Annotated in this window: 56 protein-coding genes and 1 pseudogene (2 of these 57 only partly in view); 32 read left to right on the forward strand and 25 right to left on the reverse strand. The window is 59.3% G+C overall.

Annotation, left to right across the window (positions count from 1 at the left end; genetic code table 11):
- Positions 1 to 564 carry the 5' portion of a [protein-PII] uridylyltransferase gene (locus ACR0JA_RS12405; protein WP_480574895.1) on the reverse strand. Its footprint begins 2,256 nt before the window's first position, so 564 of the gene's 2,820 nt are visible here — the first part of the coding sequence; its start codon is at positions 562 to 564; its stop codon lies beyond the left edge, outside the window.
- Positions 524 to 1,696 carry a penicillin-binding protein activator gene (locus ACR0JA_RS12410; protein WP_480574898.1) on the reverse strand — a complete coding sequence of 391 codons (1,173 nt, stop codon included), beginning with the start codon at positions 1,694 to 1,696 and terminating at the stop codon, positions 524 to 526. The genes ACR0JA_RS12405 and ACR0JA_RS12410 overlap by 41 nt, the downstream gene beginning before the upstream one ends.
- A gap of 87 nt (positions 1,697 to 1,783) precedes the next feature.
- On the opposite strand from ACR0JA_RS12410, the gene rsmI reads away from it, so the two are divergent.
- The 3 genes from rsmI (at position 1,784) to gshB (ending at position 4,008) form a co-directional block, all read left to right on the forward strand.
- Entirely contained in the window at positions 1,784 to 2,641 is an 858-nt protein-coding gene (rsmI, locus tag ACR0JA_RS12415) for a 16S rRNA (cytidine(1402)-2'-O)-methyltransferase (protein ID WP_480574901.1), read from the forward strand.
- 1 nt (position 2,642) lies between these two features.
- The gene (locus ACR0JA_RS12420) at positions 2,643 to 3,014 is read left to right on the forward strand and encodes a YraN family protein (RefSeq protein WP_480574904.1); all 372 of its coding nucleotides are present in this window, start codon (positions 2,643 to 2,645) and stop codon (positions 3,012 to 3,014) included.
- A 61-nt stretch (positions 3,015 to 3,075) separates the two neighbouring features.
- On the forward strand, positions 3,076 to 4,008 hold the full coding sequence (gene gshB, locus ACR0JA_RS12425) for a glutathione synthase (RefSeq protein ID WP_480574906.1): 933 nt from the start codon (positions 3,076 to 3,078) through the stop codon (positions 4,006 to 4,008).
- Here gshB and ACR0JA_RS12430 read toward each other — a convergent pair.
- From ACR0JA_RS12430 to cobU, 4 genes are read right to left on the reverse strand one after another with little or no spacing between them, the layout of a single operon-like run.
- A complete protein-coding gene (locus ACR0JA_RS12430) occupies positions 4,005 to 5,519 on the reverse strand; it encodes a YifB family Mg chelatase-like AAA ATPase (RefSeq protein WP_480574909.1) in 1,515 nt (504 codons plus the stop codon). The two genes, gshB and ACR0JA_RS12430, sit on opposite strands and share 4 nt — an antisense overlap.
- A 58-nt stretch (positions 5,520 to 5,577) precedes the next feature.
- Positions 5,578 to 6,462 carry a glutathione S-transferase gene (locus ACR0JA_RS12435; protein ID WP_480574912.1) on the reverse strand — a complete coding sequence of 295 codons (885 nt, stop codon included), beginning with the start codon at positions 6,460 to 6,462 and terminating at the stop codon, positions 5,578 to 5,580.
- Positions 6,463 to 6,520: 58 nt separating this feature from the next.
- A complete protein-coding gene (locus tag ACR0JA_RS12440) occupies positions 6,521 to 7,099 on the reverse strand; it encodes a histidine phosphatase family protein (protein WP_480574915.1) in 579 nt (192 codons plus the stop codon).
- Entirely contained in the window at positions 7,096 to 7,617 is a 522-nt protein-coding gene (gene cobU, locus ACR0JA_RS12445; protein WP_480574917.1) for a bifunctional adenosylcobinamide kinase/adenosylcobinamide-phosphate guanylyltransferase, read from the reverse strand. Before cobU ends, ACR0JA_RS12440 begins: the two co-directional genes overlap by 4 nt.
- Before the next feature lie 101 nt (positions 7,618 to 7,718).
- On the opposite strand from cobU, the gene ACR0JA_RS12450 reads away from it, so the two are divergent.
- The 6 genes from ACR0JA_RS12450 to ACR0JA_RS12475 all read left to right on the forward strand — a co-directional run bounded on the left by ACR0JA_RS12450 (position 7,719) and on the right by ACR0JA_RS12475 (position 14,278).
- Positions 7,719 to 8,597: an RNA polymerase factor sigma-32 gene (locus ACR0JA_RS12450; RefSeq protein ID WP_480574920.1), complete on the forward strand. Its 879-nt coding sequence runs from the start codon at positions 7,719 to 7,721 to the stop codon at positions 8,595 to 8,597.
- Positions 8,594 to 9,409 (forward strand): ChaN family lipoprotein, encoded by an 816-nt coding sequence (locus ACR0JA_RS12455; protein ID WP_480574923.1) that lies wholly within the window; start codon positions 8,594 to 8,596, stop codon positions 9,407 to 9,409. The genes ACR0JA_RS12450 and ACR0JA_RS12455 overlap by 4 nt, the downstream gene beginning before the upstream one ends.
- A 63-nt stretch (positions 9,410 to 9,472) precedes the next feature.
- Positions 9,473 to 10,669: a bifunctional phosphopantothenoylcysteine decarboxylase/phosphopantothenate--cysteine ligase CoaBC gene (gene coaBC, locus ACR0JA_RS12460; protein WP_480574926.1), complete on the forward strand. Its 1,197-nt coding sequence runs from the start codon at positions 9,473 to 9,475 to the stop codon at positions 10,667 to 10,669.
- Between the two features lie 34 nt (positions 10,670 to 10,703).
- Positions 10,704 to 11,159 (forward strand): dUTP diphosphatase, encoded by a 456-nt coding sequence (gene dut, locus ACR0JA_RS12465; RefSeq protein WP_480575149.1) that lies wholly within the window; start codon positions 10,704 to 10,706, stop codon positions 11,157 to 11,159.
- Entirely contained in the window at positions 11,159 to 12,205 is a 1,047-nt protein-coding gene (locus tag ACR0JA_RS12470) for a HesA/MoeB/ThiF family protein (RefSeq protein ID WP_480574929.1), read from the forward strand. Before dut ends, ACR0JA_RS12470 begins: the two co-directional genes overlap by 1 nt.
- A gap of 57 nt (positions 12,206 to 12,262) precedes the next feature.
- Positions 12,263 to 14,278, forward strand: a complete 2,016-nt coding sequence (locus ACR0JA_RS12475) for a M3 family metallopeptidase (RefSeq protein ID WP_480574932.1) — start codon at positions 12,263 to 12,265, stop codon at positions 14,276 to 14,278.
- Here ACR0JA_RS12475 and ACR0JA_RS12480 read toward each other — a convergent pair.
- From ACR0JA_RS12480 to ACR0JA_RS12505, 6 genes are read right to left on the reverse strand one after another with little or no spacing between them, the layout of a single operon-like run.
- A complete protein-coding gene (locus ACR0JA_RS12480; protein ID WP_480574935.1) occupies positions 14,275 to 15,207 on the reverse strand; it encodes a 2-hydroxyacid dehydrogenase in 933 nt (310 codons plus the stop codon). The genes ACR0JA_RS12475 and ACR0JA_RS12480 overlap by 4 nt on opposite strands.
- A 15-nt stretch (positions 15,208 to 15,222) precedes the next feature.
- Positions 15,223 to 16,362 (reverse strand): rod shape-determining protein RodA, encoded by a 1,140-nt coding sequence (gene rodA / locus ACR0JA_RS12485; protein WP_480574938.1) that lies wholly within the window; start codon positions 16,360 to 16,362, stop codon positions 15,223 to 15,225.
- Complete coding sequence (mrdA, locus tag ACR0JA_RS12490) at positions 16,359 to 18,308, reverse strand: penicillin-binding protein 2 (RefSeq protein ID WP_480574941.1); 1,950 nt, start codon at positions 18,306 to 18,308, stop codon at positions 16,359 to 16,361. Before mrdA ends, rodA begins: the two co-directional genes overlap by 4 nt.
- Positions 18,305 to 18,841 carry a rod shape-determining protein MreD gene (locus ACR0JA_RS12495; RefSeq protein WP_480574944.1) on the reverse strand — a complete coding sequence of 179 codons (537 nt, stop codon included), beginning with the start codon at positions 18,839 to 18,841 and terminating at the stop codon, positions 18,305 to 18,307. The genes mrdA and ACR0JA_RS12495 overlap by 4 nt, the downstream gene beginning before the upstream one ends.
- Complete coding sequence (gene mreC, locus ACR0JA_RS12500) at positions 18,834 to 19,736, reverse strand: rod shape-determining protein MreC (protein ID WP_480574947.1); 903 nt, start codon at positions 19,734 to 19,736, stop codon at positions 18,834 to 18,836. The genes ACR0JA_RS12495 and mreC overlap by 8 nt, the downstream gene beginning before the upstream one ends.
- Before the next feature lie 56 nt (positions 19,737 to 19,792).
- Positions 19,793 to 20,839 carry a rod shape-determining protein gene (locus ACR0JA_RS12505; protein ID WP_039523195.1) on the reverse strand — a complete coding sequence of 349 codons (1,047 nt, stop codon included), beginning with the start codon at positions 20,837 to 20,839 and terminating at the stop codon, positions 19,793 to 19,795.
- Positions 20,840 to 20,994: 155 nt separating this feature from the next.
- Between ACR0JA_RS12505 and ACR0JA_RS12510 the strand changes: the two genes are divergently transcribed.
- The 3 genes from ACR0JA_RS12510 to ACR0JA_RS12520 all read left to right on the forward strand — a co-directional run bounded on the left by ACR0JA_RS12510 (position 20,995) and on the right by ACR0JA_RS12520 (position 23,364).
- Complete coding sequence (locus tag ACR0JA_RS12510; RefSeq protein WP_480574950.1) at positions 20,995 to 21,786, forward strand: 23S rRNA (adenine(2030)-N(6))-methyltransferase RlmJ; 792 nt, start codon at positions 20,995 to 20,997, stop codon at positions 21,784 to 21,786.
- 175 nt (positions 21,787 to 21,961) lie between these two features.
- Positions 21,962 to 22,861, forward strand: coding sequence for a sterol desaturase family protein (locus tag ACR0JA_RS12515; protein WP_480574953.1), 900 nt, complete (start codon positions 21,962 to 21,964; stop codon positions 22,859 to 22,861).
- A 14-nt stretch (positions 22,862 to 22,875) separates the two neighbouring features.
- Positions 22,876 to 23,364 (forward strand): DUF2141 domain-containing protein, encoded by a 489-nt coding sequence (locus ACR0JA_RS12520; RefSeq protein WP_480574956.1) that lies wholly within the window; start codon positions 22,876 to 22,878, stop codon positions 23,362 to 23,364.
- Between the two features lie 43 nt (positions 23,365 to 23,407).
- Here ACR0JA_RS12520 and ACR0JA_RS12525 read toward each other — a convergent pair whose 3' ends face one another.
- Positions 23,408 to 24,982 carry a 2-isopropylmalate synthase gene (locus ACR0JA_RS12525; protein ID WP_480574959.1) on the reverse strand — a complete coding sequence of 525 codons (1,575 nt, stop codon included), beginning with the start codon at positions 24,980 to 24,982 and terminating at the stop codon, positions 23,408 to 23,410.
- A 277-nt stretch (positions 24,983 to 25,259) separates the two neighbouring features.
- Here ACR0JA_RS12525 and ACR0JA_RS12530 point away from each other — a divergent pair, with 277 nt between their 5' ends.
- Positions 25,260 to 25,925 (forward strand): SDR family NAD(P)-dependent oxidoreductase, encoded by a 666-nt coding sequence (locus tag ACR0JA_RS12530; RefSeq protein WP_480574962.1) that lies wholly within the window; start codon positions 25,260 to 25,262, stop codon positions 25,923 to 25,925.
- A gap of 6 nt (positions 25,926 to 25,931) precedes the next feature.
- Here ACR0JA_RS12530 and ACR0JA_RS12535 read toward each other — a convergent pair whose 3' ends face one another.
- Complete coding sequence (locus ACR0JA_RS12535) at positions 25,932 to 27,419, reverse strand: MORN repeat-containing protein (protein ID WP_480574965.1); 1,488 nt, start codon at positions 27,417 to 27,419, stop codon at positions 25,932 to 25,934.
- A gap of 158 nt (positions 27,420 to 27,577) precedes the next feature.
- Between ACR0JA_RS12535 and ACR0JA_RS12540 the strand changes: the two genes are divergently transcribed.
- The 3 genes from ACR0JA_RS12540 to ACR0JA_RS12550 all read left to right on the forward strand — a co-directional run bounded on the left by ACR0JA_RS12540 (position 27,578) and on the right by ACR0JA_RS12550 (position 31,290).
- Positions 27,578 to 29,236, forward strand: coding sequence for an NAD+ synthase (locus ACR0JA_RS12540; protein ID WP_480574968.1), 1,659 nt, complete (start codon positions 27,578 to 27,580; stop codon positions 29,234 to 29,236).
- A gap of 279 nt (positions 29,237 to 29,515) precedes the next feature.
- Positions 29,516 to 29,797, forward strand: a complete 282-nt coding sequence (locus ACR0JA_RS12545) for a hypothetical protein (RefSeq protein WP_480574971.1) — start codon at positions 29,516 to 29,518, stop codon at positions 29,795 to 29,797.
- A gap of 161 nt (positions 29,798 to 29,958) precedes the next feature.
- Positions 29,959 to 31,290, forward strand: coding sequence for an NAD(P)/FAD-dependent oxidoreductase (locus ACR0JA_RS12550; RefSeq protein ID WP_480574974.1), 1,332 nt, complete (start codon positions 29,959 to 29,961; stop codon positions 31,288 to 31,290).
- On the opposite strand, the gene ACR0JA_RS12555 is transcribed toward ACR0JA_RS12550, so the two are convergent.
- Positions 31,287 to 32,219, reverse strand: coding sequence for an MBL fold metallo-hydrolase (locus ACR0JA_RS12555; protein ID WP_480574977.1), 933 nt, complete (start codon positions 32,217 to 32,219; stop codon positions 31,287 to 31,289). The two genes, ACR0JA_RS12550 and ACR0JA_RS12555, sit on opposite strands and share 4 nt — an antisense overlap.
- Before the next feature lie 212 nt (positions 32,220 to 32,431).
- On the opposite strand from ACR0JA_RS12555, the gene ACR0JA_RS12560 reads away from it, so the two are divergent.
- Together ACR0JA_RS12560 and gltX are read left to right on the forward strand one after the other, a co-directional pair.
- The gene (locus tag ACR0JA_RS12560) at positions 32,432 to 32,770 is read left to right on the forward strand and encodes a DUF1801 domain-containing protein (protein WP_480574979.1); all 339 of its coding nucleotides are present in this window, start codon (positions 32,432 to 32,434) and stop codon (positions 32,768 to 32,770) included.
- 60 nt (positions 32,771 to 32,830) lie between these two features.
- Positions 32,831 to 34,156 carry a glutamate--tRNA ligase gene (gene gltX, locus ACR0JA_RS12565; protein ID WP_480574983.1) on the forward strand — a complete coding sequence of 442 codons (1,326 nt, stop codon included), beginning with the start codon at positions 32,831 to 32,833 and terminating at the stop codon, positions 34,154 to 34,156.
- A 6-nt stretch (positions 34,157 to 34,162) separates the two neighbouring features.
- On the opposite strand, the gene ACR0JA_RS12570 is transcribed toward gltX, so the two are convergent.
- Entirely contained in the window at positions 34,163 to 34,774 is a 612-nt protein-coding gene (locus tag ACR0JA_RS12570) for a gamma-glutamylcyclotransferase family protein (protein WP_480574986.1), read from the reverse strand.
- Positions 34,775 to 34,869: 95 nt separating this feature from the next.
- Between ACR0JA_RS12570 and ACR0JA_RS12575 the strand changes: the two genes are divergently transcribed.
- Positions 34,870 to 35,316 (forward strand): RrF2 family transcriptional regulator, encoded by a 447-nt coding sequence (locus tag ACR0JA_RS12575; RefSeq protein ID WP_480574989.1) that lies wholly within the window; start codon positions 34,870 to 34,872, stop codon positions 35,314 to 35,316.
- Positions 35,317 to 35,318: 2 nt separating this feature from the next.
- On the opposite strand, the gene ACR0JA_RS12580 is transcribed toward ACR0JA_RS12575, so the two are convergent.
- Positions 35,319 to 37,847 carry an ABC transporter permease gene (locus ACR0JA_RS12580; RefSeq protein ID WP_480574991.1) on the reverse strand — a complete coding sequence of 843 codons (2,529 nt, stop codon included), beginning with the start codon at positions 37,845 to 37,847 and terminating at the stop codon, positions 35,319 to 35,321.
- Complete coding sequence (locus tag ACR0JA_RS12585) at positions 37,844 to 38,539, reverse strand: ABC transporter ATP-binding protein (protein WP_480574994.1); 696 nt, start codon at positions 38,537 to 38,539, stop codon at positions 37,844 to 37,846. The genes ACR0JA_RS12580 and ACR0JA_RS12585 overlap by 4 nt, the downstream gene beginning before the upstream one ends.
- 43 nt (positions 38,540 to 38,582) lie before the next feature.
- Between ACR0JA_RS12585 and ACR0JA_RS12590 the strand changes: the two genes are divergently transcribed.
- Together ACR0JA_RS12590 and ACR0JA_RS12595 are read left to right on the forward strand one after the other, a co-directional pair.
- Positions 38,583 to 39,230 carry an arylesterase gene (locus ACR0JA_RS12590; RefSeq protein ID WP_480574997.1) on the forward strand — a complete coding sequence of 216 codons (648 nt, stop codon included), beginning with the start codon at positions 38,583 to 38,585 and terminating at the stop codon, positions 39,228 to 39,230.
- Between the two features lie 10 nt (positions 39,231 to 39,240).
- Positions 39,241 to 39,854 (forward strand): annotated as a pseudogene (locus ACR0JA_RS12595) (SOS response-associated peptidase).
- Here the strand turns inward: ACR0JA_RS12595 and ACR0JA_RS12600 are convergent.
- Complete coding sequence (locus tag ACR0JA_RS12600) at positions 39,851 to 40,411, reverse strand: L,D-transpeptidase (RefSeq protein ID WP_480575000.1); 561 nt, start codon at positions 40,409 to 40,411, stop codon at positions 39,851 to 39,853. The pseudogene ACR0JA_RS12595 and the gene ACR0JA_RS12600 sit on opposite strands and share 4 nt — an antisense overlap.
- A gap of 166 nt (positions 40,412 to 40,577) precedes the next feature.
- A complete protein-coding gene (locus ACR0JA_RS12605) occupies positions 40,578 to 40,784 on the reverse strand; it encodes a cold-shock protein (protein WP_010442474.1) in 207 nt (68 codons plus the stop codon).
- Positions 40,785 to 40,987: 203 nt separating this feature from the next.
- Between ACR0JA_RS12605 and ACR0JA_RS12610 the strand changes: the two genes are divergently transcribed.
- Positions 40,988 to 41,515: an REP-associated tyrosine transposase gene (locus ACR0JA_RS12610; RefSeq protein ID WP_480575003.1), complete on the forward strand. Its 528-nt coding sequence runs from the start codon at positions 40,988 to 40,990 to the stop codon at positions 41,513 to 41,515.
- Between the two features lie 82 nt (positions 41,516 to 41,597).
- On the opposite strand, the gene ACR0JA_RS12615 is transcribed toward ACR0JA_RS12610, so the two are convergent.
- On the reverse strand, positions 41,598 to 42,263 hold the full coding sequence (locus ACR0JA_RS12615; protein WP_480575006.1) for a hypothetical protein: 666 nt from the start codon (positions 42,261 to 42,263) through the stop codon (positions 41,598 to 41,600).
- A gap of 42 nt (positions 42,264 to 42,305) precedes the next feature.
- A complete protein-coding gene (gene ettA / locus ACR0JA_RS12620) occupies positions 42,306 to 43,973 on the reverse strand; it encodes an energy-dependent translational throttle protein EttA (protein ID WP_480575009.1) in 1,668 nt (555 codons plus the stop codon).
- Positions 43,974 to 44,198: 225 nt separating this feature from the next.
- Between ettA and ACR0JA_RS12625 the strand changes: the two genes are divergently transcribed.
- From ACR0JA_RS12625 to dacB, 3 genes are all read left to right on the forward strand, one after another.
- A complete protein-coding gene (locus tag ACR0JA_RS12625) occupies positions 44,199 to 44,582 on the forward strand; it encodes an MOSC domain-containing protein (protein WP_480575012.1) in 384 nt (127 codons plus the stop codon).
- 32 nt (positions 44,583 to 44,614) lie between these two features.
- Complete coding sequence (locus tag ACR0JA_RS12630) at positions 44,615 to 45,235, forward strand: nicotinate-nucleotide adenylyltransferase (RefSeq protein WP_480575015.1); 621 nt, start codon at positions 44,615 to 44,617, stop codon at positions 45,233 to 45,235.
- Positions 45,236 to 45,302: 67 nt separating this feature from the next.
- Positions 45,303 to 46,781, forward strand: coding sequence for a D-alanyl-D-alanine carboxypeptidase/D-alanyl-D-alanine endopeptidase (dacB, locus tag ACR0JA_RS12635; protein ID WP_480575018.1), 1,479 nt, complete (start codon positions 45,303 to 45,305; stop codon positions 46,779 to 46,781).
- Positions 46,782 to 46,786: 5 nt separating this feature from the next.
- On the opposite strand, the gene ACR0JA_RS12640 is transcribed toward dacB, so the two are convergent.
- Positions 46,787 to 47,209, reverse strand: coding sequence for a tellurite resistance TerB family protein (locus tag ACR0JA_RS12640; RefSeq protein ID WP_480575021.1), 423 nt, complete (start codon positions 47,207 to 47,209; stop codon positions 46,787 to 46,789).
- Positions 47,210 to 47,369: 160 nt separating this feature from the next.
- The gene (locus ACR0JA_RS12645) at positions 47,370 to 47,990 is read right to left on the reverse strand and encodes an O-methyltransferase (protein WP_480575024.1); all 621 of its coding nucleotides are present in this window, start codon (positions 47,988 to 47,990) and stop codon (positions 47,370 to 47,372) included.
- Positions 47,991 to 48,306: 316 nt separating this feature from the next.
- Between ACR0JA_RS12645 and ACR0JA_RS12650 the strand changes: the two genes are divergently transcribed.
- From ACR0JA_RS12650 to ACR0JA_RS12660, 3 genes are all read left to right on the forward strand, one after another.
- Complete coding sequence (locus ACR0JA_RS12650; RefSeq protein WP_480575027.1) at positions 48,307 to 49,881, forward strand: lysine--tRNA ligase; 1,575 nt, start codon at positions 48,307 to 48,309, stop codon at positions 49,879 to 49,881.
- Positions 49,882 to 49,929: 48 nt separating this feature from the next.
- Entirely contained in the window at positions 49,930 to 50,331 is a 402-nt protein-coding gene (locus ACR0JA_RS12655; RefSeq protein WP_480575030.1) for a DUF4864 domain-containing protein, read from the forward strand.
- 138 nt (positions 50,332 to 50,469) lie between these two features.
- Positions 50,470 to 52,755 (forward strand): glycosyl hydrolase family 28-related protein, encoded by a 2,286-nt coding sequence (locus ACR0JA_RS12660; protein ID WP_480575033.1) that lies wholly within the window; start codon positions 50,470 to 50,472, stop codon positions 52,753 to 52,755.
- Between the two features lie 44 nt (positions 52,756 to 52,799).
- Here ACR0JA_RS12660 and ACR0JA_RS12665 read toward each other — a convergent pair whose 3' ends face one another.
- Positions 52,800 to 53,486 carry a hypothetical protein gene (locus ACR0JA_RS12665; protein WP_480575036.1) on the reverse strand — a complete coding sequence of 229 codons (687 nt, stop codon included), beginning with the start codon at positions 53,484 to 53,486 and terminating at the stop codon, positions 52,800 to 52,802.
- Positions 53,487 to 53,608: 122 nt separating this feature from the next.
- Here ACR0JA_RS12665 and ACR0JA_RS12670 point away from each other — a divergent pair, with 122 nt between their 5' ends.
- The 4 genes from ACR0JA_RS12670 to ACR0JA_RS12685 all read left to right on the forward strand — a co-directional run.
- On the forward strand, positions 53,609 to 53,926 hold the full coding sequence (locus tag ACR0JA_RS12670; protein ID WP_480575039.1) for an antibiotic biosynthesis monooxygenase family protein: 318 nt from the start codon (positions 53,609 to 53,611) through the stop codon (positions 53,924 to 53,926).
- Between the two features lie 74 nt (positions 53,927 to 54,000).
- Entirely contained in the window at positions 54,001 to 54,408 is a 408-nt protein-coding gene (locus ACR0JA_RS12675; RefSeq protein WP_480575042.1) for a universal stress protein, read from the forward strand.
- Between the two features lie 144 nt (positions 54,409 to 54,552).
- Positions 54,553 to 54,942, forward strand: coding sequence for an excalibur calcium-binding domain-containing protein (locus ACR0JA_RS12680; protein WP_480575045.1), 390 nt, complete (start codon positions 54,553 to 54,555; stop codon positions 54,940 to 54,942).
- A 49-nt stretch (positions 54,943 to 54,991) separates the two neighbouring features.
- Positions 54,992 to 55,185 carry the 5' portion of an MmcQ/YjbR family DNA-binding protein gene (locus tag ACR0JA_RS12685; protein ID WP_480575048.1) on the forward strand. 160 nt of this gene lie beyond the right edge of the window, so only the first 194 of its 354 coding nucleotides appear in the window; the start codon lies at positions 54,992 to 54,994; its stop codon lies beyond the right edge, outside the window.

Consider the following 55,185-nt stretch of genomic DNA (forward strand, 5'->3'; position numbering starts at 1 on the left):
CAATCGCAGACAATCCCGGGTCGTGCGCGAGGAATGGCCAACCTTCAACCGCAAATCCCACAGGATGTAGAGCATGGATTCAATCACGCTCTCGGCCCAGGCGGTGATCTTGTAGGGTGTCAGAAACAGAAGATCGACATCCGAGGCCGGTGCCATTTCTCCCCGGCCATAGCCACCAACCGCAAGAACCGCAATCTTTTCGCCCTGCGTGGGCGTTGCCAGCGGATGCAGATGTTCGCTTGCGACCTGCAGGGCGGTGAAGACCAGTTGGTCGGTCAGATAGGTGTACGACCGGGTCAGGGGTCGCGCATCAAAGGGGCGGGCAGCAAAGGCATCGGCAATCGCGCTGCGGCCCGCCTTCTGCGCATCACGCAAAACACGCACGGTGGCCGCGCGCATCTGCGAGTTGTCCGAGCAGTCCGCAAAGGCGTTCAAAAGCTGGGCACGCACCCCGGCGCTGTCGAAAATCAAATGATCCGGGCAGATCAGGGTGCCGCCGGGCGTCACACCTGTCCCGGGCCGATCAGAATCCGGCACCCGAGAAACTTTGTGGGGCAGGGTCAATCACAACCACCTGTTTGTTCTGGATCGTGGCAACCGCCAGACCGCGTTCGTTGGTGCCGTTCGGGCGCAATCTGAAGATACCGCCAACGCCCTGGAACCCGGCATTCTGCGTCAGTGCCGCGCCGGTCAGGGCGTTTGACTTACCCTGGCTCACCAACGCGCCGATGGCGGCGATGCCGTCATAAGCCAACCCGCTGATCGGATGCGGTGCCTCTCCATAGGTGGCGTTGTATCTCTGCCGGTAACCCGCCGCCTTGGCCGGATCAGGCAGCGCAAACCAGCCGCCCTGTACTCCCGGCAGCTCAAGCGTCTGCGGTGGAATATCCCATCGGGTCAGGCCGACAAACTGCGTTGTCGATGGCGACACACCTGCCTCGGGCAGCAACTGGCTGAACAGAGGCAATGCACCAGCTGTGGTTGCGGTCAGAAAGATCGAATCCGCACCCGACGAATCGATGGCGGATTTGATGGTCGGAACCGAGCTTATGACGCCCTGTTGCGACCGCTCGAACCCGACCGATCCGGCGTTGTTCACTCGGCTGTTGCTCAACGCTCCGGCGATGGCGGATTGACCAAGCTGGCCCGAGGCATCGTTGCTGTGTACGATTACCATCCCGGACTTGCCCTGTCGGCCCGCATAGTTGACCAGGCGGTTCGCCGTGTTGTCGAAAGTTGGGCCCAGCACATAGACGTTGCCGCCTGCAATGGTGGTGTTGTTCGAAAAGGACAGAACGTTCACGCCCTTGTCCAGAACCGCCAATCCGGCGGCATTTGCTGCTTGGGCATAGACCGGACCAAGAATGATCTTTGCCCCGTCCGAGACCGCTTGCTGCGCCGCCGTCGATGCTGCTGTCGCGCTGCCAGCCGTGTCGTAGACCCGCAAGTCGATATTGACATTCGGCAGATCGGACATCGCCAAACGGGCAGCATTTTCAAGGCTCTGAGCCAGTGCAGCATCACCGGATTGACCTGATCCGCGCGGCACCAGCAGGGCAACCGGGACCGGTTCCGAAGTGTTGATCGATGGTCCGCCGGAGTTCAGCCCGGGCTCGCAGGCCGCAACGAACGCGGCGGCTGTCAGCGCAAAGGCCAATCTGGTTAGTTTGCGGGCGGGCTTGCAAACGCTAAACATCTAAATGAAAACTCCCTGATCCGGCGGCCTAGGACGCTGCTGTTCTATGCGCCGCGATAATAAACGTCATGCTGTGAGGGTCCAGCTTTGAATTTTCAAAAGACCAGATTGGGCGCAGGTCTGTACTTTGTTGCCACTCCGATCGGCGCGGCCCGTGACATCACGCTCAGGGCGCTGGACATCTTGGCTTCGGCCGAAGTGATCGCCGCCGAAGACACGCGCAGTCTGCGCCGATTGATGGAGATCCATGGCGTACCGCTGGAGGGGCGGCGCATCCTGGCCTATCACGACCATTCCGGCGCAGGCGCGCGCGGGAAAATACTGGATGCGCTGGATGAGGGAAAATCAGTTGCCTATGCGTCAGAGGCGGGAATGCCGCTGATCGCCGACCCGGGCTATGATCTGGGCAAACAGGCGGCTGAGGCCGGTCATGTGGTCACCTGCGCGCCGGGTCCATCGGCAGCTTTGATGGCTTTGACCTTGGCGGGATTGCCGACGGATGCGTTCTTTTTTGCCGGGTTCTTGCCCAATGCCACAGGTGCAAGGCGGGCTCGGATCGAAGCGCTGCGCGATATTCCTGGCACTTTGGTCATTTACGAGTCCCCCAAGCGCGTCGCAGCCTGTCTGTCTGACTTGGCTGAAGTCCTCGGCGAAAACCGGCAGGCTGCAATGTGCCGCGAGTTGACCAAGAAATTCGAAGAGATCCGGCGCGGGTCTTTGGCGCAGCTGGCTGCCGCGCTGAAAGACGAGACCGTCAAAGGCGAGATCGTTCTGTTGGTGGATCGGGGGCATTCCGAAACTGTTAACGATTCCGACATAGAAGAGGCATTGATACAGGCGCTTGAGACACATTCGGTGCGCGATGCGGCCGATCTGGTGTCGCAAATGTTCAAGTTGCCACGCCGCCCGATTTACCAAAGGGCATTGAAACTGGGAAAGGAATGACATGTCCGCACGATCGGCTCGTAGCAGTGTTTCCTATCATGCCGGTCAATCTGCCGAACTGAGCGTGGCCGCCGATTATGAACGGCGGGGCTATAGCATCGATCAGCGCCGTTGGCGCGGGGCTGGGGGTGAGATTGACCTGATCGCCCGCGACGATAACGGGCTTGTTTTCATTGAGGTCAAGCAAAGCTCCAGCTTTGACCGGGCCGCCGCCCGGATCAGCCGCCGACAGATCGACCGCATCTGTGCCTCGGCAGCCCAGTATCTGGAGACCGAACCGGACGGCCAACTTACAAATGTGCGCTTTGATGCGGCGCTTGTGGATGGCTTGGGTGCCGTTCAAATCATAGAGAACGCGTTTGGGCATGTGTGATCCCCATTGAACACAAGGCTGGGCTGGGCCATGTAACTGGCGTGAGAACGAAGGACACGCCATGAAAATCGCCTTTCAGATGGACCCGATCGGGGCCGTGGACATCAATGCCGACAGCTCGTTCCGGCTGGCCGAAGAAGCGCAGGCGCGCGGCCACACGTTGTTTTTCTACAGCCCGGACCAGCTGGCCTATCAGGAAGGGCGCATTACGGCGCGCGGTCAGGACATGACGGTTCAGCGTATCTCCAGTGACCCGGCGATTCTGGGTCCCGAACGCGAAGTTGATCTGGCTGAGTTCGATGTGATCTGGCTGCGTCAGGACCCTCCGTTCGACATGCATTACATCACCTCGACCCATCTGCTCGACCGGCTGAAGGGTCAGGTTCTGGTGGTCAACGATCCGTTCTGGGTGCGCAACTACCCGGAAAAGCTGTTGGTTCTGGATTTCCCCGACCTCACGCCACCCACAACGATCGCGCGGGATTTGCAAACCATCAAGGCGTTCAAGGAAAAGCATGGCGACGTGATCCTGAAGCCGCTTTATGGCAATGGCGGTGCGGGCGTGTTTCGTTTGGATGCGAACGACCGCAACCTGACGTCGCTGCATGAGCTATTCACCGGTTTCTCGCGTGAGCCCTTGATCGTTCAGAAATTCCTGCCGGATGTCAGCAATGGCGACAAACGGGTGATTCTGGTCGACGGAGAGCCGGTTGGTGCCATCAACCGCGTCCCGGCGAAGGGGGAAACCCGATCAAACATGCATGTCGGTGGTCGTCCCGAAAAGATTGGCCTGACTGACCGCGACCTCGAAATCTGTGCCAGTATCGGCCCGCTTCTGAAAGAGAAGGGACAGATTTTTGTCGGTATCGATGTGATCGGCGATTACCTGACCGAGATCAACGTAACCTCGCCCACGGGCATTCAGGAACTGGAGCGGTTCGACGGCGTCAACATCGCCGCAAAGATCTGGGACGCGATCGAAAGCAAAATCTAGGACGCAGCTTTGGCGCTGATGCGAAAGCTCAGCGCCTCGGCCACATGCGGGCGGCGGATGTTTGCGGCACCCTCCAGATCTGCGATCGTCCGGGCGACACGAAGGATGCGGTGAAACGCGCGCGCGGACAGGCCGAACCGGTCCGCAGCCTTCAGCAGCAGGTCCTTGCCTTCGGCATCTGGTGCGGCGATTTCTTCCAGCAGTTTTCCCTCGACATCGGCGTTCTGGCGGGTTGCAGGTGTGTCCCGAAACCGTTCTGCCTGAATGCGGCGGGCATTCTCGACCCGTTCCGCGACCGTGGCAGAGCTATCGCCAGATGGTGGCAGGTCCAGATCGGTGAATCCGACCGGAGGCACCTCAATGCGCAGATCGAACCGGTCCATCAATGGACCTGAGATACGTCCGAGATAGTCCTCGCCACAGACCGGCGCGCGCGAACAGGCCCGCGCCGGATCAGTCAGATATCCGCATTTACAAGGGTTTGCCGCCGCCACCAGCATAAACCGGCAAGGATATTTCACGTGGGCGTTGGCGCGCGCGACCATGACTTCGCCTGTTTCGATCGGTTGGCGCAGGGTTTCCAGAACCGTACGCGGGAATTCGGGAAACTCATCCATGAACAAAACGCCGTTATGCGCCAGCGAAATCTCTCCGGGTTTGGCCCCTTTTCCGCCGCCGACAATAGCTGCCATCGAGGCCGTGTGGTGCGGTTCGCGAAACGGGCGCGCGCGGCTGATACCACCTTCGTCCAGCAAGCCGCACAGGGACTGGATCATCGAGGTTTCCAATGCCTCGGCGGGGGTCAAAGGGGGTAAGATACCCGGCAAACGCGCGGCGAGCATGGATTTGCCCGATCCGGGCGTTCCGATCATGATCAGATGATGCCGTCCGGCAGCGGCGATCTCGAGCGCACGCTTGGCCCGTTCCTGGCCTTTGACGTCGCGAAGGTCCCGCTCGGTTGGTGGGAGCAGGACCTCGCCTGGCATAGCCGCGTCCAAAGGAGCTTGGCCGGAAAAATGGCGTACCACATCGCCCAGGGAATCCGCGCCGATAACCTGCGCTGCATCGACCCAGGCGGCCTCGGCACTCGAGGCGCGGGGGCACAGCAGGCTGCGATCTCCGGTCGCAGCGGTCATCGCGGCTGGCAAGGCTCCGACCACAGGCACCAGTGAGCCGTCCAGCGACAACTCGCCCAGCGCGACCGCGCCCTCGGCGGCATCGGCGGGGATGATGTCGAGGGCCGACAACAAGGCCATGGCGATTGGCAGGTCGAAATGACTGCCCTCTTTCGGCAGGTCGGCGGGGGACAGATTGATGGTGATCCGTTTCGACGGCAAGGCGATAGCCATCGAACTGAGCGCGCTGCGCACGCGGTCGCGCGCCTCAGACACCGCCTTGTCGGGCAGACCGACGATCGAAAACGCAGGGAGGCCAGGCGAGACGGCGCATTGCACCTCGACCGGGCGGGCATCGACCCCCTGAAACGCGACGGTATGGGCGCGGGCAACCATGGCTTTCCTGCTCTTGGCCTGTTCTTGGTTAACAGGACGTTGCTGCCATGAATGCAGTTTAGGATTCGTTAACGGCGCGCGTCATTGTTTGGAATTTCGACCAGGCCCCCGGATCGGCAACGGTCTTGTCGCGGCAGAAGGCGTTGCAAAACCCCCAGATCCGCCCGTCGAGTTCCAGATTATGCGTCACAGCGTCGCCGGAATAGGGGCAATTGGCGTTGATCGCAGGCCCGGCCACTGTCGCGGTGGCCCCTGAGTTGCCGCCAATGGGCCAGGGCGACGACGGCAAGTCCTGTGGGTATGGGAACGGGTCATACTCTATCGTCAAACCCATCGCGCGCCATTGGCGGACAGCTGTATCCGACAGTAGCTCGAGGCAATAGGCGCGGTTTGCGTCCGATACTGGCAGGCCGTATCCGATGATCCGCGCGGCTACTGGCGTGTAGAACACGTCAGCCAGAGAGTAGGATCCAAACAGAGGGCCAGACTTCGCCCCGGAAATGGTGCGGGCGTGTTCCCACAAAGCCTCGATCCGGGCCAGATCGGCGATGGTATCGGCGGATGGGGTAAAGCCCTCCCAGCGATGCATCAATTGCATCGCACATTCGCCACGCAGCGACAAAAACCCCGCCACCATTTCCGCGCACAGCCAGCGGGCGGTGGCTCGGGCTGCAGGGTCGCTGGGCCAAAGCCCGGCATCCGGGTGCCGCTCGGCCAGGGTTTCGGCCATGGCCAGGCTTTCGCCGACCACGGTTCCATCCGCAAGGCGAAGCGCTGGCACAAGCCGGGCGGGCGCAAGAGGTGCCATATCCTGCGCCATCGTTCCCGAGTAAAGCCCCACCAAATGCGAGCGATACGGCAGGCCGAACTTTTCCAGCATCAGCCAACCGCGCAAGGACCAACTGGAAAACAGGCGGTCGCCGATAAAGAGATCATAGGTCATGACCAAACGATGACCGACCAAAGCATTGCCGTAAATCAGAGATTTGTGCGCCCGTCGATCACGGACAATGATTGATCCGCCCGACCGACCAGCCCTCTGGATGACGGGTGATTTCAGTGACCGACAAATTGTCGATGCGGTGCGAAAACGCCTGTTGTGCATCCACGTTCAGCGCCCGTTGTACCTGCGTCAGTATCACCCCGAAATGCACGACCACGATCAGGTCATGACCGGGAAATTCCGCGATCAACCTGCCCAGCGTAGCATCGACACGCGCCCTCACCTGGTTCCAGCTTTCGCCGTCGGGCGGGCGCACATCCCCGGGATTGTCCCAATAGGCGAAGGCGAGGTCTGGATCCTCGGCCTCAATCTCGGCGAAGGGGCGCAGCTCCCACGCGCCGAAATTGATCTCGCGCAGATCGGTATGATGCGGCAGTCGGCGGCGGTCGCCTTGAATGGCCGTGGCTGTGTCGGCGGCGCGCGAAAGATCTGAGGATACCACAATCCCGCCCAGCGGCAGATGGGCTTGCAACCGGTCAATCGCGGCCTGATCGCTCAGGTCCGCGGGCAGGTCGGACCACCCTACCATGGTCTTTGCGTGGGTCGGCCCATGTCGGACCAGATGCAACCGGGTCATGGCAATTGCCCTTTCAGAACCTGCGGCAATCCAGAAATGACCTGAACGACCAGATCGGCCTGTGCGGCAAGTGCGATATTTAGCCGCCCCTGTGCCTCGCGAAATCTGCGCGACAGAGCATTGTCGGGCACAATGCCCTGGCCGACCTCGTTCGAGACGACGACCAGATCCGCAGAACAGCTGCGCAGGGCGTTCAGAAATGACGCTTGTTCCTGTTCCAGGTCATGTTCGGCCAGCAGGTGGTTGGTCAGCCACATTGTAGCGCAATCGATCAGGCCAATTTGATCGTGTGTCATAGCCCTCAGGGCTGGTGTCAGGTCAAACGGAGCCTCTATTGTCGCCCAACCGGCGCCCCGTTGTGCAATATGTTGCTTAATTTTTAGGCGCATCTCATCATCAAACACTTGTGATGTTGCGAGATACAGGCGATTTTTTCCAGATGTAACAACGAGTTGCTCGGCAAAAGCCGACTTTCCCGATGCTGCGCCGCCAAGAACAAAGGTTAAATTGGGACGCACTATTCTTACCTTTCTGGTGATCCACCCGGTACCGTCCTGCGTATCGACCACAGATCGGCAAGGCAAGCCCGGCCAGCGCCGAGCAAAAATGGGAGAGTTGCATGGCACTGGACAATGCGCGTGATTTTTCGATGTCCCAACAGGCGATGAAGGCCGAATTGCTGGATGCCGAGACCGAGCTGCGCCTCGCCTATGCCTGGCGCGATGACAGGGACGAGCAAGCCCTGCACCGACTGATCACGGCCTATATGCGATTGGCCATTTCGATGGCCGCCAAATTCAAACGCTACGGCGCGCCGATGAACGACCTGATTCAAGAGGCTGGTCTGGGTCTGATGAAAGCCGCTGACAAGTTTGACCCCGATCGCGGGGTGCGCTTTTCGACCTACGCGGTGTGGTGGATCAAAGCCAGCATCCAGGACTATGTCATGCGCAACTGGTCGATGGTGCGTACCGGCTCGACCTCCTCTCAGAAATCGCTGTTTTTCAACATGCGCCGGGTTCAGGCCCGATTGGAGCGCGAAGCCGCAACAGATGGACAACGGTTGGACCGGCACCAGTTGCATCAGTTGATCGCCGCTGAAATCGGCGTTCCGTTGCGCGATGTCGAGATGATGGAAGGCAGGTTGTCGGGTTCCGATTTTTCCCTGAATGCGGTGCAGTCAGCGGACGAAGACGGGCGCGAATGGATTGACGCGCTTGAGGATGAGCGCGAGCAGGCCGCCGAGACCGTTGAAAACGCCCACGATACGCAGCAATTGCGCGACTGGCTGGTGTCGGCGATGCAGGCGTTGAACGAGCGTGAACGTTTCATCGTCCGCGAACGCAAACTGCGTGAACCGGCCCGGACGCTTGAAAGCCTTGGTCAGGAACTGGGGCTGTCGAAGGAACGCGTGCGCCAGCTTGAGGCGGCAGCCTTCATCAAGATGCGCAAGAGCCTTGAAGCGCAGTCGCGTGAGGTGCAACACTTCTTCGCATGAGACATCTTGCGATTCTGCTTTGTGCACTTGTGGTTACGGTCAGCCCGGGCCATGCGGGCGATCTGATACCTGACGACATTCTGGCCGAAATGACCGCGGCGGACGTCGTCATTCTGGGCGAAATTCATGACAACCCGGATCATCATCTGGTCCAGACCGAAGCGATCGAGGTGATCTCGCCCTCGGCCGTTGTCTGGGAAATGGTGACGGAAGAAGGTGCGCAACGCCTTGCGCAGAAGGCGGCGACAAGCCCCGAGGAATTGTCGAAGATTCTGCGCTGGGCGGAAACCGGCTGGCCTCCGCTAAGTATGTACTATCCGGTATTTCAGGCATCGAATGCGCCGATCTACGGCGCCATGGTGCCGCGTGCAGCGGCTCGGGCCGCGATGGAGCGCGGGGCAGCCACCGCCTTGGGCGCAGATGCGGCGCGCTACGGGTTGACGGTGCCTCTGGCCCCCGAAGATCAGGCCGCGCGTGAGGCTGATCAGTTTGCCGCCCATTGCGACGCGATCCCCAAGGAGTCGTTGCCGCAGATGGTTGCCATTCAGCGTCTTCGCGACGCGGTTCTGACACGGGCCATACTGACGGCAGCTGATGAAACCAGCGGGCCGGTGACCGTCATTACCGGCAACGGGCACGCCCGCAAGGACCGTGGCATCCCCACCTTTCTGTCGCGCCTTCGTCCGGGTTTGAAGGTGTTTGTTCTGGGCCAATCCGAAGAGGGCCAGCTTGAAGGCACCTTTGATGCGGTCATCGACAGCCCGGCGGTTGAGCGTGAAGACCCCTGCAAGGCGTTTGAGACCCAGAATTAACCGCTGGAACTCGGGCCGGGCGTTGCCTAATGTCAGGGCCGACCGGGACCGGAGGCGGTGAACATGCTGGCATCAAAACGTATTCTGCTGATCATCGGCGGTGGTATTGCGGCCTATAAATCTCTGGACCTCATTCGCCGGTTGAAAGAACGCGGCGCCTCTGTGACACCCGTACTGACACGCGCTGCGGAAGAGTTCGTCACACCTTTGTCAGTGTCCGCGCTGGCGGGCGAAAAGGCCTATCGCGATCTGTTCGATCTGACAGATGAGGCCGAGATGGGGCATATCCAATTGTCGCGCTCGGCGGATCTGATCGTGGTGGCTCCGGCCACGGCGGATCTGTTGGGCAAGATGACCGCAGGGTTGGCAGGTGATCTGGCCTCGACCCTGTTGATGGCCACGGATACGCCCGTTCTGTGCGCGCCCGCAATGAACGTACGGATGTGGGATCACCCGGCGATGCAGCGCAATCTGGCGCAGCTCAAGGCCGATGGCATCACCTTTGTCGGCCCGAACGAGGGCGACATGGCTTGCGGAGAATATGGGCCGGGCCGGATGTCAGAACCGCTGGAGATCGTGGCCGCAATCGAGGCGCAGCTTGCCGATGGACCGTTGTCGGGCAAACGTATCCTCGTCACATCCGGCCCGACCCATGAACCGATTGATCCGGTGCGCTACATCGCCAACCGATCCTCGGGCGCGCAGGGCGCGGCCATTGCCCGCGCCTTGTCCGCGTTGGGGGCCGATGTTGTGTTTGTAACCGGACCTGCCGATATTCCTCCGCCTGACGGGGTTCAGGTGGTGCGCGTGGAAACCGCGCAGCAGATGTCGGACGCGGTCGATGCGGCCCTGCCTGTCGATGCTGGTGTTTTTGCGGCGGCTGTGGCGGACTGGCGGGTTGCCAGTGCATCAGACCGTAAATTGAAGAAAAGCCGTGATGGTATGCCAGCGCTGGAATTTGCGGAAAACCCCGACATTCTGAAACGCGTGTCCAATTTGTCCAGCGGACGACCGGGTCTGGTGATTGGATTTGCCGCCGAAACCGACAACGTTATCGATCATGCGACGGCCAAGCGGGCGCGCAAGGGCTGCGACTGGATCGTCGCCAACGATGTCAGCCCGTCAACGGGGATTATGGGCGGGTCCGAGAACGCAGTTGTTCTGATCTCGACCGAGGGCGCCGAGGAATGGCCCCGCATGGGCAAGGACATGGTCGCAAGCCGATTGGCGCAGAAAATAGCCGAGGCGTTGGCGGACTGATCCGATTGGTCGACGAAAAATGAAAGGTTCAAATATGGTCGCAATTCGTGTCATTCGCGAGGATTGGGCGGATCACTCGGTCGCGTTGCCTGCCTATGAAACAGCGGGCGCTGCGGGTGCGGATGTGCGGGCCAATCTGCCTGATGGTAAATCGATCGTTTTGCAACCGGGCGCGCGTGCTCTGGTGCCCACCGGGTTGCGGATCGAGATCCCGCCGGGATACGAGGTGCAGGTCCGCCCGCGCTCGGGTCTTGCACTGAAACACGGGATCACCCTGCCAAACACGCCCGGTACGATCGACAGCGATTATCGCGGGCCATTGGGGGTGATCGTGTTGAATGCAGGGCATGAGGCGTTCGAGGTCACGCATGGCGAGCGCATCGCGCAACTTGTCGTTGCCCCGGTGGTTCAGGCTGCGTTCGAGGCCGTTGAAGCACTTGGTAACACGGAACGCGGTGCGGGCGGCTTTGGCTCGACCGGGCGCGGCTGATGCTGCTGGTTCTTTTTCTTGCAGCGGGTCTCTGGGGCGTTGGATACCTTACGGGCGTGTCCAGAACCGCACGTGTCACGTCGGTTTCGGTTCTGCTGGTGGGCGTGATCCTGGCGCATCTGGTTTTGCCCGATGGGCACCCGTTGCGTCAGGCGACCGGCGGGTCGGCGGCGATGTGGCTGACCCTGGCTGGCTTTGCGGCATTGGTTCTGGTCTATGGGCGGGCGTTGAAAGCGTTGCGCGCCCGTGCGGTGCCCGCGTCGCCCGAAACGCCAGCAACGCCTTCTGACAAGTTCAGCGAGACCGAGCTCGAACGCTACGCGCGCCACATCGTGTTGCGAGAACTGGGCGGGCCGGGTCAAAAACGGTTGAAGAAGGCGCGGGTGCTGGTGATCGGCGCCGGTGGGTTGGGGGCTCCTGCATTGCAATATCTTGCGGCTGCGGGCGTCGGCACAATCGGCGTAATCGATGATGATGTCGTCGAGAACGCCAACCTGCAACGGCAAGTGATCCATCGTGACTCCGATATCGGCATGCCCAAGGTGTTTTCAGCGCAGCAGGCGATGCTGGCGCAAAACCCGAATGTAGCTGTCCTGCCATATCACCGCCGCCTGAACGAAGAGATCGCATCCGACCTGTTCAATGATTTCGATCTGATCCTTGATGGAACCGACAATTTCGACACCCGCTATCTGGCCAACCGAACCGCCGTTGCGCTGGGCAAACCGCTCATCTCAGGCGCGCTATCGCAATGGGAAGGGCAGCTGAGCGTCTTTGACCCGGCCACGTCAGGCCCCTGTTACCAGTGCATCTTTCCCGAAGCTCCGGCGGAAGGGCTGGCCCCCTCTTGTGCCGAGGCCGGCGTGATTGGCCCATTACCCGGTGTGGTGGGATCGATGATGGCGGTCGAGGCGATCAAGGTGATCACAGGCGCAGGGCAGGCGCTGCGTGGCGAGATGCTGATCTACGATGCACTCTATGGGGAAAGCCGCAAGATCTCGCTGACAAAGCGGCCCGATTGCCCGATTTGCGGCACTTCTGAATAAGCGGCCTCTGGACCCTCGGTCCCGGCGATCTTAGCTATACGGTCAAAGGAGACCTGAATGACCAATCCCATCCTGTCCGATTGGACCACCCGGTTCGAAATCGCACCCTTTGCCGATATCAGCGACGAAGATTTTGCCCCCGCTCTGGAACAGGCGATGCAGGCCCATACTGCGCAGATAGATGCGATCGCCACGGCCTCGGACTCCCCCACGTTCGCCAACACGATCGAGGCGCTGGAAGCGGCAGGCGAACAGATGGACAAGGTCCTGTCGGTCTTCTTCACCGTCGCCGGTGCGGACAGCAACCCCAAACGGGAAGAGTTGCAGCGCGACTTTTCTCCCAGGTTGGCGGCGCATTACTCAGCTATTTCGTCCAACAAGGATCTGTTTCAGCGCGTCGCTGATCTATGGGATCGGCGTGACGAACTGGACCTGACCGACGAACAGGCGCGCGTATTGATGCTAACGCATCGCGGATTCGTGCGGGCCGGTGCGGCCTTGCAGGGTGATGCGGACGTGCGGATGCAGGAGATCAAGGCGAGACTGGCCTCGCTGGGGACATCCTTTACCCAGAACCTGTTGGCAGATGAGCGGGACTGGTTCATGGAACTGACCGAAAGCGATCTGCAAGGGCTGCCCGAATTTGTGGTGGATGCCGCCCGTGCGGCGGGTCAGGAAAAGGGCGCAGCTGGGCCCGTTGTGACCCTGTCGCGGTCGTTGATCGTACCGTTCCTGCAATTCTCTCCCCGCCGTGACCTGCGGGAAAAAGCCTATCGTGCGTGGACGGCGCGCGGTGCGAATGGCGGTGAGACGGATAACCGTGACATTGCCTCGGAGATTCTGACCCTGCGGCAGGAGCGCGCCAGGCTGCTGGGCTACGACAGTTTTGCCGATTTCAAACTGGAAACCGAAATGGCCCGCACACCGGATCGGGTGCGAGATCTTCTGATGCAGGTCTGGTCTCCGGCAAAAGCACGGGCCGATGCTGATGCCGAAATCATGACAGCCATGATGCAGGAGGATGGTGTGAACGGGCCGCTGGAAGCCTGGGACTGGCGGTATTATGCAGAGAAGCGGCGCAAGGCCGAGCATGATCTGGATGAAGCTGCGCTGAAACCTTATTTGCAGCTGGATCGGATGATTGAGGCCGCGTTTGCCTGCGCAAATCGCCTGTTCGGGTTGGAATTCGCACCGCTGGACGTGCCGCTGTACCACCCCGACTGCCGCGCGTGGGAGGTCACACGCGATGGGCGACATGTAGCCGTCTTTATCGGAGATTACTTTGCGCGCGGATCAAAACGATCCGGCGCTTGGTGCAGTGCCATGCGCGGGCAGGCGAAGTTCCCGAAGGAACAAGCCCCCGTCGTGATCAATGTTTGCAACTTTGCCAAGGGCGATCCGGCGCTGCTGTCGTATGACGACGCACGCACATTGTTCCACGAGTTCGGTCATGCGCTGCATCAGATGCTGTCCAACGTGACGTATGAAAGCATCTCGGGCACATCTGTCGCGCGGGATTTCGTCGAGTTGCCCAGCCAGCTTTATGAGCATTGGCTTGAAGTGCCCGAGGTTCTTGCCGAATTCGCAACCCACGCCGAAACCGGTGAACCGATGCCGCCTGAGATGCTGAAAAAGGTGCTGAAGGCCGCCAATTTCGATCAGGGGTTCCAAACGGTGGAATATGTCGCCTCGGCCCTGGTTGACCTGGCGTTTCACGACGGCGACGCGCCCACTGATCCGATGGTGAAACAGGCCGAAGTGCTGCGGGAAATGGGCATGCCATCAGCCATTGGTATGCGCCACGCCACGCCGCATTTCGCGCATGTCTTTGCAGGCGACGGTTATAGCGCAGGCTACTACAGCTATATGTGGTCCGAGGTCATGGATGCAGACGCGTTTGCAGCCTTCGAAGAAGCGGGGGGCGCATTTGATCCCGAACGTGCCAAAGCGCTTGAGGACAACATCCTGTCCACCGGCGGATCACGCGAGGCGGAGGATCTGTATCTGGCTTTCCGGGGCCGCTTGCCGGGGGTCGAAGCTCTGTTGAAAGGTCGCGGCCTGATCGCGGCCTAATAGCCCAGTTCGCGGTCCACAAGGTGCAGGAAGGGCTCGCCTGCCTCGCCGCGTCGGATGTTCTCGCAAATGACCTGCGCTGCTGTGGCGGGGCGTGTTTCCGAGGCAATATGCGGCGTGACGGTGACATTGGAATGCGCCCAATACGGGTGATCCTGCGGCAGCGGTTCGATGCGGAATACGTCCAGCGTGGCATGACCGACCTGACCTGAATTCAATGCGTCCAACAAGGCGTCGTCGTCAATCAGCGGTCCGCGCCCGGGGTTGATGATCCGCGCACCTTTGGGCAGCAGGGCAAGGGTTTCCGCGTTCAGCGTGTTCTCGGTTGCAGGCGTATCGGGCAGCAGCAGCACAACGATCTCGGCTTGGGACAGCGCCTGTTTCAGTCCCTCAGGCCCGCTCAGGCAGGTGACGCCGGGTATGTCCTTTGCGGTGCGGCTCCAGCCCGTGACTGAGAAGCCCAGCGCGACAAGCGCATTGGCGGCTGCTTCGCCCAAGGCGCCCAGTCCCAGAATGCACACGTTCCGTTCTGAAGCGAGCGGAGGGGCCTCGGGCTGCCAGGTACCATTCTGCGTGGTGATGTGCATGTCCATCCCCAGATGATAGCGCAACACATGTCCCACGACCCATTCGGTCATCCCCTTGGACAGTCCGCCATCGACCATCCGCGCCAACGGCACAGTCAGCGTTGCGTTGTCGGCAATCTTTTCGACCCCTGCCCACAGGCTGAGCACAGCCTTTAGCCGCGTGAATGGGGTGAAATCCATCAAACCGCCGGACGGAGCGTAGACGATGTAGTCAACCTGATCCGGCGCGATATCCGTCGTCAGATGAAAGTCCAGACCTGCATTTTTCAGACACCGTGTCAGGAGCGGTTCGTAGATCGGCCACTGTTCAGGGCGAGCGGAAAACAGGACGTTCACGGGCATGGGTTCCCTTTCGGATCAACGGGGACGGTGAATATGAGCGCTTTGGACAATGCCAAAGGCGGCCATCAGAACCAGCATCGCCGAGCCGCCATAGCTGACCATTGGCAGTGGCACACCGACGACAGGGGCCAGACCCATCACCATCGACATGTTGACCGCGAAGAACAGAAAGAAGTTCAGTGCGATGCCCAGCGTCACCAGAGACGAGAACCGGTCCTTGGTCGACAGCGCCGTGACCATGCAAAAGACAAGGATCAGCCCATAAAGGACTAACAAGGTGATGCCGCCGACAAAGCCGAACTCTTCGGCAAGCGTGGTGAAGATGAAATCGGTGTGCTTTTCCGGCAGGAAGTTCAGCCTTGACTGCGTGCCCTGCATGAACCCGCGTCCGTTCCAGCCGCCCGACCCCAAGGCGATCTTGGATTGGGTGATATGATAGCCCGCGCCCAGCGGGTCGGTCGAAGGGTCCAGAAACGTATCGATGCGCCGGAACTGATAGTCTTTCAGCAACTGCCAATCGGTGCCGCGGCTTTGGAACACTGCGGTGACAAGGCCGATCCCCGCCGCGATTACGGCAGCGAAATAGGCCCAGTGGACGCCTGCAAGGAACATCAGGCCACCACCTGCGGCCAGCAACAAGATCGAGGTGCCCAGATCAGGCTGGCGCAAAACCATGAAGGTGGGGATCAGGATCAACACAACAGGCAGGATCACCCAAATTGGGCGAGAGGTCTTATGCGCGGGCAACCAGTCGTAGTAGGCCGCCAGAAGCATCACCAGCGTGACCTTCATCAACTCGGACGGTTGCAGGCGCATGAAGCCGAGGTCAATCCAACGCTGCGCCCCCATGCCAACCGTGCCGACCAGTTCCACAAGGATCAGCAGGCCGATGGATCCCAGGTATGCCACAACAGACATGTTGCGCCAGAACCAGATGGGAACGACCGCTATGATGAACATCGCGGCCATGCCCAGCCCGAACCGTTCCATCTGTGGCTCGGCCCAGGGGGTCCATGACCCGCCCGCAACCGAGTAAAGCATCAGGAATCCAGCACTGGCCACGCTGATCAGTAGCAGGGTCAGCGGCCAGTTCATGTACAGAACCTTGCGGAAGCCGGACGGCGTGGATTTTACCGCATATTCAAGATAGCTCATGCGCGGTCCTTTTCGTCAGGACGCGCTTTGGGGCGGCGGTCGCCTTCCAGCCGCTTTTGCTGCTCTTTGATACGCTCGCGATCACCCGTGGGATAGGCCTCGAGCGGTGGCGTACCGTCATAGAGTGCCTGAAGCATGATGTCGCGCGCAACCGGGGCGGCCGCCTTGGACCCGCCGCCGCCGTGTTCCACCACCACGGCCACGGCGTATTTTGGGTTGTCATAGGGCGCAAAGCTGACAAAGAGCGCGTGGTCGCGGCGCTCCCATGGCAGATCCTCGTTGCGGATCACGCCAGCGGCGCGTTCTGCTTTGGTGATGTTGCGCACCTGGCTGGTACCGGTCTTGCCGGCCATGCGAAACTCATCAGCGATGATGCGGCTGCGATAGGCCGTGCCGCGCCGGTCATTCGAGACCGAAAACATCGCCTTGCGCACCTGTTCCAGGTTGTACGGATTGATGTCGAGCGCCTCACCGGCGCCCGAGGGCTGTTCCACCCCATTGACCGACCTTACGAGCCGCGGCGAAACCGCGCGACCTGTGGCAAGCCGCGCTGTCATGACCGCCAGTTGCAGTGGTGATGCCAGCATGAAGCCCTGACCGATCGAGGCGTTCGCGGTGTCGCCAACCAACCAGTCCTCGCCATGAACGCGTTGCTTCCACGCCTGGTTCGGAGCCAACCCGGCCGCGACTGCGGACATGGGAATATCGTGTTTGACCCCCAGGCCGAATTTGCGCGCCATTTCGGAAATCTTGTCGATGCCGACGCGCAGCGCCACGTCGTAGTAGTAGACATCGCAACTGCGTTTCAGCGACAACCCCAGATCGACCGTGCCATGCCCGCCGCGTTTCCAGCAGTGAAAGCGGCGGCTGCCCACTTTCAGATGACCGGGGCAATAGACCGTGTTGCCTGGTCCGATCACTCCGGCCTCAAGCGCGGCCATGGCTGTGATCATCTTGAAGGTCGACCCAGGAGGATAAGTGCCCTGAACCGTCTTGTTCGCCAGCGGGCGGTAGTTGTCGTTGGTCAGCGTGCGGTAGTCCGCGACCGAGATGCCACGGACGAACAGGTTCGGGTCAAAGCTGGGTGCAGAGCTAATGGCGCGGATATCGCCCGTTTCGCAGTCGACAACAACGGCGGCGGCGCTTTCGCCAGCCAGTCGCGCCTGGGTGTATTGCTGCAGGTCGGCATCGACCGACAATTGCAGGTCGGCGCCTGCGGTGCCTTCCTGCCGGTCGAGTTCGCGCATGACCCGGCCGGTCGCGTTGACCTCGACGCGCTTGGCGCCTGCCTTGCCGCGCAATTCGATCTCTTGCTTGGCTTCAAGCCCGACCTTGCCGATCTGGAACCGGGGGATCCGCAGCACCGGCTCGGGGTCGGTGATCTGGCTGAGGTCATAGTCGCTGACCGGGCCGACATAGCCGACCACGTGGGCAAAATCCTCGTACCGGGGGTATTGCCGGGTCATCCCGACCTCGGGCGTGACACCGGGCAAGGCTGGCGCGTTGACGGCGACCTTCGAGATATCTTCCCAAGTGACCTGATCGGCCAGCGTGACCGGCAAAAACGGGGCCGAGCGCCGCATCTCAGTTCTTGCACGCTCGATTTCGTCCTGCGTTAGCGGGATAATCTCGGACAGTTTGGCAATGACCTTGTCGATATCGCCCGCGTCTTCGCGCACGATAACGATGCGGTATGACGGCGAGTTTTGCCCGATGATCTGGCCGTTGCGGTCATAGATGCGACCTCGGGTCGGTGGGATCAGCCGGATGTTGATGCGGTTTTCTTCGGCCAGCAGGCGGTATTCGTCGGCCTGATCGACCTGCATGAACCGCATCCGTGCGGCCAACCCGCCGACGAAGGCGGCCTGCAAGCCACCCAATAGCAACGCGCGGCGCGGCAGTCGCTTGTAGGCAAGACCTTGGGCTTTGGGCTGGCGAGGTTTCATGTCCGCGCTCCCGCTGTTGTGGTGTCTGTGGCCGAGGCGCGCCGGACACCAAGGACCGTTTGGCTAAGAAAGACGATCACGGGATAGATCGCTATTGTTACAATGATCTGGATCGCCGTTCGGGTCATTACGGCCTGTTGTACCGACAGGATACCCAAAATCAGACCGTTCAGAACAAAAATCGCTGTGATGACCGCCGCGACCGAGGTCCATTCGGCCACAAACCCCGCGTCACGCATACCCGGTGCGGCCGAGCGCAGATAGGCGGCCCCCAGAACCACCAGCGCGGCCATCAGACCTGGGGGGCGTTGAAGCAGCAGGTCCGCCATCAGCATAACCACCGCGATGCTGAGAACCGGAACGTATTCAGGCCGGCGCAGAACCCAGGCAAAGGTCAGCGCAATCAGAAGGTCGGGGAACGGCCAGCGGTCAGGCCGCGTATCCAGCGGCAGCAGATGAAGGAACAGCACAAAGACAGCCAGCAGGACATACAAACCGCGCTTTATCCACAGCGTTGAGGCCGAGCTATCCATCGCCAGCCTCCGGAGTGGTCAAGGCTGCCTCGGGCTGTCTTGGTCCTACGATGCCTCCCGGGTCACGTATCGTGGGCGCGGATTGAAAACGCAGGACGCGCAGGAATTCCAGCCGTTCGAAATCCGCCGATAGCCGCACCCGCAGCCTGCCACCCGGGTCCATGGCGATCTGGCCGATCAGCAAACCACCCGGAAAGACGCCGCCATCCCCCGAGGTGACAACCCGGTCGCCCGGGCGCACAAGTTCACGGTTTTCCAGAAACTCCACCGCCGGGGCAGGCGTGTTGTCACCGGTGATCAGCGCGGTCTGGCCCGATGGTTGGATCGTCGCCGGAATGGCGCTTGAGGCATCAGTCAGCAGGATCACGCGCGCTGTGTCCGGGCCGACGCCCGAAATGCGCCCGACCACACCAATCCCGTCCATGGTGGCCCAGCCATCGACGATGCCGTCGCGCTCACCCACATTCAGCAGGACCGACTGCCGGAAGGGCGAGCCGCTATCGGCCATCACGACACCGGTGATATAGGTCAGACGGGCGTCTAGCCGAACATTGTTCAGATCCAGCAACCGGGCGTTTTCCTGTTCCAGTTGCAGCGCGGCCTCTTTCCAGGCGCGCATCAGACGCAGCTCGCTGCGCAGTTCTTGGTTCTGCTCGCTCAGGCGTTGATAGCTTTGGAAGTCGCGGAACAGATTGACCGCCGCAGTAACTGGAACCATTGCCCAGTCCATCGACGGAACCACCTGATCAACCACCTGCGCGCGGAACCGTTCCACGCGCGGGCTGTCGATGCGCCAGACGATGAAGATACCCAGCAGGCACAGAACGACGATCCCCAGCAGCAGGCGGCGCAGAGGGGTCGTGTATTCGTCGCGCTGTGATCGGTCCTTTGCCACAGGTTACCTTCCCGTGCTGCTCGTGCCCGAGTGTTCGCCCCTAAAGGGTGCGCGCCTTAGCTTTCGTAGTCAATCGCGTGGCGCAGCTGTTTTTCGTATTCCAGCGCCTTGCCGGTGCCCAAAGCCACACAATTCAGACTTTCGTCGGCAATCGACACGGCCAAGCCGGTCTGTTCGCGCAGCGCCAGATCCAGATCACCCAGCAACGCGCCACCGCCGGTCAGCATGACGCCCCGGTCCACGATGTCTGCCGCCAGATCGGGCGGTGTCGTTTCCAGCGCGGTCATTACCGCCTCGCAAATCTGCTGGACCGGTTCCGACAAGGCCTCGGCCACCTGGGCCTGGCTGATCTCGATTTCCTTCGGCACGCCGTTCAGCAGGTCGCGCCCGCGAATATGCATTGACTGTCCGCGGCCATCGTCGGGCATCCGCGCGGTGCCGATGGTGGTCTTGATGCGCTCGGCGGTAGATTCACCCACCAGCAGGTTCTGTTGACGACGCAGATACGAGATGATTGCCTCATCCATCCGGTCTCCACCCACGCGCACCGAGCGCGCGTAAACGATGTCGCCAAGTGACAGAACCGCAACTTCGGTCGTACCGCCGCCGATATCGACAACCATGTTGCCGGTCGGGTCGGTGATCGGCATCCCGGCACCAATCGCAGCCGCAATCGGTTCGGCAATCAGACCAGCACGGCGGGCACCGGCAGACAGAACCGACTGACGGATCGCGCGTTTTTCCACCGGCGTGGCACCGTGAGGGACGCAGACGATGATCTTCGGTTTCGAAAAGGTCGAGCGTTTGTGCACCTTGCGGATGAAGTGCTTGATCATCTCTTCGGCGGTGTCGAAATCGGCGATCACGCCTTCGCGCATCGGGCGGATGGCTTCGATGGAACCAGGGGTCCGGCCCAGCATAAGTTTGGCATCTTCGCCGACGGCCAGAACCTTTTTCACGCCGTCCTTGACGTGATAGGCGACAACCGAAGGTTCCGACAGGATCACGCCGCGCCCCTTGACATATACCAGCGTGTTTGCAGTCCCAAGGTCGATAGCCATGTCCGCCGTGAACAGGCCGCCCAGATTGCCAAAGATGCCCATATTTTTCCCTGATCCTGTATGTCAGTTTTCTACTGCCCGCGACTCGACGGTTCCGGGACGGATGACTTATAGGGTGCCAACTCGCCCGGTAAAAGGGCTGATTCCGTTACAATCAGCACCTTTTCGCCTCATTGGTAGGGACTTTAGAAGGCAAAATGCTCTCATATCAACATATTTACCACGCCGGTAACCTAGCGGACGTCCATAAGCACGCAATTTTGGCAGAAACGCTTGCCTACCTGACCCAAAAAGACAAACCGCTGACCTATGTCGAAACGCATTCCGGGCGCGGGCTGTACCAGTTGGATTCCAAAGAAGCCGTTCAAACCGGAGAGGCAGCCGCCGGGATCGAGCGTGTTCTGGTAGACGGCTGGTTCGACGATGACCATCCGTTGAACCGGGCGATTTCCGCAGTCAAATCGCGTTATGGCAAATCGGCCTATCCCGGATCACCGCTGATTGCGGCCAATCTTCTGCGTCCGCAGGACAGGTTGCATCTGGCCGAGTTGCACCCGCAGGAATACCGCGCGCTGACCGACGCATTGAAGGCGACCCCGGCCAAAACCTATCAACAGGATGGGTTCGAACTGGCGCAGTCCTTGTTGCCGCCCACGCCCCGTCGCGGAGTTCTCCTGATCGATCCCAGCTATGAGGTGAAGACGGATTACGACCGTCTTCCCGGTATCATCAGCTCCCTGCATCGCAAATGGAATGTCGGGGTGATTGCGCTGTGGTATCCGATCCTGACCAGTGGCCGCCAAAAGGCGATGTGCGATGCTCTGCAGAAGCGGCAGTTTCCCAAGGTTTTGCACCATCAGGTGCATTTTCCTGCCGCGCGCGAGGGTCATGGCATGATCGGCTCGGGCATGTTTGTGGTGAACGCGCCATTTGGTTTGGGCGATTCCGTTTGCAAGTTGGACGAACTTTTCGGCGGGCTTCGCCGTTAGGTCCTGTGCCAACAGCGGTGTGAGCAGAAAACGCCGCTTAAAATAGCAATGAAATCAAGCTGTTTGCGCAGATCCGTTAGCAGGGTTGCGCGTACCTGTCTATCTGTGCCTTGAATTTCAGACCTGCATGCGTAAATACATTGTCATAAATGACAATAAAACATGAGACCCTTTGATGGACTTTCTCAACCAACACATCAGTGACTTTCACCTCAGTTACTGGGAAACGCTGATCGACGATTGGTTCTTCGTCTTCGCCCTGGCCTTTCTGGCATTCGAACTGCTGCGCTATGCCGTCGTCAAGAAACTGAACTGGAAAATGCTTGGCGATACGGCCACCAATTTCGTGACCTTGGTGTTTTTCATCGGCATCAGCTTTGTGCTGCTGGCCGGGTTCTATATCGGCGCCTATGTCTGGGCCTATCAGTTCGCGGTATTCGATATTCCCACCACATGGGCGTCGTTCATCATCGTTCTGATCCTTGCCGATCTGGCCTATTACTGGGAACACCGGATCTTGCACCGGATCAATTTCCTTTGGGCCACGCATTCGGTTCACCACAGTTCGCCTTTTTTCAATATCTCGGTCGCCTATCGCCACGGGCCGCTGGATGGGTTCTGGCCGCTATTCTTCCACCTGCCGCTGGTTCTGTTGGGCTTTAACCCGTTCATGGTACTTGTCGCGGAACTGTTGGTTCAACTTTATCAGACCGCGCTGCATACCGAGGTCATCAAAAAGCTGTGGCGACCGATCGAATACATCTTCAACACGCCGTCGCATCACCGGGTTCATCACGGGTCGAACCCCAAATACCTGGACAAGAACTATGCCGGGATTCTGATCATCTGGGATCGCATGTTCGGGACGTTCGAAGAAGAAGCCGAAGACGTGGTCTATGGGTTGGTCAAGCCGATTGACTCGGTCAATCCCTTCGTCGCGTTCCTGCATGGGTTTGCCCGACTGTTTCGAGATGTGTGGGCGATGCCCGGAATGCGGAACAAGCTGGGCGTGTTCTTTGGCCCGCCAGGCTGGCAACCCAAAAGCGGGCGCAATCACCAAAAGCCAGCGGAATAGAAGGAGCGCAACAAATGCCAAGCAATTCTCAACGCATATTTGCCGCCCTTGTGACCGCAGGGCTGTTCGTCGGCGGGGCCTGGGTCGCGTCAGGGTTTGGTAATGGTACCGACCAGGCGTCGGCCGCAACCCCCGAGCATCAGGGGCTGGTCGTCAACCTGCACGGTGCGCGCAGTGCCAAAGGCAATCTGATCGTCATGGTGTTCGATCAGCAAGCTGCCTTTGATGCGATGGATTACACAAACGCAGCCGGATATCAGGAAACGCCTGCAACAGGGCGGTCGCAAAGGTTCGACTTTGCCAGTCTGGATGGCAGCTACTATGCCGTTATCGCCTTTCACGACGAGAACGGGGATTACGATTTGAATCTGGATGAGGCATACATTCCGACCGAAGGCTATGCGGTGTCGGGGATGAATGATCTGAACGAGAATCCGGTGTTCGAGTACTCTCTGGTCGCGCCCGGCAATCCGTCAGACCTGACACTGTTTTATTGGCCCTAGAGATAAGTTGGCGGCGGTCGACAGGCGACCGCCGCGCTTGAAATCAGGACAGGTCCTTATACGAAATCTCACGCGTGTCCGCTCCGGGACCAGCCTTTGCCCGCCGCACGATCAGGCGGTTCAGCGCGTGGATATAGGCTTTTGCCGAGGCCACGACCGTATCCGTATTTGCTGATTGCCCGGTGGCGATCATGCCATCCTCTTCCAGACGCACCGAAACCGTAGCCTGCGCGTCGGTTCCTTCGGTAACCGCATGCACCTGATAGAGTTGCAGATGCGCGGTGTTGGGATGCACGATCCGAATGGCACGGAACGCGGCATCGACCGGGCCATCACCGGTTTCCGTGGCGATAACCTCTTTGCCGTCAACTTCCATCTCGATTGTGGCTTCGGCCTTTCCGACAGTTCCGCAGGTCACTTTCATCGAAACCAGCTGCAGGTGGTCGTCACCGTCATCGTCATCCAGTGTCATCAGGGCGATGATATCGTCGTCAAACACCTCTTTCTTGCGGTCGGCCAGTTCCTTGAACCGGACAAAAATGTCCTTGAGCTGGTTGTCGCCAACCTCATAACCCAGCGTGTTCAACTTGTCGCGCAGCGCAGCGCGGCCCGAGTGCTTGCCCAAGGGCAGCGAGGTGCCGGACAGGCCGATATCCTCGGGGCGCATAATCTCGAAATTCTCGCGGTTTTTCAGCATCCCGTCCTGATGGATGCCGCTTTCGTGGGCAAAAGCGTTCTTGCCGACGATGGCCTTGTTGAACTGAACATTGAAGCCCGAGACCGTCGCTACCCGGCGCGAGATATGCATGATCTTCGTTGTGTCGATGGCGGTGTGCCAAGGCATGATGTCGTTGCGGGTGCGCAGCGCCATCACGACTTCTTCCAGCGCTGTGTTGCCCGCGCGTTCGCCCAAACCGTTGATGGTGCATTCGATCTGACGCGCGCCACCTGCGACGGCGGCCAGAGAGTTCGCAGTCGCCATACCAAGGTCATTGTGGCAATGGGTGGCAAAGACCACCTCGTCCGCGCCCGGTACGGTCTCGATCAGACGCTTAATCAGATCGGCGCTTTCGACCGGGGCGGTGTAGCCGACTGTATCGGGAATATTGATCGTGGTCGCACCAGCCTTGATCGCAATCTCGATCACACGGCAGAGGTAATCCCACTCGGTCCGCGTTGCGTCCATCGGCGACCATTGCACGTTTTCACACAGGTTTCGCGCATGGCTGACCGTTTCGTGGATCTTCTCGGCCATCTCGTCCTGGGTCAGGTTCGGAATGGCGCGGTGCAGGGGTGAGGTGCCAATAAAGGTGTGGATGCGGTTTTGACCAGCGTGTTTCACCGCCTCCCAACAGCGGTCGATATCAGCGAAATTGGCGCGGGCCAGTCCGCAGATGCGGCTGTTTTTCGAACGCTGCGCAATCTCGGACACAGCCTTGAAATCGCCCTCGGAAGCAATGGGAAAACCGGCTTCGATGATATCGACGCCCATTTCGTCCAGCAACTCGGCAATCTCGAGCTTTTCGTCATGGGTCATGGTCGCGCCGGGGCTTTGTTCGCCATCGCGCAAGGTTGTGTCGAAGATCACGACGCGGTCTTGGTCGGTCACGTTGTTCATGGGATACTCTTTCTTCTTCTGTCCTAAAGCCAATGGCGCGCGGGCGTCCTCCTCTGAGCGGGCGCGCCGAATGGCACGCTCAGAGGCGGATTAGGATCAGTAGGCCACGCAGCGACGCACCGCCAAGGGCGGCATCGGCAAAAGGGATATCTGCGCGGTTGATCATGGCGCTAGGTTATACAGGTCCGTTTGGGAATGAAAAGCAGGAATTTCAACTTGCTGAGTCCGGCGCTGTCGCGCGGTTGATCGGGCGATGATTCCAGCTAGGTGGCAGCCCATGAAAACAGCTTTGATCATAGGTGCAACCGGTGGCATCGGCGCCGCGATTCAGGCCCGGCTTGAAACGCGCGGGGTCATTGTGACCGGCCTGTCGCGCTCGGCCAACGGGTTGGACCTGACGCAACCTGACGGCGCCGAGAACATTCTTTCCACGGTCGAAGGCCGGTTCGATCTGGTGCTTGTGACCACTGGCGCGCTCGAGATTCAGGGGGCAGCCCCGGAAAAGAGCCTGCGCGCCTTGTCGCCGCAGGCGATGATGGATCAATTTGCGCTCAACGCCGTTGGCCCCGCATTAGCATTGAAACACGCTGGCCGTTGGCTTCCGCGCGACCGGCGGGCGGTTTTTGGTGTGTTGTCAGCGCGGGTTGGATCAATTGGCGACAATCATCTGGGTGGATGGGTCAGCTATCGCGCCGCCAAAGCAGCGGTGAATCAGATCGTCCATACAGCCGCGATCGAGCTTGCCCGGACCCATAGACACGCAATTTGCGTCTCGCTTCATCCCGGAACGGTCAGAACCGCGTTTACCGAAAAATACCTGTCGCGCCACCCGGCCGTCGCGCCCGAGGAGGCTGCGCGGAACTTGCTTGCTGTGATCGAAGGGCTGACCTCAGACGACACCGGCGGGTTTTTCGATTGGGCCGGAAAGCGGGTTCCCTGGTAGCAGGATTCAGCCGTCCGAGGCAGGCTCGGCCGCTTCCTCAGCCGAGGCGGGCTCGGCGGTATCATCTGTGGGTGCTGTATCTGCGGGCGCGGATCTGTTTGCCTCTGGCAGTTCGCCGTTTTCCCAGACGCCGGTTTCTTGTTCACCATTTGCATAGCGCATTGTGCCGTCACCGTGGCGTTTGTTGTCCAGAAAGTTGCCTTCGTAGACATCGCCTGTGGCATAGGTTGCAACGCCAGTGCCACTGATCTTGCCGTCAACCCAACTGCCTGTATAGGTGAACCCGCTGGGAGTTTTGAGCGTGCCCTGTCCGTGGCGTCGGCCGTCTTCGAATCCGCCTTCATAGACAGTGCCGTCGGGAAAACTGGCTTTGCCGATGCCGCGTCGGATACCCTCGACCCAGTCGCCGTCATACCGGTATCCGTTTGCAAGGGTCAGCACGCCGGTTCCGTGGCTGACGCCGTTCTTGAACTGCCCCGAATAGACCACACCGCTGGGATAGGTTGCGGTGCCGGTTCCCTCGAACACGCCCGCGAGCCAGTCGCCGTCATAGACCGTGCCGTCCGGGGCGGTCTGGATCCCCTTGCCGTGGGGCAGGTCGGCGCTGAAATCTCCGACATAGGTCGTGCCGTCCGGGTAGGTCAGCTCTCCTAGCCCTTCGATCTGGCCTTCAACCCATTCGCCGGAATAGTCGAACCCATCCGGCCCCAGATAGCGCCCCTGGCCGTGGCGGCGGTCATCCTGAAAGCTGCCCTCATAGGTGGTGCCATTGGCATAGGTGGCCTTGCCCTTCCCCTGGCGGCGCGCGTTCACAAGCTCACCTTCATAGACGTCGCCATTGGCTTGCGTCAGACGGCCGGTGCCGGTGATCTGGCCCTCGGTCCAGGTGCCGTCATAGATCATGCCGTTGGCCATGGTCAGAACGCCCTGACCGTGGCGTTTGCCGTCCAGAACATCACCATTATAGATGTCACCGGTTTGGTAGGTGATCACCGCCTTGCCCTGTTTAACTCCATCGACCCAGTCACCGTCGTAGGAATACCCGTCAGGAGTGGTCAGGATGCCTTTGCCGTGTCGCAGGTTGTTGCGAAAGTTGCCCTCGTATCGCATGCCGCCCAGATACTCTGCGACGCCTGTTCCGTTGATAGCACCGCCGGACCATTCGCCTTCAAAGCTGCTGCCATCACTGTAGGTGATCTTGCCGGATCCGTCCGGTTGCCCCTTTGCAAAGCGACCCTCATAGATCGTGCCGTTGGCATAGCGCGCGGTTCCTTGACCCTGGATTTCGCCCTCGACCCATTCGCCTGTGTATTCGAACCCGTCTGGCAGGCGGTACGTCCCGGTGCCGTGGCGTAGGCCGCCTTTAAATGTTCCTTCGTAAACACCGCCGACCTCATCATCCTTGGTGACGATCTGGCCATCTTCTTGCGCGACAGCGAGCAGGGGTGTCAGGGCAAAGGCTGTGACAGCTATGAAAGTGCGGATTGCGGTCATGGATCTACCTGCCTGTTTTTTGCGCGGCACTGGTTCGGTTGGGCGCAAAACTAAGATACCGCAGGGGGTAGGGCAACGGCTTTTGCCGCATTGGGCTTTTCCTTGCGGCGTGATCTGATAAACGCGTTCAAGAGACTGACGAAGGCAAGAGGGCAAGCATGGCCGACCGGTTCCGCATCACGCTGGCACAATTGAACCCCACGGTTGGGGATATTGCCGGAAACGCGGCTAAAGCGGTCGAGGCGTGGAAACAGGGGCGCGATGCCAATGCCGATCTGGTGGCGTTGCCCGAAATGTTCATCACCGGCTACAATACGCAGGATCTGGTGATGAAGCCGGTCTTTCACCGGGCCGCGATGGCTGCGGTTCAGGACCTGGCAGAGACTTGCGCGGAAGGCCCGGCGCTTGCCATCGGCGGGCCGTGGGTTGAGGATGACAAACTTTTCAACGCCTATCTGATCCTCAAGGGCGGGCGCATTTCCAGCAAGGTTCTGAAACATCACTTGCCGAACGAAACGGTATTTGACGAGGTTCGCCTGTATGACGTTGGCCCGATGGGCGGGCCATACGCCGTGGGCAATACCCGTATCGGCAGTCCGATCTGCGAGGATGGCTGGCACGAGGATGTTGCCGAAACGCTTGAAGAGACCGGAGCGGAGTTTCTGCTGATACCCAACGGGTCGCCCTATTTCCGCGACAAATACGATGTTCGACTGAACCACATGGTTGCGCGCGTGATCGAAACCGGGCTTCCGGTGATCTACCTCAATATGGTCGGCGGGCAGGACGATCAGGTCTTCGATGGCGCCACGTTCGGTCTGAACCCGGGCGGAGAGCTGGCCTTTCGCATGCCGGTGTTCGACGAGGCAGTCAGCCATATCGATCTTGCGCAGGCCGATACAGGCTGGCGGATCGACCCAACCGAGGTGGTCCCGCAGCCCGACGCGTGGGAACAGGACTATCGTGCGATGGTGCAATCCCTGCGGGATTACATGGCCAAAACCGGGTTCAAAAAGGCTGTATTGGGCCTGTCCGGTGGCGTGGATTCGGCACTGGTCGCAACGATTGCGGTGGACGCAATCGGGGCCGAGAATGTGCGCTGCGTAATGCTGCCGTCCGAATTCACCAGCCAGGGATCGCTGGATGACGCCGAGGCCGTGGCCAAGGCGCTGGGCGTTCATTACGACTATGTTCCGATATCCGAGAGCCGGGCGGCGGTGACCGATACACTGTCGTCGCTGTTTGCTGGCCGCGAGGAAGATCTGACCGAAGAGAACATCCAGTCCCGCCTGCGCGGTCTGCTGTTGATGGCGATTTCCAACAAATTCGGGGAGATGCTGCTGACCACGGGCAACAAATCCGAGGTTGCGGTGGGCTATGCCACAATCTACGGCGACATGAACGGCGGCTACAATCCGATCAAGGATCTGTACAAGACGCGCGTGTTCGAGACTTGCCGCTGGCGCAATGCGAACCACCGCGACTGGATGCGCGGCCCGGCGGGTGAGGTCATCCGGCCTTCGGTCATTGACAAACCGCCAAGTGCCGAGTTGCGGGCCGATCAGAAGGACAGCGACAGCCTGCCCGACTACCCGGTTCTTGACGCTATTCTCGAAATTCTAGTGGATCGGGACGGATCGATTGCCGATTGTGTGGCGGCGGGATTTGCCGAAGCGGACGCAAAGCGGGTCGAACACCTGATTTACATCAGTGAATACAAGCGGTTTCAATCCGCACCCGGAACGCGCCTGACCCCGCGCGCTTTCTGGCTGGATCGTCGATACCCAATCGTGAATCGCTGGCGCGACAAGGGGTGATCCCACACAGGCTTGGGCCTGATCCACAGGCGCGGGAAGCCTTTGTTGCAAATTTGGCTACAGTCCTGCTGAATAGTGGATATTGTTCGTTTATGTAAGCTTTTACAAAGCATTAACCCAAAAACCAACCTTGCGTTTTGGCCCATATTTTGCCACATTTATGACAGGGGTTTGCCCCTGTTGGGGCGAACGTGACGCAATCCGGCAAGGTGCCGGGTCAGTGGAACTGGGTGAATGCACCTGTGTGCTTGGGTGCAGTGAATGGTATTGGTGGTCAAAATGATTGATAACTATGACAAATCGCTTCATGCGCCGTTGCAGTACAAGACAATGGAATCACCGGCGCAGGAACTGGATGAGGTTGCTCTGGACGCGGCGATTGCCGATTTGATCGGCGAAGAAACTCCTGAAAATCCTCAGGGTGCCGCAAAAACGGTGCATCGTCCGGAGTTTCCCGAATTGCGGCCGCAGGAGCCGCGCGTGTCGCAGACCCGTCAACAGGATTCGGGCGTGGCCGCGGTTCTTCGCCAGAAATGGGCGCAGCTTTCCGGCGCAGCTTAATCCAGGCTGATTTCTTCTCGATCTAAGCGCCGCTAAACCGCGACGCTTCGACCGATTGGCCACAGGTCTGGCCAATTCCCCTGCTTGCCAGATTTTGAGCATTGCCAGCACCGCTGTCCTTGGGCTCCATACCCATCCGAGGAATTGAAGCTGAGCGGTAGATGCCGGGCCCCAAACCAACCCCCGTCGAGTCTGATTTGCACCTGCCCAAACAGGTTGATGTTGTCGTTATCGGCGGCGGCATCATCGGCGCAAGTGCTGCGCTCGAACTGGCCGAGCGCGGTGTTTCGGTCCTGTTGTGCGAGAAAGGACATATCGCAGGCGAACAAAGTTCCCGCAATTGGGGCTGGGTCCGGCTGGGCATGCGCGACCCGCGCGAAATACCGTTGATGCAGGAAGCTTCGCGGGCCTGGCAAGGCATGGACGAACGGATTGGTCGCAAGACCGGATACGCCCGCTCGGGCATTCTGTTCGGGGCATCCGGCACCCGGTCGCGTGGCAATCTGGAACGCTGGATGCAGAACGTAGACGGGATGCAGACCGGGGCGAAACTCGTGTCGGGTTCCGAGTTGGATCTCCTGCTGCCGGGCAATGCCAACGGGTTTGATTGCGCGCTGCACATGCCGCAGGACGGTCGCGCCGAACCGCAATGGGCGGCCCCTGCGATGGTCGAGGCCGCGCGCGACCGGGGCGCGGTGGTGGTAACGAATTGTGCCGTGCGAAGCCTCGATTTACAGGCCGGTCGCGTTGCCGGTGTTTATACCGAGCGCGGGCGGGTCGCCTGCAACCAGGTCGTATTGGCAGGCGGTGCCTGGTCACGCCTGTTTGCTGGCAACGCCGGGATCGATCTGCCGCAGCTTAAAGTCCTGAACACGGTGCTGAGGACCCCTCCGGTCGAAAACGGTCCCGAGGCCGCTTTGTGGTCCGACGATTTCGCCATTCGAAAGCGCGCGGATGGCGGATACTCCATCGCTTCGGGCCATGAAAACACTGTCGATATCGTGCCGGACTCATTTCGGCTGGCCAGACAATTTCTACCGGCGTTCCGGCAAGAGTGGCGTTCCTTGCGGTTCCGGCTGTCGCGCCGATGGGCCATCGAAGCTGGTCAGGACCGCAGATGGCTGCCGACAGATGTAACCCCGTTCGAGCATTGCCGCGTCCTTGACCCCGAGCTCTCGCAAAAGGTGTTGAGGCGGGCCTGGATCAGTGCACGCAACGGTTTCCCTGCGCTTGAAAGTTCGGAGATCGTGCAAAGTTGGGCCGGGTTAATCGACGTGACACCGGATGCGATTCCGGTGATTTCGCTCGTGGATCAGGTGCCGGGCCTGTGCATCGCGACCGGGTTTTCCGGTCACGGTTTCGGTATCGGACCCGGCGCAGGCAAGTTGGTCGCTGATCTGATCACGCAAAGTGAACCCTGTGTTGATCCGACCGCCTTTCGCCTGTCTCGCTTTACCGACGGAACGAAAGTGCGGCCGGACCCGGGGTATTAACCCATCATCTGGTAGCTGACGGGTACAAAGCGGAACCCGTCACCACGGGTTTCCACATAACCCGCTGCAGGGAAGGGCATGTGGTATCCGATCATCGGCACCTTATCTGCGGCCAACAGTCCCAACACGTTGCGGCGCGAGGCTGTGGCGGCGGCCTTGTCCATATCAAAGCGCACTTCCCATTCGGGGTGGGCGAAGGACCAGACATAGTGGTTTGCCAGATCCGCAGTCAGGATCAGTCTTTGGCCATTGCTTTCGAGATGATAAACCATGTGCCCGGGCGTATGACCAAAGGCCCCCATTGCCGTGATACCAGACGCAACTTCTCCGCCATCTTCGATGAAGCTCATCTTGCCGGCAAGCGGGGTTACTTTGGCAGCGACCAGATCGCCGACGCGGTTGCCCGCTTCCTGAGCGGCCCAGAAGTCATATTCCGGTGCAGCCGTTACATATCGCGCGTTCGCGAATGTGGCCGCGTCATTGGAGGTCATTCCGCCGATATGGTCGGGGTGCATATGTGTCAGGACGACGACATCGATTTGATCCGGAGTGACGCCTGCATCGGCCAGCGCTGCCTGAATACCGCCCTGCCCAAGCCCGGTATCAAACAGAACCAGCTCCGAGCCCGTATTGACCAAAGTCGGAGTAAAGAAGAACTGCGCCACATCGGGTGAGATGAAGTTGTCGGCGGACACTTGCGCAAAGTCTTCGTCCGAAGCACCGCCGCCGAAGATCTCCTGCGCCCCGTCGCGTGGCAGGCTGCCATCTAGCAAGGTGGTGACGGTGAAATCGCCCAACTGGAACGACTTTGCGACGGTCGAGTTTGCTTTGGTTTCGGTCCCTGCGGCAAAAACCGGAGCTGCGGCGGACGCAAATGGTAGTGCGGCAGCGGCTCCCAGTGCCGCTCTGCGTGTCAAATTGATGGCCATGTCAGTATCTCCCTGTCAGAACGCCATTGGTTGAATTAGCTCGGTATCAGTCGCTTGCCAGTTCATACCCCAACAGATGGGCTGTGCGGATGAACATTACGTGTTAATTTTTGTTTATGTCGCGATCCGAGAATAAAACCATACCCACCGGGCAGAGCGTCAAGGACTTTCTGGCAGGCGTCGCGCCGCCCAAAAAAGCGCAAGAGGCGCGCGTGCTTGATCGACTGTTTCGCAAGGTGACCGGGTTTGAACCGCTGATGTGGGGCCCAACGATCGTGGGCTATGGACGCTATCACTATCGCTATAAATCAGGTCGCGAAGGGGAATTTCTGGCAACCGGGTTTTCCCCGCGCAAGGCGGCGCATTCGATTTACATCATGCCCGGATATGCCGATTTCAGAGAGATTCTGGGTCGGTTGGGCAAACACAAACTTGGCAAATCGTGCCTCTATGTGAACAAGTTGGCGGATATCGACCTTCAGGTCCTTTCTGAACTCGTTCAAGCCGGTCTTGCGGATCTGGATCGCCACTGGCCGATCAAGCCGACCTGATAACCCCTGCTGGACAAAAACGCGCTCATATGACATGAGCCGCGCCAACAGGAGAACTCGATGACCACGACCCGTTTTGCCCCGTCGCCCACCGGTTACATCCATGTGGGCAACCTGCGCACCGCCCTGATGAACTATCTGATCGCCCGCAAGGCAGGTGGTACATTCATCCTGCGCATCGATGATACCGACCCCGAGCGGTCGAAAGAGGAATATGTCGATGCCATCAAGCAGGACTTGGAATGGCTGGGCCTTCATTGGGATAAGGTAGAGCGTCAGTCGGATCGGCTGGACCGCTATGCCGAGGCCGCTGACAAGCTGCGCGAGATGGGCCGTTTTTATGAGGCGTTTGAAACGCCGACCGAATTGGACCTCAAGCGCAAGAAGCAACTGAACATGGGCAAGCCGCCGGTTTATGACCGCGCCGCGCTGAATCTCAGCGATGCCGAGAAAGAAGCGCTGCGGGCTGAACGTGGCAATGGCGTCTGGCGCTTCAAGCTGGATCATGAGCGTATCGAGTGGACCGATGGTATTCTTGGCGACATCTCGATTGACGCTTCCTCGGTATCTGATCCGGTGCTGATCCGTGGCGATGGTCAGGTTCTCTATACGATTGCGTCAGTGGTCGATGATACCGAGATGGGTGTCACCGACGTCGTACGCGGGTCTGATCACGTGACCAACACAGCGACTCAGATCCAGATCATCAAGGCGCTGGGCGGAACCTGCCCGCGCTTTGCGCACCACTCGCTGCTGACCGGCCCGCAGGGTGAGGCGCTGTCGAAACGTCTTGGAACGCTGGCCCTGCGCGATCTGCGCGAACAGGGGGTCAAGCCGATGGCCTTGCTGAGCCTTATGGCGCGTCTGGGGTCCTCGGACCCGGTCGAGCTGCGCGCGGACATGGCGGAACTGATTGAGGGCTTTGATGTCAGCCGGTTTGGTGCGGCACCAACCAAGTTCGATGTGCAGGATCTGTTCCCGCTGACCGCAAAACATCTGCAGTCGCTGCCTTTGGCTGATGTTGCCGATGCCGTGGCTGACGCAGGCGTACCAGCGGAACTGGCCGAGCCTTTTTGGGCAATGGCGCGTGAGAACATCACCACTCTGGCTGACCTCAAAGGCTGGTGGGAACTGTGCCGCGACGGGGCCGAGCCGCTGATCGCCGACGAAGATCGCGACTTCGTTGCCGAGGCCGTCGCACTGCTGCCAGAAGGACAGTTTGACGGGGACACCTGGAGCACCTGGACCAAAGTCGTAAAGGACGCCACTGGCCGCAAAGGCAAGGGTCTGTTCATGCCGCTGCGCAAGGCGCTGACCGGAATGGAGCGGGGGCCGGAAATGGCGACGCTGCTGCCGTTGCTGCAAGTGATCCGCGCGCGCGGTTGATCAATCCTAGAATGTGAATGAGGAAGGCAGTTCATCTGCCTTTCTTTGCTGATCAGGCTGGATGATACTTACCGACATACGGTTCAGGGATTCATCAACAAACTTGGCCTCGGCCGCGCTGAGTTGCTGATGGCGCGGATAGCGTGGCGCGGCGCGATCGTCCAGAATCGGCGCATCCCAACCCTCGGTCGTGGCGAAGAACCGATCCGCCCCTTCTGCGCCGAAGGCCCTCAGATACCCCTGCACAACCACATCGATATAGCTGAGCAGCAACGGATGGTGATTGTTCGATGCGGTGTGGCGATCTGCTGGCACGGCGTAGACCGCGATCTCAACCTCATGGCTCAGCGGGTGCGTGACCGATCGTGTCGCGGCAACCCGGTCATAGGCCCATTCACGCTCGTCCAGCGCGGCCCAGTCGTTCTTGGGAACATGCGCGATCATGCCGTCGATTTCGCAATCAGGATCCGGCACGGCGGTCAGAAACGCTACTGGACGCAGATCGGTATGCCGCCAGGCGCGCCGCCAACCCTTCAGACGGGCCGGGCGCGGGTCTGGGAAATCATGCGTGGAAAGGTTCACAAGGCTGCCATAGCCAAAGAAATATGGGTCTGCCATGGGCTGCCATCTCCGGTTCAAGCGATTGATGTATGTCAAACCGTTTTTTTGCCGGACATGCAATAAGACTGCATCCAAAAGTCAGGGAGGTCCTCATGCGGATTACCAAACGGACGAACATTGCGGTGCGGCTGTTGATGTATTGTGCCGCGCATCAGGACAGGTTGGTGACGAAATCCGAGATCGCCGAGGTGTGCAACATTTCGGAAAACCATCTTGCGCAGGTTATCAACCAGTTGAGCCAGCTGAGCTATCTCAACACGCAGCGCGGGCGCAACGGTGGTATTGCGCTGGGCCGCTCCGCCGAACAGATCCGTATTGGTGAGGTCTTTCGTGACGTCGAAGGCGGCTTGCCGATCGCCGAGTGTTTTGCTGATGCGGACAACACTTGCCCATTGACCGACGCCTGCCGGTTGCGGCTGGCCCTGCAGGACGCGGCCGAGGTGTTCTATGCCTCGCTGGACGATATCACGCTGGACGCGTTGATTTGTGACAACGACCCGTTGCTGAAGATCTTGCAACCGGTGGCCTGCGTGCGCTGACCCTAGTCGCTGGCGCGTAGAACCCGCGCCGGACGGATCGCCAGCGGTCGCAGGGCGAATGTGAGTCCGGCGGCAAGCGTGACAATGATGCCAATAGCAATGATACCCAGTGCCGACGGCCAGATGATCGCAAAATCGGTGTCGAAGATGTAGGTGGCCACGGCCCAGCCGCCCATAATGCCTGCGAACAGCGCAACCAATCCTGCAGCAGCCCCCAGCAGGATCGAGCGCAGTGCAAAGCTGAGCAATATGCGCCGACGGCTTGCTCCCAGAGTTTTCAGCACGGCGGCTTCATAACGCCGCGCGGGCTCTCCGGCAGCAGCGGCGCCGATCAGGACCAGAAAGCCTGTTAGCAGAGACACACCAGCCCCATAAGACGTTGCCGCAGCCAGCCCGGCCAACAGCCCTGACACTCGGTCAATGGCGTCGCGCACCCGGATGGCTGTAATGTTGGGGAACTGACCGGCCAGATCGCGCAAAATGGCGGCCTCGGCCTGTTCCTCGGCATAGACTGTGGCGATAAAGCTGTGCGGCGCTCCGGACAGGGCCGAGGGGTTCAGAGACATGATGAAGCCCAGCTCAGCAGTCGAATAGTCCACCTCGCGCAGCGAGGTGATCTGGGCGGTGATATCGCGCCCCAGAATGTTAACGGTCAGCATGTCGCCGAGTTTCAGACCCATCTCTTGCGCCTCTTCGGCCGCGAAGCTGACCTGCGGTTGTCCGTCGTAATCTTCCGACCACCACGACCCGTCGGTGATCCGGGTGTTCTTGGGCGGTTCGACAGAGTATGTAACGCCACGATCACCTTCCAATACCCAATGATCGCCTGCGACAGAACTGGCGGGCTGGTCATTGATACGCGTTATGATCCCGCGCAGCATTGGGGCGCTTTCGACGCGGCTGACGGCAGGATCGTTTTCCAGGCGGTTTAGAAAACCCGGCATCTGATCCTTTTGAATGTCTACGAAGAAATAGGAGGGGGCCACATCCGGCAGATTGCCCGAGATTGCGTTGCGCAAGGTCCCGTCGATTTGCCCCACTGCCGCCAGAACAGACAGCCCAAGCCCCAGAGACAGAACGGTCGAGCCTGCGCCCTCTTTCGGGCCGGAAATGGCGGAAAACGCCCATCGCATTGGCGCATTGCCCCGGGTCCAGACACTGCCTGCGCGGGCCAGCCAACGAATGCCAAAGGCGGCGAGCGACAGCAGAAGCAACGCTCCGGCGATGCCGCCCGCCGTCCACAGGGTCAGTCGCGCCGACCCATTGAACCACGCGGCTGACGCGATCAGCAGGGCTAGGCCCAACCCTGTGGCAAGAACGTAGATCGGGCGCGGGATGGCGCGGGCCGCGCTCAGCGCATCTCGGAACAGGGTTGCGGCGCGGACATCCTCTGTCCGGGCCAGCGGCCAGAGCGTGAACACAAAGGCAGTCAGCAGGCCGTAAAGGGCAGCCTCGGCCAATGGTCGGGGATAGAGGGTGAAGACCGCTGGAACCGGAAGGCGGCTTTCGATGAGTGGCGCCAGCAACAGAGGCAATGCGCCGCCAATAACCAGACCGATTGTGATCCCCAAAGTGGAAAGGGCACCGATCTGGATCAGGTAGGTCTGGAATATGGTCGCCCGCGCAGCGCCCAATGTGCGCAGGGTGGCGATGGTGTCCGTTTTCTGCACCAGATAGGCCCGAACGGCGGCGGACACTCCGATGCCTCCAACAGCCAGACCTGCCAGCCCGACCAGCACCAGAAAGGCGCTCAGCCGCGCGACGAACTCGGCAATACCGGGCGCGCCGTTACGGGCATCGGTCCAACGCATTCCGGTCCCGTCGAAATCCCGAGCGGCTTCCGTTGCCAGCGTGGCCAAATCTGCATCAGGTGATAGGTCAAGCCGGTATTTGGTCGAGAACAGCGTGCCCGGCTCCAAGAGGCCCGAGGCTCGCAGATCCTGCGTTCGCACCAATGTGCGCGGACCCAAAGCGAATCCGTCCGCTGCGCCATCGGGCTCGTGTTGCAAAGACGCCATCAGTACAAACGGCTGTGTCCCCAGCGAAAACTGATCACCGATTGCCAGACCGAGCCGATCAATCAAAAGCGGGTCCATAACCGCGCCGGGAAGACCGTCGGTGCCCGCTAGCGCATCGGTCAGGTTTAGGTCAGGCGTCAGCCGTACCGTGCCTAGCAACGGGTAAGCGCCGTCAACCGCCTTGACCTGCGTCAGCCCACGCTGCGCCTCTTCTCCGGTGCCGGTAACGGCCATGGATCGAAAATCGACCACCTCGGATACCGATTGCGCGGTGCCGTCCATCCATGCGCGTTCCTGCTCATCGGCAAAACGGTAGGTGAGTTCCAACTGGGCGTCGCCACCCAAAAGCGCGGCCCCTTCCTGAGTCAGTCCTGTCTGAATGGCGTACCTGACCGAGCCAACAGCGGCGATGGCTGCAACCCCCAAAGCCAAACAGGCGAGAAAAATCCGAAATCCGTGCAACCCGCCGCGCAGCTCGCGCCGCGCCAGACGCCCGGCCATGCGCAGGCTCATTCGGCGGCCTCACGTTGTGTGTCTTCTGCGATCCGACCGTCGCGCAAGCGCACGATTCGATCGCATTTCTGCGCCAATGTGTGGCTGTGCGTTACCAGTATGAGGGTCGCGCCATGACGATCTCGCAACCCGAACAAGAGGTCGATGATCGCGGCCCCATTGGTCTCGTCAAGATTGCCGGTCGGTTCATCAGCTAGCAGAATCTGTGGCCGCGGAGCAGCCGCGCGCGCCAGAGCCACGCGTTGTTGTTCGCCCCCGGACAATTGCGCCGGATAGTGGTCGCGACGGTGCGACAGGCCAACGGCGTCCAGCTCGACCTCGGCCCTTTGGAACGCATCTCTGTGTCCCGCCAGTTCCAGCGGCGTCGCCACGTTTTCAAGCGCGGTCATGGTGGGGATCAGGTGGAAGTTCTGAAACACGACACCCATCGCGTCGCGTCGCAAACGGGCCAGAGCATCCTCGTCCATGTCATTCAGATTGTGGCCCAACGCATTTACGCTGCCCGCCGTGGCGCGTTCCAGACCACCCATCAGCATCAGCAGCGAGGATTTGCCAGATCCCGAGGGGCCAACCAACCCCAATGTTTCACCTTGACATACGGTGAGGGAAATCTGGTGCAGAATATCGACCCGTCCGGCATTGCCATCCAGCGATAAAGCGGCATCTTGGAGGGTAAGAACAGGTGTTGTCATCAATCGGCCGATCACAGAGGGGTACAGTCCATTGGGATATGGCGTGAAATGGAAATTGCGCAAGGCTTTGATCCCCGCTGCGTTTGTCTGTTGCGGTTTTGCAGCGACGGCCGAACCGGTTGTGATCGCGGCTTTGGGGGATTCCCTGACACAAGGCTATGGCTTGCCGGAACAGGACGGGTTCGTCCCGCAACTCCAACGCTGGTTGCAGGATCAGGGGGCCGAGGTCCAGTTGATCAACGCAGGTGTATCAGGCGACACCACGGCCGGAGGGGCCGCGCGCATCGACTGGACCCTGACACCCGAGGTTGACGGGTTGATCGTTGCGCTGGGTGGCAACGATCTGTTGCGAGGCATCGACCCGGACGTGTCCCGGGCCAATCTTGAGGCCATCCTCAGTGCCGCCGGCGCGTCTGGCGCCGAGGTGCTGTTGATCGGAATGCAGGCCCCGGGTAATTATGGCGCTGACTACAAACAGCGCTTTGACGCCATGTATCCCGAACTCGCGCAGCAGTTTGATGCGATCTATGCCGAAAGCTTCTTCGCAGGTCTCGTCAACGCAAACGATCCGGCTGCCGTACGCGAATACTTGCAAGCGGATGGAATCCATCCAAATGCGCAGGGCGTGTCCTTAATCGTCACCGCGCTTGGGCCGGATGTTCTGACGCTTGCCGAGGAGGCCGCCAAATAGGAGGGTCCCAATGCCCGGACGGTTCTTTTTGACACGCCCGATATCCCAAATTGCAGAGTATCTGGGCGTTCGGGACAGCGTTCCTGCGCAACCACCTTGCCACAATATTCAACCGGGGCAGGAAGTGGTTGTTCTGACCGCCGACGGGATGGCAATGATGCGCTGGGGTATGATCCCGGTTGGCCGCGTGAATGCTCGCGGGCGTCCGGTGATGGAGACGATCATCAACGCTCGGTCCGAGACCGTTTTTGACAAAAGCGCATTCGAAGGCGTCGGGCGCGCCGTCATCCCCGTCGATGGCTGGTACGAATGGACCGGAGAGAAACGGCGGAAAACCGCATGGCGCATCGCCCGTCAGACGGGTCACCCTTGCTGTTCGCGGCAATCACCGACACCTGGCAGGCCCCTGGCGGGCTGCGCGTGGAACAGGTGGCCGCGGTGACCTGCGAGCCAAATGCGGATGTAAAGCCAATCCATCACAGAATGGGAGTGCTGCTTGATCAAAACGCTGTACAGACATGGCTGACTGGAACCGAAGAACAGGCCCAAAGCCTGACCAAACCCTGGCCTGACGGCTTACTGAAAATCCAACAGGCTGATGACGTGGATTGGTCGGCGCCTTAAACCACCGTCACCACGGTTCCGATTGGTACACGCGCATACAGGTCGATGACGTGTTCGTTCAGCATCCGGATACACCCGTTCGACACCGCATGTCCGATGGTCTGCGGCTGAGTGGTTCCGTGAATGCGGAAATAGGTATCAATCCCGTTCTGGAACAGATAGAGCGCGCGTGCGCCCAAAGGGTTGTCCCCACCGCCCGGCTGGACATAGTCGTTGTCCTTGAACTTGGCATAGGCGATCGGATCGCGCTCTATCATCTCGTCGGTCGGGCGCCAGGTCGGCCACTCTTTCTTGACGTCGATTGTGGCGGTTCCGGTGAATTCCAGCCCGGCCTTGCCGACACCGACACCATAGCGGATCGCCTTGCGCGGTTCGGTCACGAAATACAGATAGAACGAGCGGGGCGCGACCAGCAGCTGGCCCGGCTGAAACTGCTTCTTGATGCGCACAAATTGTGGCGTCGGATCGTATTCCACCGGCTTTTTCTTGGCCATTGCCAGACCAGGCAAAAGGCTTGCGGCAGCGGTGGTCGCGATAAATGTGCGGCGTGTGAACATGGCAGGGCTCACCTATCCTTCAAAGAAAACTGAAAGCCAGTTTCCCGAGGATACTCGATTTGGTCAATCGGCGGACACGCATAAAGGGAATGTGATGTATTGCGAGGGCCACACTATGGCAGTGCGCAATGAATGGGGCGGAGAAGCCTCCGCCCCAAAAACCGGCTCAGGCCAGTTCGATGTTGTCGGCGCTTTCGCGGCCGTCACGACCAGCGCGCAGCTCGTACGTGACTTTCTGGTTGTCGGCCAGACCGGTGAGGCCCGAACGCTCGACAGCCGAGATGTGAACGAAGATGTCTTTGCCGCCATCTTCGGGTGCGATAAAGCCGTAGCCTTTGGTGGTGTTGAACCATTTTACGGTGCCTGCAGGCATATCCGTTGTCTCCTGTTTGGTGCTGCCCACGGAGTTGCGGCAGCCCGGCGTCGTTGTCTGTATCGATAGACTGAGCGCCGGAATCGGAGACAGTGGGTCGAAATAGAAAAACGTAAGCGCCCTTGATATGGCATTGAGGAGGGCGTGTGGCAAGGGGGAGTTGGTTAACGATTTGGTCGCCAAGAGTGCGGTAGGATATCAGCATGAGCAACTACCGCCGCGTTCGCATTCCCGGAGCGAAGTATTTCTTCACCGTCTCGCTTGCTGACAGATCATCCGATTTGTTGGCGCGAGAAGTGGCGCATTTGCGGGCGGCTTTTGCGTTGACGCAGAACGAGAGGCCGTTTTGGTGCGATGCGTTTGTTGTATTGCCGGATCATTTGCATGCGGTTTGGACGCTACCGCCGGGGGATGCGGATTATTCGACGCGGTGGCGAATGATTAAAAGCCGGTTTGTGCGCGCCGTCGGAGAATTCGGTCCGCGAAGCCAGTCCAAGGTTACCAAGCAGGAGCGCGGGATTTGGCAACGCCGGTTTTGGGAGCATACCATTCGGGACGAGCGAGATTACCGAAATCAAATGCAATATTGTTGGGGTAATCCGGTCAAACATGGGTTGGTGGAGCATCCAACCGATTGGCCGTATTCGTCGATCCATCGTGATATCCGCGCTGGTCGAGTTGATCCGGAGTGGTGTGGCGGCGCGACGGAGGGGTCGTTCGGAGAACCGTAGGATGGGTGATTTCACCCATCATTTGACTTGGTTAGATTGGCGAGTTGAGGAGCGATGGGTGCGAGCACCCATCCTACGCGTGCTAGAAAAGACACTCGGAGATATATGCTCCAAGACGTGCGAACTTGCTGCTGGAACTTTCGATGGCAACGGTACAGGAAAAAACGAGCGCATTCTTCGACGAATAGCGAACCGGGATAATCACATAACGGTTGAATCCTTCTTCGTGACTCATGTTTGAAATGAAGAACACACCAACAATACCGTGTGCGCCGTCATCGTCGGCAAAACTGCTATTGGCGATCACGTCATCAAAGAAGCGTTCTTGTTCAAATCTGACAGTTGAGAACCACGATCTGTCATGGAAATCCCCGACTTGCCGAAACCTTCCTTGTGCGCCATACCCAGGTGAATAGCGCTTATCGTATCCCAATTCGAACTCCACAATTTCAGGGAACTCATCGGAAAAATAAATCGCACTAGGGTGGTCGCATCCATCATGATCAATAATGAGATCGAGCACCACTAGAGACCATGCATTATCATTTAAGAACTGAAGAAATTCTTGCCTTTCAGCTTCGCGATTGCCGAAGTCGTGGCCAACACTATCGGGCGAACAGGACGTAATGTGCGTATTGAGATAGGGTGCAGTTCTTGTGGCCCAAAAATACTCATACAAACCGATGAAAGTCGCTAGCACACCAATTGCTGCCAGCGACCATTTTGCAAAACGAAATGCAGTGTTCATAAATCCCAGATGGGAACTTAGAACACTGATTTCAAGCGGAAATCACCGCGCAAACTTCTTATGCTTCAACCGCTTGGGCTCCAGCGCGTCCGGTCCCAGACGGCGCTTTTTGTCCTCTTCGTAGTCTTCGAAGTTGCCCTCGAACCACTCGACATGAGCATCGCCCTCGAACGCCAAGATATGCGTGCAGATGCGGTCGAGGAAGAAGCGGTCGTGGGAAATGACAACGGCGCAGCCGGCGAAATCGACTAGGGCGTCTTCCAGTGCGCGCAGGGTTTCGACGTCGAGGTCGTTGGTGGGTTCGTCGAGCAGCAGGACGTTGCCGCCCTCTTTCAGCAGGCGGGCCATGTGGACGCGGTTGCGCTCACCCCCTGACAGCAAGGAGACCTTTTTCTGCTGGTCGCCGCCCTTGAAGTTAAAGGACGAGCAATAGGCGCGGGAATTGACCTGTGCGTCACCCAGCTGGATGATTTCGGCGCCGCCGGTGATCGCCTCCCACACGGTGTCATTGTCTTTCAGGTCGTCGCGGGACTGGTCGACATAGGACAGTTCGACCGTGTCGCCCAGCGTGATGGTGCCGCTGTCGGGCTGCTCCTGACCGGTCAGCATCTTGAACAGGGTCGATTTACCGGCACCGTTGGGGCCGATGACACCGACGATGCCGCCGGGGGGCAGGGCAAAGTCCAGCCCTTCGATCAGTTGCTTGTCGCCCATGTGTTTCGACAGGCCCTCGACCTCGATCACCTTGCCGCCAAGGCGCTGGCCGTTGGGGATGACGATCTGGGCGCGGGTCAGCTTTTCGCGTTCGGACTGTTCGGCCAGCTCGTTATAGGCGTTGATCCGGGCCTTGGATTTGGCCTGACGGGCTTTCTGGCCCTGACGCATCCACTCCAATTCGCGCTGCAGGGTCTTCTGCTTGGACTTGTCCTCGCGGGCTTCCTGTTCGAGGCGTTTGGCCTTTTGTTCCAGCCATGCGGAATAGTTGCCCTCGTAGGGAATGCCGCGACCACGGTCGAGTTCGAGGATCCAGCCGGTGATGTCATCCAGGAAATAACGGTCGTGGGTGACGATCAGGATGGTGCCCTTGTAGTCGATCAGGTGCTGTTGCAGCCAGGCGATGGTCTCGGCGTCCAGGTGGTTGGTCGGTTCGTCGAGCAGAAGCATGTCGGGCGCTTCGAGCAGCAGCTTGCAAAGCGCCACGCGGCGTTTCTCACCGCCCGAGAGGTTGGCGATGTTGGCGTCGTCCGGCGGGCAGCGCAGGGCCTCCATGCTGACGTCGATCTGGCTATCGAGGTCCCAGAGGTTTTCCGCATCGATTGCGTCTTGCAGGTTGGTCATCTCCTCCATCAGCTCGTCCGAGTAGTTCTCGGCGATCTCCATGGCGATCTCGTTGAACCGGTCGACCTTGGCCTTTTTCGCGGCCACGCCCAACATGACGTTTTCACGGACGGTCAGGGATTCATCCAGCTGCGGTTCCTGCGGTAGGTAACCGACCTTGGCGCCCTCGGCGGCCCATGCCTCACCGGTGAAATCAGTGTCGAGGCCAGCCATGATCTTCATCAGCGTCGATTTACCCGCGCCGTTGACGCCGACGACACCGATTTTCACGCCGGGCAGAAAGCTCAGGTGGATGTTTTCAAAGCACTTCTTGCCACCGGGATAGGTCTTTGAGACACCCTGCATGTGGTAGACATATTGATAGGCGGCCATGTCGCGTCCTCTGGGTCGGGGAAATTGGGTTGGAACGCTGGATATCCGAGCGGGACGGGCGGGGCAAGCTGGTCGCTTTGTGATTTTTATTGACGGGCTGAAGCGACTAAATTCGCTGTACTGCATAAGGAGTGGATTTTGTCAGCGTTGTCAGAGTTGATTGCAGGATGGGCACAGCCGGGGCGGGTTGAGTGGATCGGAGTTCGACCTGAACGGCGTGCCGCGATGCAGTTAATTGAGACAAGCGTTATCTCGACCGACGGCCTCGACGGTGACCGTAGTCGCTCAGGCAAGAGGGCGGTGACCTTGATCCAGAAAGAGCATCTGGCGGCGATAGGCTCTTATCTTGGGCAAGCGCCGGTCGCGCCCGAGAATTTGCGACGCAATCTCGTGGTTTCCGGGATCAATTTGGCGGCACTCAAGGGGCGAGAGTTACGGGTGAGCGAGGCAGTTTTGCGGATTTCCGTAATTTGTGCGCCGTGTAGCCGGATGGAGGAGGCGCTGGGCAGGGGCGGCTATTCCGCTGTACGGGGGCATGGCGGATGGTGTGCCGAAGTCATCGCGCCCGGACGTGTCAGGCTTGGTGATGTGGTGCGACCGATTGATTGACAACCCCTCTCAGTTCTGAACATCAGCAGGGGATGGAGCGTTACGCTATTCCATATGCGCGGCCCGGTCAGGTTGTGGGGTTGTTCGGGGGGTCTTTCGATCCGCCGCATGTTGGTCATGTGCACGTGACGCGTGAGGCGATGAAGGCCTTTGGGCTGGATCGCGTGTGGTGGTTGGTATCTCCTGGCAATCCGCTCAAGGCGCGCGGGCCTGCGCCATTGGCAAAACGGATTGCTGCGGCGCGGGCTGTGATGCGACATCCGCGCGTTGAGGTGACCGATATCGAAGCGTTGACAGGCACGCGGGCAACGGCGGACACATTGGCGGCGCTGTGCGCGCTTTACCCGCAGGTCAAGTTCGTCTGGTTGATGGGCGCCGACAATCTGGCGCAGTTCCACCTTTGGAAGGACTGGCGGCAGATTATGGACAGCGTGCCGGTGGGTGTGATTGCACGGCCAGGGGATCGGATATCGGCCAGGATGTCCCCGGCGGCGAGGCTTTACGCCAAATATCGGATCGACGGTCAGGCACGACAGCTGTTGGGCCGGGCCGAGGCACCGGCCTGGTGTTTTGTGAATGTGCCGATGGTCGACGTCAGTTCGACCGAGTTGCGCAGTCGCGGTGGCTGGAGCGATGGGGTGTTGCCGGAATGACTCCTCTCGGCGCATAATCTTAATCAAGTGATTGTCTGTATTTAAGCTCTGGGATTCTAATAGACCCATGGTTGATCGTATTTCGCGTCGTTTATTTCTGGGTGGATTGGGGGCGTCTCTGGTTCCGGGAACAGGACTGGCTGAGGCGCCTTTGGTGTCTCTGCGTCCTGTGTTGCGTGGGCCGAAGCCCAGCGGGGCCGAGCGGTTGGTTCAGGCGGCCGGACTGCCGGGAGATGTGGTTTTTGCCGTCGCAGACGTCGAAACCGGCACACAATTGGAGGCGTTCGGCGAAGGCCAAAGCCTGCCACCGGCCAGTGTCGCCAAAGCGTTGACGGCGCTTTATGCGTTGGATGTGTTGGGGCCGGACTTTCGGTTTGAAACCAGGCTGGTTGCTGACGGACCCATCGAGAACGGTATTCTCAACGGCGATCTGATTCTGGTGGGCGGCGGCGACCCGCTTTTGGACACGGATGCATTGGCCCGAATGGCTGCCAATCTGCGCGAGGCAGGGATCACCGAAGTCCGGGGTGCCTTCAAGGTCTATGATGGCGCTCTGCCATACGTGTTCAGCATCGATCCCGGGCAGCCCGATCATGTGGGGTACAGCCCCGCGATCAGCGGAATTTCTCTGAATTTCAATCGGGTTCATTTTGAGTGGAAACGTGCGGTGAGCGGGTATGACGTGTCCATGGACGCCCGAAGTGCGCGTTACAACCCGTCGGTCGACATGGCGGCGATGCAGGTCGAGAATCGAAGCCTGCCGATCTACACCTATCAGCCCAGTGCCCGGCAAGACCGGTGGACCGTCGCCAAGGGCGCGCTTGGCAACGGGGGGGCCAGATGGCTGCCGGTTCGCAAACCGGCGCTTTATGCTGGCGATGTATTTCGGACATTGGCGCGCGCGAACGGGATCGTGCTGGGGCCAATCCAAGTTACGCGCCAAGCACCGCAAGGCACGGTCCTGGTCGTAAACCAGAGCGACCCGTTGAAAAGCATTCTGCGGGGGATGCTGAAATATTCGACCAACATCACTGCCGAGATGGTTGGGCTGGCGGCATCCAATGCGCGCGGTGCAATACCGCAGAGCCTGTCCGAGTCCGCGCAGGAGATGAACCGCTGGGCTTTGGAAACCTATGGCGTCGGCGGCATCGCGATGGTCGATCATTCGGGGCTGGGTGACATGTCTCGCATGGCGCCTGCAGATCTGGTGACAGCCTTCGTCGCCGCCCGCAAGTCGGGGCTGTTGCGACCATTGCTGAAGCCCTTTGCGCTTACCGACAGTCAGGGCCGCACCGTTAAGGATCATCCGATCAAAGTCGATGCAAAGACCGGAACCTTGAACTTTGTCTCGGGGTTGGGCGGGTTCCTGACGACGGCCGATGGGTCCGAGCTGGCTTTTGCAATATTCACGGCGGATGTGGACCATCGAGCGACGATCCCGCGGGCGCATCGTGAGCGCCCGGAAGGCGCCCGCAGTTGGAACCGCCGGTCGCGAAAACTCCAGCGGTCTCTGATCGAAAGATGGGGCGCGCTGTACGGGAGCTGAACAGCTCAGATCGTGTGGCGCGCGCGCGCACCGCGTTCGATGGCTGCGGCGTGCAGCCGGTCGATGTTAAGCTCGTACCGAATTTCTTCCAGCAACCGCAATTCGGTTTCCGCCAGCGCCCCGTCCGCAGCGGCCACGTCACAGGCCAGCGCATAGGCGGTTTCGTTCAGACGCTCAGGCAGATTGTCACGGATCAGGCCGAACATGGCATCCAGACCGTCTTCTTGCTCGAACAAATCAAAAACAATCTGCGAGACGCGCCGGGTGCGGTCGATGTCATAACCCGCAAAAACCGGCAACATATTCACCGCGCCTTCGATCTTAACCAGTTCTGCCGTGCGGATGGTTTCGTCCGAAGCCGAGATCGCAACCATGATTGCCACCAGGCAATCCTGCGGGGACATTGGGTGAGGAGTTTGCTCGGGCATTGGGTCGTCCTGAATATTGGGTCTGTTGGCGCACGATAGGTGGGCGCGAATGCGAGTTCAACAGGTTGTTCAAATCGCTCAAGAACAGGTAGGTTTCGAACGCCAGCTCAAGACTTGTGCGATCGAGTCAGTTCGATCGAGAGATCAGGGTGTCGTGGAGCTACTTTTCTTTCTTGCGGTAAATTTTGTTTTTCGTGATTTCCACGTAATTCGGATCTGTCTTTACGTAATGGTCGACCAAGAGTTTCACTTGTTTCGCGTCTATTTGCTCGGCTGTATATTGCTCGGCGATTGCAGGTACCTTTTCCGGATCCAGAGATGAGCCGCGTAGCCTCCAATTATAGTCGTCAAAGTCCAGATAACCGCCAGGTTTCAGCAGTCGATCACCCAGAAAATAAGACAGCGCATCGATGCAAAAGGTGTGGGCACCGTCAAGAAAGATATAGTCGAAGAGGGGCTGATGCTGGTTCTGGATATAAAGCTGCATCAAATTCCAGTTGTAGCTGTCGAGGTGGCGCATTGAATTGCCGAAATATTGTACGCGATCTCCAAAGTTGGCAAGGCGGGTGCGCGCCGCGTCAATCGTATCATGGAAGTCGAACAGGTAGACTCGGGAGTTCGGAAAGCTGTTCAGTACGAACTCGGCGGTGGAAGCCTGATAAATTCCAAGTTCGGCGTAACGAAGCTCGGCGTCTGCGTTGAATAGTTTGGTCAGTGCTTGTTGGGTTCCGCTGGTGCCGCGCTTTGCGACTTTAAGGTTGCTCGGGCACCACTTGTCCAATTTCTGCTCCAGCGTGAAGGTTCCAGTAACGCGACCATGTGTGATTTGAGATCGATGTTCAACGGGTGGTTGGCCGTCGTCCGTTCGAATTTTGCTAACGAGACGAACTTGGCGGCACCTGAGGTCGAAACCCACATATGATTGACATATCTAGATTGAGTTCGAGCATCGAATAATCGACAAGTTACGCCAAAGAGCGAAGCTGTATGAGTAACAAAATCCGACGTGCGTTTATTGACTCATACTGCACCTGCACAATAACAGGGGCCGGGTTGGGCGCATGGGGTGTCCGGCGCGTTCCCTATGGAGTATTCAAATGTCTGATCTGCGTGAAACCGCGATGACGTCCAAAGCCTGGCCGTTTGAAGAGGCGCGGCGGTTGCTCAAACGCTATCAGAAGGGTGCTCCGGATAAGGGCTATGTTCTGTTTGAGACGGGGTATGGTCCCTCGGGCTTGCCGCATATCGGGACGTTTGGTGAGGTTGCGCGAACAACGATGGTCAAGCGCGCGTTTGAGGCGCTGTCGGATATCCCCACCAAGCTGATCTGTTTCTCGGACGATCTGGACGGGATGCGCAAGGTGCCGACCAATGTGCCGAACCCCGAAATTCTCGAGCAGCATCTGCAGCGTCCGCTGACTTCGGTGCCCGATCCGTTTGGCGAGTACGACAGCTTTGGTGAACATAACAACGCGATGCTGCGCCGGTTCCTGGATACGTTCGGGTTCGAGTATGAGTTCTATTCGGCCAAGGAATTCTATGAATCCGGGCAATTCGACGAAGTGCTGAAGCGCGCGGTTGAACGCTATGATGAGATCATGGCGATCATGCTGAAAAGCCTGCGGGAAGAGCGTCAGCAGACCTATTCTATCTTCCTGCCACTGCATCCCGAAAGCGGGCGGGTGATGTATGTGCCGATGAAGAAGGTCTGTGCCGAGACCTACACGGTCACCTTTGATGACGAGACCGGCAAGGAATGGACAGTTCCTGTCACCGGCGGCCACGTAAAACTTCAGTGGAAGCCGGATTTTGGTGCGCGCTGGGCGGCGCTGGGCGTGGATTTCGAGATGTATGGCAAGGAACATGCCACCAACGAGAAAATCTATGACGCGATCTGCCGCGCTTTGGGCGGTCGCGCGCCCGAGCATTTCAGCTATGAGCTGTTTCTGGACGAGAACGGGCAGAAGATTTCCAAGTCGTCGGGCAATGGTGTTTCGATTGATGAATGGCTGACATATGCGCCGACCGAAAGTCTTGCCTATTTCATGTATCAAAAACCCAAGACGGCCAAGCGGATGCATTTCGATGTAATCCCGAAAGCCTATGATGAGTATCATCAGCAGTTGCGCGCCTATCCCGGCCAGGACTTGAAGGCGCAGTTGAACAATCCGGTGTGGCATATCCACGGCGGCGACGTGCCTGAATCCACGCTGATGGTGCCGTTTGCGATGTTGTTGAACTTGGCCTCGGTGTCCGGGGCCGAGGATAAAGAGGCACTGTGGGGTTTCATCCGCCGTTATGCGCCTGAGGCGACGGCGCAAACGCATCCCGATCTGGATCAGGCGGCGGGCTTTGCGGTGCGGTATTTCAACGATTTCGTCAAACCGACGCGCAAGCACCGTGCCCCGACCGAGCAGGAGCGCGAAGCGCTGGAGGCGTTGAAGGCGGCGCTGGAGGCCTATGACGGGCCGATGGAAGACGAAGCGTTGCAATCGGTCGTTTATTCCATCGGACGCGAGCGGTTTGATCCGATGCGCGGCTGGTTCACGGCACTGTACGAAGTGCTGCTGGGCGCGTCGCAAGGCCCCCGGTTCGGTGGTTTCATCGCGCTATACGGTGTGCCCGAGACGATAGCCCTGATCGAAAAGGCGCTGGCCGGAGAGCTGGTCTGATTTGACCTGGTGGCGCATGGGGCTACCCTTCGGGCAGGAGGATGACCTATGCGCCGTATTTTGCTTGCCGTTGCCCTGAGTGCCGGATTGACAACCTCAGCCTTTGCTCAGAACGCTGAGATTGAGGCCAATATCTCGGCGCAGATACAGGCGTTCAAGGCGGATGATTTCGCAACCGCCTTTACCTTTGCCAGCCCCAATATTCAGCGCCTGTTCGGCACGCCCGAGAACTTTGGCGTCATGGTGCGGCGCGGCTACCCGATGGTCTGGAGACCGTCGGATGTGCGATTTCTGGAATTGCGCGAAATTGCCGGCAACCTATGGCAAAAGGTCATGATCACCGATGGCAACGGTCGGGTACATATCCTGGACTACCAGATGGTGCAGCGGGAAAATGACTGGAAGATCAATGGTGTTCAATTGCTGGGCAACGCTGACCCTGCGGCCTGACGCAACACCACCGTGACGGTAACATGAGCGGTAGTTAATCCCTTTTCGGTACTCAGACCTTCGCGATCCGGGTTTGGCCCGGACCCGAGGTTTACGCGCGTAGCAATGTATTGCGGCGCATATGGGAAAGGGATTTCTATGAACAAAGCAATCACCGACGGCATTGTGTTCATGCCACCTGCATTTGCGGACGGATTGAGTGTCTGGTCCAGCGGCGATGGCACATCCGGGTCGCCGACTTATGATGGGTCCGGAACCGGCGCATTTGTGCCCGCTGACGCCGATTTCGCCGGGTGTTTGGAGATCTTCAAAACCGAGGCTACCCAACGTCTGCGCTATATGGGCCAGACCCAATTGTTGCCGGGTTGCTATTTGCAGATCAAAGCGCGTGTCAAAGCAATCAGCGGTCCCTTGCCCGAGGTTCGCATCGCTGGTTGGGCTGGCGGCGCGGGTGACGCGCATGTGACAGGTCTGATCGAGCAGGGTCCGGCGACGCAGCTGGCCGCATATGGCCGGGTCTACGAGGTATCGGCCATTGTTGGCAGTGGCAGTCGGCAGGGTGTGGACATGCCCTGGGGTTCGCAGGCGCTGTACGGACATTTTGGATTGGATATCAACGGTACCAACGGTGCGCTTGTTCGCATCGACGATATCGAGATCACGGATGTGTCCGGCGTGTTTCTGCGGGACGTGCTCGGCTTGGTTGACGTGCGTGACTTTGGCGCCGTCGGGGACGGGGTGACCGACGACTCGGCTGCTTTTGAAGCGGCGGATCAGGCGGCAAACGGACGGCGGATCTATGTGCCGCAGGGGACCTATCTGCTTGAACAGCACACCAGCCTGTCCTCGGATGTCGATTTTGATGGCACCGTGACAATGCCCGCAGACCGAATGCTGTTGCTGACCAAGAGTTTCGATTTGCCGACCTATATATCGGCCTTTGGCGACGAGGAACTGGCGTTCAAAAAGGCGTTTCAGGCTTTGCTGAACAACGCCGATCATGACTCGCTGGATCTGGGTGGGCGCAAGATAGCCGTGACCGCGCCGATTGACATGCAGGCGGCGGTTCCGAACCGGGACAGCTATGCCACAAGGCGGGTCATTCGGAACGGGCAATTCGATGTCAAAAGCAGCGCGAACTGGGAGACCGCGACCTATACGTCGGTTGCGACATACAGCCCGTCGAACTCTACCCGATTATCTAACGTGGCCAATGTCGCGAATATCCCGGTTGGTGCCCTAGTCACCGGCAGCGGCGTCGGGCGCGAGATATATGTGCAGTCCAAAAATGTCGGCGCGGGCGAAATCACGTTGAACGCGCCCATCTACAACGCTGCGGGCACGCAGACATTCACTTTTACTGACTTCAAATACCTGCTGGATTTCAGCGGGTTCAGCTCACTACAGAAGTTCGGCATGGAAGGGATCGAGTTCCAGTGCAACGGCCGATGCAGCGCCATTCGCCTGGCGCCAAGCGGCAACACGTTTTCGCTGAAGGACTGCTTTGTCAGCCGCCCAAAAGATCGTGGCATCACCTCGATTGGCGCCGGTTGTCAGGGCATGCTGATCGACGAATGCCAATTCCTGTCCAGCGAAGAGGGGCTGGAGGTCGCGGATCGCAGCTCGATTGCCGTGAATTCCAACGCGAACGACGTCAAGTTGCGACACAATCGCGCGAACCGGTTCCACCACTTTGCCGTTCTGGGTGGTGACAATAATCTGGTCCTGGGGAACCACTTTTTTCAGGGCGACAACGGAACGAGTGGCGTGCGAAACGCCGGGCTGGTTCTGATCGGGGGCTACAATAGTTCCTCGATCGCAGAGAACTATGTGGACAATTGCTTTATCCAGTGGACAAACGAGCGGGATGCATCGCCTGGCTACAGCTCGGGCTATTCGTTCAGTGCGCTCAGCATCACCGATAACATCTTTTACGCCAGTGGTGTTGCGTCGTGGTTCAGCTATATCTCGATCCGCCCATATGGCACCGGGCATTTCCTGAACGGATTGACCGTGACCGGAAACAAGTTCCGCGTGAACGCAGGTAATATTTCCCGTGTCGATCGGGTGGATACCACTTTTGCCTCTTTGAACCCGGATCGGTACTCGAGGTTGAACTTTGCGAGCAATACGTTTCACGGGATTACCACGGCTTGTGAAAACCCGCTTCGGATCAAGCACAAGCGTAGTTCAAGATCATCTTCGTGGTCTATTGGCACCAGCGGTCGGCTGCCTTTTGGGGGGCGCACACGAGGCTGCGATTCGGTGGTCGCGATCGCGCCTCTGCGGAACTCGCTGAACTCGACCAGATACACCGCGCCTTATGTCGAGCTGAAAGAGGGATCGAACCAGAACGCGATCCGGCTGCGTTGGACAGAATCGCTGAGCGGTGAGGTTTCGGTCATCTTGCGCGCCGATAGCTGAAAACAGATCGTACAGGCTGCTCTGATCGCAGGGCAGCCTTTCCCTCAATAGGTCAGCCACAGAGCAAATTTGAACCCTGTTTTGTCGCGAAAGGAATTGCGCTCGGCCCCGAAAATCCATGCAGTTTTGCCATTCTTTGGACGATACATTATCGAGGGCCGCGCGCTCCAATAAAATGGTTGGTCCGGCGTATAGGTGGTTTCGATCTGAAGCAGCGGATCAAACCGTCGCCCCGATGACAGACCTGCGGTCAGATCCAACTTGCGAAACAGCGCATCATGCGTGCGGTATTCCAACGCCGTATCAACAGCAATCCAGCCATTGCCGAGCCGTGTCTGAATACTTTTGCCATAAGACAACGTGGCCTTGTACATGGCCCAGGTATCAAGTTGGCGGTGATGCGCGCCAACGCCGAATTCGGCTGCCAGCCGACCGGCGCGACCGAAATCGGCCACAGGCACTCGCGCAAAGACAAGGGCGTGGCCATAGAGGTCCTGATGTTCTTCGGCATCCAGCCCCAGCGTAAGCTTGTGGCCCGCGCCCCATTCCACATAGAGCGACGTCTTGTATTTGGTTTCGTTTTTGTCTTCCTTGAACACGGTTACCGCTGTGGCCGCAAACGCCGCGCCCTTTTCGCGCAACCAGGCCCCGGCCAGAACCGGCCCGCAGGAGGTCAGAAACAGCAGAATTGCGCATAAGACACGTACCATGTCGGCAGCATCGTCAGACATGGTTAATGGATCGTTAGTAATCGATTCATTTTTTGGAAAGAAACATTTAGGCCTTGAGCAGAGGAAACAGGTTGCGATTTTCCAAGCTGTGTTAGGCTGGTCTCAGCCAAAGGAGAAGCCATATGCCACAGATATCAAAAACCGACGCCTCTCAGACTGTGATCACGACATTCGAGATGACCCCCGGCACCTGCCAGGATCTGCTCGAGGCATTGACAGATGCCTATGCCGAATTCATCTCGAAACAGCCGGGTTTCATTGCTGCGGGCCTGCACGTCAATGACGCCCAGACCAGAATTGCCAACTACTCGCAATGGGCACGGCGCGAAGATTTTCTGGCCATGCTCCGGACACCGGAAATGCGCGAACGCAACCGGCGTATCAATGAACTGTGCAAAAGCTTTGAGCCCGTGATGTATGACGTGGCCGAGATATTCTGATCGGCCCTATGTGAATCAAGGACTCTCCGGCGACCCCGAGCCACTCTGGGGGCGCTGAGACGGAGGTAATTGCGATGTATCACAACATACTTGTTCCGATTTCCTTTGACGCCGAGCGCGACACTTCGGGCCCGCTGAAACTTGCGCAAATTCTGTCCACACCGGACGCGCAAGTGACCTTGTTGCATGTGGTGGAACACATTCCGGATTACGCGATTTCCTACATGCCGACCGAGTATATGTCCGAGGCGCGAAAGGCCATTCAGGCCGAGCTGGATGGGTTGGCCAGCAAGGTCCCCAATGCCAAGGGTGTTCTGGTTGAAGGCCATTCCGGCCGGACCATTCTGGACTGGGCTGAGGTTAACAAACCCGATCTGATCATCATGGCATCGCACCGGCCTGGTATGCAGGATTTGCTGCTGGGGTCCACGGCAACCCATGTGGTGCGCCACGCGAATTGCGCGGTGCATGTGGTGCGTTGATCCGATACGATCCAAGCCGTGCGTCAGTACCAAAATTGGCACAGGGGGTGAATTCCTTGTCCCGGTCACCGGCGGGTCACGGGATTGCCACATCTGGCCTTTATGCACCGCCCTATGACGACAGACGATTCTCAGGACCAGGTGATGTCTCGCCGCTCGATCCGGCGTCAGCGCCGCGCGGATGAACAGCGCCGACGGACGCTGTCGCCTGTTCGTATTCTGGTGATGGTGCTGGCCTTGCCGCTGACGACAGCGATCATTGCGGTTGGCACCTACTTCCGCGCGACCGAGCGCGACCGGTCCGAAGCGGTGCTGCACCTCGTGGCGCTGGCGGGCTGCGACGTGACCCAGGCGATGGGATTCGGTGCATTCCGCGAGGGCGAGGCGGGATATCACAAGCGCAACGACCCGGACGGAAACGGCATCGCCTGTGACCGCGCTGCACCAGCGTCGGCGCCAACCCAATCGATCTTGCCGGGGAATGAAGCCCCAAAACAACGCATGGTCGGTAACGCCAAATTCGTACGCCCCTGAGACGATCCTTGTCCTTGCCTCTCGCAAGCCCGAAGGTCAGGATCGGGCCATGACCCGAGACGAGTTCAACACCTTCTGCGCAGGCCTCAATGCCACCACACATGTGGTGCAATGGGGCAATGCGGATGTGTGGAAAGTGGGCGGCAAAGTGTTTGCGATCTGTGGCTGGAATGACGGCAAGGACGCCTTCACCTTCAAGGCTACCGATCTGGCGTTTGAGGTGCTGAGCGGCGAACCCGGTAT

Source organism: Ruegeria sp. AM4 (assembly GCF_056540665.1).

Excerpts from the sequence above, each read along its gene's own strand:
- ACR0JA_RS12670 (WP_480575039.1), top strand. The coding sequence starts at position 53,609 with ATGCCACAGATATCAAAAACCGACGCCTCTCAGACTGTGATCACGACA.
- ACR0JA_RS12505 (WP_039523195.1), bottom strand. The coding sequence starts at position 20,839 with ATGGGCATCTTTGGCAATCTGGGCGGCCTGTTCACGGCGGACATGGCT.
- dut (WP_480575149.1), top strand. The coding sequence starts at position 10,704 with ATGGTCGCAATTCGTGTCATTCGCGAGGATTGGGCGGATCACTCGGTC.
- ACR0JA_RS12605 (WP_010442474.1), bottom strand. The coding sequence starts at position 40,784 with ATGCCTGCAGGCACCGTAAAATGGTTCAACACCACCAAAGGCTACGGC.
- ACR0JA_RS12420 (WP_480574904.1), top strand. The coding sequence starts at position 2,643 with ATGTCCGCACGATCGGCTCGTAGCAGTGTTTCCTATCATGCCGGTCAA.
- ACR0JA_RS12625 (WP_480575012.1), top strand. The coding sequence starts at position 44,199 with ATGCAGTTAATTGAGACAAGCGTTATCTCGACCGACGGCCTCGACGGT.
- rodA (WP_480574938.1), bottom strand. The coding sequence starts at position 16,362 with ATGAGCTATCTTGAATATGCGGTAAAATCCACGCCGTCCGGCTTCCGC.
- ACR0JA_RS12640 (WP_480575021.1), bottom strand. The coding sequence starts at position 47,209 with ATGCCCGAGCAAACTCCTCACCCAATGTCCCCGCAGGATTGCCTGGTG.
- ACR0JA_RS12580 (WP_480574991.1), bottom strand. The coding sequence starts at position 37,847 with ATGAGCCTGCGCATGGCCGGGCGTCTGGCGCGGCGCGAGCTGCGCGGC.
- ACR0JA_RS12655 (WP_480575030.1), top strand. The coding sequence starts at position 49,930 with ATGCGCCGTATTTTGCTTGCCGTTGCCCTGAGTGCCGGATTGACAACC.
- ACR0JA_RS12480 (WP_480574935.1), bottom strand. The coding sequence starts at position 15,207 with ATGCCCGTGAACGTCCTGTTTTCCGCTCGCCCTGAACAGTGGCCGATC.
- coaBC (WP_480574926.1), top strand. The coding sequence starts at position 9,473 with ATGCTGGCATCAAAACGTATTCTGCTGATCATCGGCGGTGGTATTGCG.
- ACR0JA_RS12610 (WP_480575003.1), top strand. The coding sequence starts at position 40,988 with ATGAGCAACTACCGCCGCGTTCGCATTCCCGGAGCGAAGTATTTCTTC.
- ACR0JA_RS12515 (WP_480574953.1), top strand. The coding sequence starts at position 21,962 with ATGGACTTTCTCAACCAACACATCAGTGACTTTCACCTCAGTTACTGG.
- ettA (WP_480575009.1), bottom strand. The coding sequence starts at position 43,973 with ATGGCCGCCTATCAATATGTCTACCACATGCAGGGTGTCTCAAAGACC.
- gshB (WP_480574906.1), top strand. The coding sequence starts at position 3,076 with ATGAAAATCGCCTTTCAGATGGACCCGATCGGGGCCGTGGACATCAAT.
- ACR0JA_RS12530 (WP_480574962.1), top strand. The coding sequence starts at position 25,260 with ATGAAAACAGCTTTGATCATAGGTGCAACCGGTGGCATCGGCGCCGCG.
- ACR0JA_RS12680 (WP_480575045.1), top strand. The coding sequence starts at position 54,553 with ATGTCTCGCCGCTCGATCCGGCGTCAGCGCCGCGCGGATGAACAGCGC.
- ACR0JA_RS12435 (WP_480574912.1), bottom strand. The coding sequence starts at position 6,462 with ATGACCTATGATCTCTTTATCGGCGACCGCCTGTTTTCCAGTTGGTCC.
- ACR0JA_RS12430 (WP_480574909.1), bottom strand. The coding sequence starts at position 5,519 with ATGGTTGCCCGCGCCCATACCGTCGCGTTTCAGGGGGTCGATGCCCGC.
- dacB (WP_480575018.1), top strand. The coding sequence starts at position 45,303 with ATGGTTGATCGTATTTCGCGTCGTTTATTTCTGGGTGGATTGGGGGCG.
- ACR0JA_RS12510 (WP_480574950.1), top strand. The coding sequence starts at position 20,995 with ATGCTCTCATATCAACATATTTACCACGCCGGTAACCTAGCGGACGTC.
- ACR0JA_RS12495 (WP_480574944.1), bottom strand. The coding sequence starts at position 18,841 with ATGGATAGCTCGGCCTCAACGCTGTGGATAAAGCGCGGTTTGTATGTC.
- ACR0JA_RS12440 (WP_480574915.1), bottom strand. The coding sequence starts at position 7,099 with ATGACCCGGTTGCATCTGGTCCGACATGGGCCGACCCACGCAAAGACC.
- ACR0JA_RS12525 (WP_480574959.1), bottom strand. The coding sequence starts at position 24,982 with ATGAACAACGTGACCGACCAAGACCGCGTCGTGATCTTCGACACAACC.
- gltX (WP_480574983.1), top strand. The coding sequence starts at position 32,831 with ATGACCACGACCCGTTTTGCCCCGTCGCCCACCGGTTACATCCATGTG.
- ACR0JA_RS12660 (WP_480575033.1), top strand. The coding sequence starts at position 50,470 with ATGAACAAAGCAATCACCGACGGCATTGTGTTCATGCCACCTGCATTT.
- ACR0JA_RS12535 (WP_480574965.1), bottom strand. The coding sequence starts at position 27,419 with ATGACCGCAATCCGCACTTTCATAGCTGTCACAGCCTTTGCCCTGACA.
- ACR0JA_RS12410 (WP_480574898.1), bottom strand. The coding sequence starts at position 1,696 with ATGTTTAGCGTTTGCAAGCCCGCCCGCAAACTAACCAGATTGGCCTTT.
- ACR0JA_RS12665 (WP_480575036.1), bottom strand. The coding sequence starts at position 53,486 with ATGTCTGACGATGCTGCCGACATGGTACGTGTCTTATGCGCAATTCTG.
- ACR0JA_RS12630 (WP_480575015.1), top strand. The coding sequence starts at position 44,615 with ATGGAGCGTTACGCTATTCCATATGCGCGGCCCGGTCAGGTTGTGGGG.
- ACR0JA_RS12520 (WP_480574956.1), top strand. The coding sequence starts at position 22,876 with ATGCCAAGCAATTCTCAACGCATATTTGCCGCCCTTGTGACCGCAGGG.
- ACR0JA_RS12570 (WP_480574986.1), bottom strand. The coding sequence starts at position 34,774 with ATGGCAGACCCATATTTCTTTGGCTATGGCAGCCTTGTGAACCTTTCC.
- mrdA (WP_480574941.1), bottom strand. The coding sequence starts at position 18,308 with ATGAAACCTCGCCAGCCCAAAGCCCAAGGTCTTGCCTACAAGCGACTG.
- ACR0JA_RS12545 (WP_480574971.1), top strand. The coding sequence starts at position 29,516 with ATGATTGATAACTATGACAAATCGCTTCATGCGCCGTTGCAGTACAAG.
- ACR0JA_RS12675 (WP_480575042.1), top strand. The coding sequence starts at position 54,001 with ATGTATCACAACATACTTGTTCCGATTTCCTTTGACGCCGAGCGCGAC.
- ACR0JA_RS12650 (WP_480575027.1), top strand. The coding sequence starts at position 48,307 with ATGTCTGATCTGCGTGAAACCGCGATGACGTCCAAAGCCTGGCCGTTT.
- ACR0JA_RS12455 (WP_480574923.1), top strand. The coding sequence starts at position 8,594 with ATGAGACATCTTGCGATTCTGCTTTGTGCACTTGTGGTTACGGTCAGC.
- ACR0JA_RS12600 (WP_480575000.1), bottom strand. The coding sequence starts at position 40,411 with ATGTTCACACGCCGCACATTTATCGCGACCACCGCTGCCGCAAGCCTT.
- ACR0JA_RS12585 (WP_480574994.1), bottom strand. The coding sequence starts at position 38,539 with ATGACAACACCTGTTCTTACCCTCCAAGATGCCGCTTTATCGCTGGAT.
- ACR0JA_RS12555 (WP_480574977.1), bottom strand. The coding sequence starts at position 32,219 with ATGGCCATCAATTTGACACGCAGAGCGGCACTGGGAGCCGCTGCCGCA.
- ACR0JA_RS12575 (WP_480574989.1), top strand. The coding sequence starts at position 34,870 with ATGCGGATTACCAAACGGACGAACATTGCGGTGCGGCTGTTGATGTAT.
- ACR0JA_RS12550 (WP_480574974.1), top strand. The coding sequence starts at position 29,959 with ATGCCGGGCCCCAAACCAACCCCCGTCGAGTCTGATTTGCACCTGCCC.
- ACR0JA_RS12470 (WP_480574929.1), top strand. The coding sequence starts at position 11,159 with ATGCTGCTGGTTCTTTTTCTTGCAGCGGGTCTCTGGGGCGTTGGATAC.
- ACR0JA_RS12540 (WP_480574968.1), top strand. The coding sequence starts at position 27,578 with ATGGCCGACCGGTTCCGCATCACGCTGGCACAATTGAACCCCACGGTT.
- ACR0JA_RS12615 (WP_480575006.1), bottom strand. The coding sequence starts at position 42,263 with ATGAACACTGCATTTCGTTTTGCAAAATGGTCGCTGGCAGCAATTGGT.
- ACR0JA_RS12475 (WP_480574932.1), top strand. The coding sequence starts at position 12,263 with ATGACCAATCCCATCCTGTCCGATTGGACCACCCGGTTCGAAATCGCA.
- ACR0JA_RS12450 (WP_480574920.1), top strand. The coding sequence starts at position 7,719 with ATGGCACTGGACAATGCGCGTGATTTTTCGATGTCCCAACAGGCGATG.